The organism is Salipiger mucosus DSM 16094, from assembly GCF_000442255.1.
Classification (GTDB): Bacteria; Pseudomonadota; Alphaproteobacteria; order Rhodobacterales; family Rhodobacteraceae; genus Salipiger; species Salipiger mucosus.
On sequence record NZ_KE557273.1, the window covers coordinates 362,654 to 418,884 of the forward strand.

Annotated in this window: 50 protein-coding genes; 32 read left to right on the forward strand and 18 right to left on the reverse strand. The window is 69.6% G+C overall.

Annotated features, from left to right (window positions below):
- From rimI to SALMUC_RS01915, 9 genes are all read left to right on the forward strand, one after another.
- Positions 1–547 (forward strand): ribosomal protein S18-alanine N-acetyltransferase (rimI, locus tag SALMUC_RS01875; protein ID WP_342663006.1); only part of this gene is annotated, 547 nt, incomplete at its 5' end.
- A gap of 100 nt (positions 548–647) precedes the next feature.
- Positions 648–1,652: a BMP family lipoprotein gene (locus SALMUC_RS01880; RefSeq protein ID WP_037371059.1), complete on the forward strand. Its 1,005-nt coding sequence runs from the start codon at positions 648–650 to the stop codon at positions 1,650–1,652.
- 96 nt (positions 1,653–1,748) lie between these two features.
- Complete coding sequence (locus tag SALMUC_RS01885) at positions 1,749–3,353, forward strand: ABC transporter ATP-binding protein (RefSeq protein ID WP_020040833.1); 1,605 nt, start codon at positions 1,749–1,751, stop codon at positions 3,351–3,353.
- Positions 3,354–3,439: 86 nt separating this feature from the next.
- Positions 3,440–4,534, forward strand: coding sequence for an ABC transporter permease (locus SALMUC_RS01890; protein WP_037370959.1), 1,095 nt, complete (start codon positions 3,440–3,442; stop codon positions 4,532–4,534).
- A complete protein-coding gene (locus tag SALMUC_RS01895; RefSeq protein ID WP_020040831.1) occupies positions 4,534–5,499 on the forward strand; it encodes an ABC transporter permease in 966 nt (321 codons plus the stop codon). Before SALMUC_RS01890 ends, SALMUC_RS01895 begins: the two co-directional genes overlap by 1 nt.
- Before the next feature lie 158 nt (positions 5,500–5,657).
- Positions 5,658–6,563 (forward strand): sulfite exporter TauE/SafE family protein, encoded by a 906-nt coding sequence (locus tag SALMUC_RS01900; RefSeq protein WP_020040830.1) that lies wholly within the window; start codon positions 5,658–5,660, stop codon positions 6,561–6,563.
- Positions 6,563–7,324 (forward strand): TIGR02186 family protein, encoded by a 762-nt coding sequence (locus SALMUC_RS01905; RefSeq protein ID WP_020040829.1) that lies wholly within the window; start codon positions 6,563–6,565, stop codon positions 7,322–7,324. Before SALMUC_RS01900 ends, SALMUC_RS01905 begins: the two co-directional genes overlap by 1 nt.
- Positions 7,321–7,752 (forward strand): acyl-CoA thioesterase, encoded by a 432-nt coding sequence (locus tag SALMUC_RS01910; RefSeq protein ID WP_020040828.1) that lies wholly within the window; start codon positions 7,321–7,323, stop codon positions 7,750–7,752. The genes SALMUC_RS01905 and SALMUC_RS01910 overlap by 4 nt, the downstream gene beginning before the upstream one ends.
- 76 nt (positions 7,753–7,828) lie before the next feature.
- Positions 7,829–9,031, forward strand: a complete 1,203-nt coding sequence (locus SALMUC_RS01915; RefSeq protein WP_020040827.1) for a Zn-dependent hydrolase — start codon at positions 7,829–7,831, stop codon at positions 9,029–9,031.
- A gap of 79 nt (positions 9,032–9,110) precedes the next feature.
- Here SALMUC_RS01915 and SALMUC_RS01920 read toward each other — a convergent pair whose 3' ends face one another.
- Together SALMUC_RS01920 and SALMUC_RS01925 are read right to left on the reverse strand one after the other, a co-directional pair.
- The gene (locus SALMUC_RS01920; protein ID WP_020040826.1) at positions 9,111–9,812 is read right to left on the reverse strand and encodes a response regulator transcription factor; all 702 of its coding nucleotides are present in this window, start codon (positions 9,810–9,812) and stop codon (positions 9,111–9,113) included.
- The gene (locus tag SALMUC_RS01925; RefSeq protein ID WP_020040825.1) at positions 9,809–11,689 is read right to left on the reverse strand and encodes a hybrid sensor histidine kinase/response regulator; all 1,881 of its coding nucleotides are present in this window, start codon (positions 11,687–11,689) and stop codon (positions 9,809–9,811) included. The genes SALMUC_RS01920 and SALMUC_RS01925 overlap by 4 nt, the downstream gene beginning before the upstream one ends.
- Before the next feature lie 272 nt (positions 11,690–11,961).
- On the opposite strand from SALMUC_RS01925, the gene SALMUC_RS01930 reads away from it, so the two are divergent.
- A complete protein-coding gene (locus SALMUC_RS01930) occupies positions 11,962–13,185 on the forward strand; it encodes an ATP-grasp domain-containing protein (protein WP_020040824.1) in 1,224 nt (407 codons plus the stop codon).
- On the opposite strand, the gene SALMUC_RS30870 is transcribed toward SALMUC_RS01930, so the two are convergent.
- Positions 13,176–14,438, reverse strand: coding sequence for a hypothetical protein (locus SALMUC_RS30870; RefSeq protein ID WP_245584649.1), 1,263 nt, complete (start codon positions 14,436–14,438; stop codon positions 13,176–13,178). The two genes, SALMUC_RS01930 and SALMUC_RS30870, sit on opposite strands and share 10 nt — an antisense overlap.
- Before the next feature lie 73 nt (positions 14,439–14,511).
- On the opposite strand from SALMUC_RS30870, the gene SALMUC_RS30875 reads away from it, so the two are divergent.
- The gene (locus SALMUC_RS30875; RefSeq protein WP_021119709.1) at positions 14,512–15,189 is read left to right on the forward strand and encodes a hypothetical protein; all 678 of its coding nucleotides are present in this window, start codon (positions 14,512–14,514) and stop codon (positions 15,187–15,189) included.
- Here the strand turns inward: SALMUC_RS30875 and SALMUC_RS01940 are convergent.
- From SALMUC_RS01940 to SALMUC_RS01955, 4 genes are all read right to left on the reverse strand, one after another.
- Positions 15,186–16,262 carry a methylglyoxal synthase gene (locus tag SALMUC_RS01940; RefSeq protein WP_020040822.1) on the reverse strand — a complete coding sequence of 359 codons (1,077 nt, stop codon included), beginning with the start codon at positions 16,260–16,262 and terminating at the stop codon, positions 15,186–15,188. The genes SALMUC_RS30875 and SALMUC_RS01940 overlap by 4 nt on opposite strands.
- A 3-nt stretch (positions 16,263–16,265) precedes the next feature.
- Entirely contained in the window at positions 16,266–16,967 is a 702-nt protein-coding gene (locus SALMUC_RS01945; RefSeq protein WP_156883347.1) for a PfkB family carbohydrate kinase, read from the reverse strand.
- Positions 16,968–17,208: 241 nt separating this feature from the next.
- On the reverse strand, positions 17,209–17,805 hold the full coding sequence (locus SALMUC_RS01950; RefSeq protein WP_020040820.1) for a L,D-transpeptidase: 597 nt from the start codon (positions 17,803–17,805) through the stop codon (positions 17,209–17,211).
- Positions 17,806–17,941: 136 nt separating this feature from the next.
- Positions 17,942–18,841, reverse strand: a complete 900-nt coding sequence (locus SALMUC_RS01955) for a LysR family transcriptional regulator (RefSeq protein WP_020040819.1) — start codon at positions 18,839–18,841, stop codon at positions 17,942–17,944.
- Between the two features lie 124 nt (positions 18,842–18,965).
- Here SALMUC_RS01955 and SALMUC_RS01960 point away from each other — a divergent pair, with 124 nt between their 5' ends.
- The 4 genes from SALMUC_RS01960 (at position 18,966) to SALMUC_RS01975 (ending at position 26,082) form a co-directional block, all read left to right on the forward strand.
- A complete protein-coding gene (locus SALMUC_RS01960; protein ID WP_020040818.1) occupies positions 18,966–20,585 on the forward strand; it encodes a GMC family oxidoreductase in 1,620 nt (539 codons plus the stop codon).
- Positions 20,586–20,915: 330 nt separating this feature from the next.
- Positions 20,916–21,539 (forward strand): GNAT family N-acetyltransferase, encoded by a 624-nt coding sequence (locus SALMUC_RS01965; protein WP_020040817.1) that lies wholly within the window; start codon positions 20,916–20,918, stop codon positions 21,537–21,539.
- 295 nt (positions 21,540–21,834) lie between these two features.
- A complete protein-coding gene (locus tag SALMUC_RS01970) occupies positions 21,835–24,825 on the forward strand; it encodes a hypothetical protein (RefSeq protein ID WP_020040816.1) in 2,991 nt (996 codons plus the stop codon).
- Between the two features lie 72 nt (positions 24,826–24,897).
- Positions 24,898–26,082 (forward strand): hypothetical protein, encoded by a 1,185-nt coding sequence (locus tag SALMUC_RS01975; protein WP_020040815.1) that lies wholly within the window; start codon positions 24,898–24,900, stop codon positions 26,080–26,082.
- A 141-nt stretch (positions 26,083–26,223) separates the two neighbouring features.
- On the opposite strand, the gene SALMUC_RS31755 is transcribed toward SALMUC_RS01975, so the two are convergent.
- On the reverse strand, positions 26,224–26,664 hold the full coding sequence (locus SALMUC_RS31755) for a M10 family metallopeptidase C-terminal domain-containing protein (protein WP_156883348.1): 441 nt from the start codon (positions 26,662–26,664) through the stop codon (positions 26,224–26,226).
- 1,122 nt (positions 26,665–27,786) lie between these two features.
- Here SALMUC_RS31755 and SALMUC_RS01985 point away from each other — a divergent pair.
- The 16 genes from SALMUC_RS01985 (at position 27,787) to SALMUC_RS02060 (ending at position 43,375) form a co-directional block, all read left to right on the forward strand.
- Positions 27,787–27,999 (forward strand): response regulator transcription factor, encoded by a 213-nt coding sequence (locus tag SALMUC_RS01985; protein WP_037370960.1) that lies wholly within the window; start codon positions 27,787–27,789, stop codon positions 27,997–27,999.
- Complete coding sequence (locus SALMUC_RS01990; protein WP_020040810.1) at positions 27,983–28,633, forward strand: response regulator transcription factor; 651 nt, start codon at positions 27,983–27,985, stop codon at positions 28,631–28,633. The genes SALMUC_RS01985 and SALMUC_RS01990 overlap by 17 nt, the downstream gene beginning before the upstream one ends.
- 270 nt (positions 28,634–28,903) lie before the next feature.
- Positions 28,904–30,223 (forward strand): nucleotide sugar dehydrogenase, encoded by a 1,320-nt coding sequence (locus SALMUC_RS01995; protein WP_020040809.1) that lies wholly within the window; start codon positions 28,904–28,906, stop codon positions 30,221–30,223.
- A 6-nt stretch (positions 30,224–30,229) separates the two neighbouring features.
- The gene (locus SALMUC_RS02000) at positions 30,230–31,696 is read left to right on the forward strand and encodes a glycosyltransferase (protein ID WP_020040808.1); all 1,467 of its coding nucleotides are present in this window, start codon (positions 30,230–30,232) and stop codon (positions 31,694–31,696) included.
- 23 nt (positions 31,697–31,719) lie between these two features.
- Positions 31,720–32,880 carry a hypothetical protein gene (locus SALMUC_RS02005; RefSeq protein ID WP_021119719.1) on the forward strand — a complete coding sequence of 387 codons (1,161 nt, stop codon included), beginning with the start codon at positions 31,720–31,722 and terminating at the stop codon, positions 32,878–32,880.
- Positions 32,880–34,298 carry a mannose-1-phosphate guanylyltransferase gene (locus SALMUC_RS02010; protein ID WP_020040806.1) on the forward strand — a complete coding sequence of 473 codons (1,419 nt, stop codon included), beginning with the start codon at positions 32,880–32,882 and terminating at the stop codon, positions 34,296–34,298. Before SALMUC_RS02005 ends, SALMUC_RS02010 begins: the two co-directional genes overlap by 1 nt.
- A complete protein-coding gene (locus SALMUC_RS02015; RefSeq protein WP_020040805.1) occupies positions 34,291–35,667 on the forward strand; it encodes a right-handed parallel beta-helix repeat-containing protein in 1,377 nt (458 codons plus the stop codon). Before SALMUC_RS02010 ends, SALMUC_RS02015 begins: the two co-directional genes overlap by 8 nt.
- Before the next feature lie 3 nt (positions 35,668–35,670).
- Positions 35,671–36,411: an MBOAT family O-acyltransferase gene (locus tag SALMUC_RS02020; RefSeq protein ID WP_020040804.1), complete on the forward strand. Its 741-nt coding sequence runs from the start codon at positions 35,671–35,673 to the stop codon at positions 36,409–36,411.
- An 8-nt stretch (positions 36,412–36,419) separates the two neighbouring features.
- Positions 36,420–37,520 carry an alginate O-acetyltransferase gene (locus SALMUC_RS02025; RefSeq protein WP_020040803.1) on the forward strand — a complete coding sequence of 367 codons (1,101 nt, stop codon included), beginning with the start codon at positions 36,420–36,422 and terminating at the stop codon, positions 37,518–37,520.
- Positions 37,513–38,352: a hypothetical protein gene (locus SALMUC_RS02030; RefSeq protein WP_156883349.1), complete on the forward strand. Its 840-nt coding sequence runs from the start codon at positions 37,513–37,515 to the stop codon at positions 38,350–38,352. Before SALMUC_RS02025 ends, SALMUC_RS02030 begins: the two co-directional genes overlap by 8 nt.
- A complete protein-coding gene (locus SALMUC_RS02035; RefSeq protein ID WP_021119720.1) occupies positions 38,349–39,704 on the forward strand; it encodes an alginate O-acetyltransferase AlgX-related protein in 1,356 nt (451 codons plus the stop codon). Before SALMUC_RS02030 ends, SALMUC_RS02035 begins: the two co-directional genes overlap by 4 nt.
- Entirely contained in the window at positions 39,701–40,321 is a 621-nt protein-coding gene (locus tag SALMUC_RS02040) for an alginate O-acetyltransferase AlgF (protein WP_020040800.1), read from the forward strand. Before SALMUC_RS02035 ends, SALMUC_RS02040 begins: the two co-directional genes overlap by 4 nt.
- Before the next feature lie 38 nt (positions 40,322–40,359).
- Positions 40,360–41,199, forward strand: coding sequence for an SEL1-like repeat protein (locus SALMUC_RS02045; protein ID WP_156883350.1), 840 nt, complete (start codon positions 40,360–40,362; stop codon positions 41,197–41,199).
- Positions 41,148–42,083, forward strand: a complete 936-nt coding sequence (locus tag SALMUC_RS02050; RefSeq protein ID WP_037370961.1) for an SEL1-like repeat protein — start codon at positions 41,148–41,150, stop codon at positions 42,081–42,083. Before SALMUC_RS02045 ends, SALMUC_RS02050 begins: the two co-directional genes overlap by 52 nt.
- Positions 42,084–42,131: 48 nt before the next feature.
- Positions 42,132–42,329, forward strand: a complete 198-nt coding sequence (locus tag SALMUC_RS02055) for a hypothetical protein (protein ID WP_020040797.1) — start codon at positions 42,132–42,134, stop codon at positions 42,327–42,329.
- Positions 42,329–43,375 carry an alginate lyase family protein gene (locus SALMUC_RS02060; RefSeq protein ID WP_020040796.1) on the forward strand — a complete coding sequence of 349 codons (1,047 nt, stop codon included), beginning with the start codon at positions 42,329–42,331 and terminating at the stop codon, positions 43,373–43,375. The genes SALMUC_RS02055 and SALMUC_RS02060 overlap by 1 nt, the downstream gene beginning before the upstream one ends.
- A gap of 223 nt (positions 43,376–43,598) precedes the next feature.
- Here SALMUC_RS02060 and eutC read toward each other — a convergent pair whose 3' ends face one another.
- The 10 genes from eutC to SALMUC_RS02110 all read right to left on the reverse strand — a co-directional run bounded on the left by eutC (position 43,599) and on the right by SALMUC_RS02110 (position 55,093).
- Positions 43,599–44,342 (reverse strand): ethanolamine ammonia-lyase subunit EutC, encoded by a 744-nt coding sequence (eutC, locus tag SALMUC_RS02065; protein ID WP_020040795.1) that lies wholly within the window; start codon positions 44,340–44,342, stop codon positions 43,599–43,601.
- A complete protein-coding gene (locus SALMUC_RS02070; protein ID WP_020040794.1) occupies positions 44,339–45,721 on the reverse strand; it encodes an ethanolamine ammonia-lyase subunit EutB in 1,383 nt (460 codons plus the stop codon). Before SALMUC_RS02070 ends, eutC begins: the two co-directional genes overlap by 4 nt.
- On the reverse strand, positions 45,721–46,662 hold the full coding sequence (locus SALMUC_RS02075) for a choline kinase family protein (RefSeq protein WP_020040793.1): 942 nt from the start codon (positions 46,660–46,662) through the stop codon (positions 45,721–45,723). Before SALMUC_RS02075 ends, SALMUC_RS02070 begins: the two co-directional genes overlap by 1 nt.
- A complete protein-coding gene (locus tag SALMUC_RS02080) occupies positions 46,659–47,588 on the reverse strand; it encodes a phosphotransferase family protein (protein ID WP_020040792.1) in 930 nt (309 codons plus the stop codon). Before SALMUC_RS02080 ends, SALMUC_RS02075 begins: the two co-directional genes overlap by 4 nt.
- Positions 47,585–48,856, reverse strand: coding sequence for a Zn-dependent hydrolase (locus SALMUC_RS02085; protein WP_020040791.1), 1,272 nt, complete (start codon positions 48,854–48,856; stop codon positions 47,585–47,587). The genes SALMUC_RS02080 and SALMUC_RS02085 overlap by 4 nt, the downstream gene beginning before the upstream one ends.
- Positions 48,849–50,678: an ABC transporter ATP-binding protein gene (locus SALMUC_RS02090; protein ID WP_020040790.1), complete on the reverse strand. Its 1,830-nt coding sequence runs from the start codon at positions 50,676–50,678 to the stop codon at positions 48,849–48,851. The genes SALMUC_RS02085 and SALMUC_RS02090 overlap by 8 nt, the downstream gene beginning before the upstream one ends.
- 1 nt (position 50,679) lies before the next feature.
- The gene (locus SALMUC_RS02095; RefSeq protein WP_020040789.1) at positions 50,680–51,591 is read right to left on the reverse strand and encodes an ABC transporter permease; all 912 of its coding nucleotides are present in this window, start codon (positions 51,589–51,591) and stop codon (positions 50,680–50,682) included.
- Positions 51,591–52,571 carry an ABC transporter permease gene (locus tag SALMUC_RS02100; protein ID WP_020040788.1) on the reverse strand — a complete coding sequence of 327 codons (981 nt, stop codon included), beginning with the start codon at positions 52,569–52,571 and terminating at the stop codon, positions 51,591–51,593. The genes SALMUC_RS02095 and SALMUC_RS02100 overlap by 1 nt, the downstream gene beginning before the upstream one ends.
- 67 nt (positions 52,572–52,638) lie before the next feature.
- Positions 52,639–54,213, reverse strand: a complete 1,575-nt coding sequence (locus SALMUC_RS02105; protein ID WP_020040787.1) for an ABC transporter substrate-binding protein — start codon at positions 54,211–54,213, stop codon at positions 52,639–52,641.
- 85 nt (positions 54,214–54,298) lie between these two features.
- Entirely contained in the window at positions 54,299–55,093 is a 795-nt protein-coding gene (locus SALMUC_RS02110; RefSeq protein ID WP_021119723.1) for an inositol monophosphatase family protein, read from the reverse strand.
- A gap of 272 nt (positions 55,094–55,365) precedes the next feature.
- Between SALMUC_RS02110 and SALMUC_RS02115 the strand changes: the two genes are divergently transcribed.
- Positions 55,366–56,127 (forward strand): DeoR/GlpR family DNA-binding transcription regulator, encoded by a 762-nt coding sequence (locus SALMUC_RS02115; protein ID WP_020040785.1) that lies wholly within the window; start codon positions 55,366–55,368, stop codon positions 56,125–56,127.
- Positions 56,128–56,231 lie beyond the last annotated feature (104 nt).

Sequence of the window (56,231 nt, forward strand, 5' to 3'; positions counted from 1 at the left end):
CCGGCGCGCGCCCGGCGCCTCTCTACCTGCGCCCGGCCGATGCCGCGCCGGCGCGCGACGCGCCGCCGGTGATGCTGCCATGACGCCCGACCGGCTGGCCGAGATCGCCGCCCGCGCCTATCGCCACATGACACCCTGGACGGCGGCCGACATCCGCGACACGCTCAAGCAGCCCTCGGCGCTGCTGGTCACGCGGATGCAGGCCTTCGTCCTCGGCCGTGTCGTCGCCGACGAGGCCGAGATATTCGCCCTCGCCACCGATCCCGAGCATCAGCGCCGCGGCGCAGCCCGCGCGGCGCTGGCCGCCTTCGAGCAGGCCGCCGCCGAGCGCGGGGCCGCCACCGTCCTGCTGGAGGTGGCCGAGGAGAACGAACCCGCGCGCGCCTTTTACGCCGCCTGCGGCTACGAGGACTGCGGCCGGCGACGCGGCTACTATCACAGGCCCGACGGCAGCCGCGACGATGCGCTGCTCATGCGCCGGTCGTTGACCGGACGGCATCCGGCGGACACGGTCAACCCTGCGGCAACACGCCCAAAAAGCGGTTGACCGTCCCGCGGACGGTGGCGTTAATCGTCCCAGACCTGGACGGATCAGGCATCCGCGCGGCGCCGCGATGCCGCCGCCAACCAACACCTGGGAGCGATACATGACCTTGATGAAGCACTTCCTCGGCGCGACGACCGCCCTCGCCGCCAGTGCCTGCGCGGCGCTGGCGGACCCGGCGCTGATCTACGATCTCGGCGGCAAGTTCGACAAGTCCTTCAACGAGGCGGCCTACAACGGGGCCGAGGCCTATGCCGAGGCAACCGGCGGCTCCTACCGCGACATCGAGCTGCAGTCCGAGGCGCAGCGCGAGCAGGCCCTGCGCCGCTTCGCCGAGGCCGGCTTCAACCCGGTCGTGACCACCGGCTTCTCGATGTCCTCGCCGATCGCCTCTGTCGCGGCGGATTATCCCGACACCAAGTTCGTGACCATCGACGGCTTCGTCGACCCCGAGGAACACCCGAACGTGAAGTCGATCCTCTTCTCCGAGCACGAGGGCTCCTACCTCGTCGGCATGATGGCCGCCATGGCCTCCGAGACGGGCACCGTCGGCTTCGTGGGCGGCATGGACATCCCGCTGATCCGCAAGTTCGCCTGCGGCTACGCCCAGGGCGCCAAGGCCGTGAACGGCGACGTGACCGTCATCTCGAACATGACCGGCACCACGCCAGCGGCCTGGAACGACCCGGTGAAGGGCTCCGAGCTGACCAAGGCCCAGATCAGCCAGGGCGCGGACGTCATCTTCGCCGCCGCCGGCGGCACCGGCCTGGGCGTGCTGCAGACCGCCGCCGACGAGGGCATCTACTCCATCGGCGTCGACAGCAACCAGAACCACCTGCACCCGGGCTCGGTCCTGACCTCGATGCTCAAGCGCGTCGACGTGGCCGTCGAGGAGGCCATGACCGCCGGTGCCGATCTCGAAACCGGCGTCGAGGTGCTGGGCCTTGCCGAGGACGGCGTTGGCGTCGCGGTCGACGAGAACAACGAGGACCTCGTCACCGAGGAGATGATGGCGGCCGTCGAAGAGGCCAAGGCCAGCATCGTCGCCGGCGACACCGAGGTGCACGACTACTCCTCGGACGACAGCTGCCCCGCGCTCAGCTTCTGATCCTGCGATTGCACGGCGCGGGCCCGCCCGCGCCAGTTTCACTAGAGGCCGCGTGGCGCGCGGCCTCTGCCCTGTCCGACAGGAGCCCATGACGCCATGACCGACCCCGCGCCCGCCATCGAGCTCAAGGGCATCTCCAAGGCCTTCGGGCCCGTGCAGGCCAACAAGGATATCTCGATCCGCGTCATGCCGGGCACGATCCACGGCATCATCGGCGAGAACGGCGCGGGCAAGTCGACCCTGATGTCGATCCTCTACGGCTTCTACCGCGCCGATGCGGGCGAGGTCTGGATCAACGGCAACAAGACCGAGATCCCGGACAGCCAGGCCGCCATCAAGGCCGGCATCGGCATGGTCTTCCAGCACTTCAAGCTGGTGCAGAACTTCACCGTGCTGGAAAACGTGATCCTCGGCGCCGAGGAGGGCGGCCTGCTGAAACCCTCCCTCGCCAAGGCGCGCGGCGTGCTGAAGCACCTGGCCGAGGAATACGAGCTCTCGGTCGATCCCGAGCAGCTCATCGAGAACCTGTCCGTCGGCCACCAGCAGCGGGTCGAGATCCTCAAGGCGCTCTACCGGCAGGCCGATATCCTGATCCTCGACGAGCCCACCGGCGTGCTGACCCCGGCCGAGGCAGACCACCTGTTCCGGATCCTCGACAACCTCCGCAAGGAGGGCAAGACGATCATCCTCATCACCCACAAGCTGCGCGAGATCATGGAGATCACCGATACCGTCTCGGTCATGCGCCGGGGCGAGATGACGGCCACGGTCAAGACCGCCGAGACCTCGCCCGAACAGCTGGCCGAGCTCATGGTCGGCCGCAAGGTGCTGCTGCGCGTCGACAAGAAACCCGCCGCGCCGGGCGAGACCGTGCTCGACGTCGACAACCTGCGCCACGTCGACCGCCACGGCGTCGAGCGGCTCAAGGGCGTCTCGCTGCAGGTCCGCGCTGGCGAGATCCTGGGCATCGCGGGCGTCGCGGGCAACGGCCAGTCGGAGCTGCTCGAGGTGCTGGGCGGCTACGCCGAGGGCACCGGCGCGGTGCGCCTGCGCGGGCAGGAGATCGCGCTTGCCGGCAGAGGCTCGGACGGGCAGGCGCGCCGCGCCCGCAGCATCGCCCATGTCCCCGAGGACCGCCAGACCGAGGGGCTCATCATGAGCTACACCGCCTGGGAAAACACCGTCTTCGGCTACCACCACGACCCGCGCTACCAGTCCGGCCCGCTGATGAACAACGCCCTCATCCGCGAGGAGGCCGCGGGCAAGATGGAGCGCTTCGATGTGCGCCCGCCGGACCCGGATCTCGCCGCGCGCAACTTCTCGGGCGGCAACCAGCAGAAGATCGTGCTCGCCCGCGAGATCGACCGCGACCCCGATCTGCTGCTCGTGGGCCAGCCCACCCGCGGCGTCGATATCGGCGCCATCGAGTTCATCCACCAGGAGATCGTCCGCCTGCGCGACGCCGGCAAGGCGATCCTGCTGGTCTCGGTCGAACTCGACGAGATCCTGTCGCTCTCGGACCGCATCGCGGTGATGTTCGACGGCCGGGTGATGGGCGAACGCCGCCCCGACGAGACCGACCAGACCGAGCTCGGCCTGCTCATGGCCGGCGTCACCGAGCGACCCGAGGGCGACGCCATGAGCGCCATCGACCGCTCGCTCGAGGCGAAAGAGACCCGCGAGGCCGAACGGCATGGCTGAACGTCCCGCCCCATCATCTTTCTCCAAATACGCCCGCCGGAGGCAACCGCGCCCGCAGGGCGCGCCGAACAAGCGCGAGACCCAAGATGGATAGAATGCCCGCCTGGGCCGACGCGGTCCTCGTCCCCCTGATCTCGATCCTGCTGGCGGCGGCGATCTCGGCGCTGGTGATCCTCGCCATCGGCGAGAACCCGGTCGATGCCTTCACGCTCATGGTCGAAGGCGCGCTCATGCGCTCCTCGGGCTGGGGCTACACGCTCTACTACACCACGAACTTCATCTTCACCGGCCTCTGCGTGGCGGTGGCCTTCCACGCCCGGATGTTCAACATCGGCGGCGAGGGGCAGGCGATGATCGGGGGCCTCGGCGTGGCGCTGGCCTGCCTCTTCCTGCCCATGCCGCACTGGACCCTCTCGCTGCTGGTGGCGACCTTCGCGGCGGCGGCCTTCGGCGCGGCCTGGGCCTTCGTCCCGGCCTGGCTGCAGGCGCGGCGGGGCAGTCACATCGTCATCACCACCATCATGTTCAACTTCATCGCCGCGGCGGTGCTGAACTACGTTCTGGTGAACCTGCTGCGCCCGGCGGGCGCCATGGACCCGGCTTCGGCCAACTTCCCCGAGACGACCCACCTGCCGACCTTCCAAGACATGTTCGCGGCCGAAGGCTCGGCGCTCTTCCGCGGCGCGCCCGCGAACGTGACCTTCTTCCTCGCGGTGCTCGCCTGCATCGGCGTCTGGGTGCTGATCTGGCGCACGCGGCTGGGCTACGAGATCCGCGCCTTCGGCCAGTCCGAGAGCGCCGCGCGCTACGCCGGGATCTCGCCGGTGCGCACCACCGTCTTCGCCATGCTGATCTCGGGGGGGCTTGCCGGGATGATGGCGCTCAACACGACGATGGGCGAGGCCGAACGTCTGGTGATGAACGCGACCGAGGGCGCGGGCTTCATCGGGATCGCGGTGGCGCTCATGGGCCGGTCGCACCCGGCGGGGGTCTTTCTCGCGGCGCTGCTCTTCGGCTTTCTCTACCAGGGCGGGGCCGAGCTGGCGCTCTGGACCAACATCCCGCGCGAACTCATCACCGTGATCCAGGCGCTGGTGATCCTCTTCACCGGCGCGCTCGACAACATGGTGCGGATGCCGCTCGAGAAACTCTTCGGGGCGCTGCGCAGGAGGGACGCCTGATGGACTTCGCGACGATCCTGCAGGTGCTCGATTCCACCGTGCGCCTCGCCACGCCACTGCTGCTGGCCTGCCTCGCCGGGCTCTTCTCCGAGCGCTCGGGCATCATCGACATCGGGCTCGAGGGCAAGATGCTCGCGGCGGCCTTCCTCTCGGCCGCGATCGCCGCCACGACCGGCTCGGTCTGGTGGGGGCTGCTGGCGGGCATCGTGGGTGCGAGCCTGATGTCGGGCATCCATGGGCTGGCCTCGATCACCTTCCGCGGCAACCAGCTGATCTCCGGCGTGGCGATCAACTTCCTCGCCTCCGGCCTGACGGTGCTGATCGCGCAGGACTGGTTCGGGCAGGGCGGGCGCACGCCCTCGCTCATGGGCGGCGGGCGCTTCGAGAGCATCACCCTGCCGCTGGCCGAGACGCTGCGCCCGGTGCCGGTGCTGGGGCCGATCTACGCCGAGCTGATCTCGGGGCACTCGATCCTTGTCTACGTGGCCTTCCTGATGGTGCCGGCGACCTGGTGGGTGCTCTTCCGCACGCGCTTCGGGCTGCGCCTGCGCGCCGTGGGCGAGGCGCCCGAGGCGGTCGACACCGCCGGCGTCTCGGTCATCGGGCTGCGCTACGCGGCCATCGCCATCTGCGGGCTGCTCTGCGGGCTGGCGGGGGCCTACCTCGCGACCGGGCTGCAGGCGGGCTTCGTGCGCGAGATGACGGCCGGGCGCGGCTACATCGCGCTTGCGGCGCTGATCTTCGCCAAGTGGCGGCCCTGGTACGCACTCTATGCCTGCCTGCTCTTCGGCCTGCTGCAGGCTGTGGCGCTGCGCTACCAGAGCATCGACCTCGGCGGGGTGGTGATCCCGGTGCAGGTGATGGACGCGTTGCCCTACATTCTGACGGTGGTGATCCTCGCGGGCTTCGTCGGCAAGGCCATCCCGCCGCGCGCTGGCGGCGAGCCCTACGTCAAGGAGCGCTGAGCCTCCGGTCTGCGCAGGAAAAGGGCCGGGAATTTTCCACCGAATATTCCTCGCGCCGCCCCGACGCCGTGCCCGGATGCGTGTCAAAGGCGCACCGGGCGGACGCCCGGCGCCGCGCCCGAGTTGCCATTCTCCGCGGGGCGACGCAAAGTCGGTTCATGCAGATCTACCTCCCCATCGCCGAGGTATCGGTCAACGTCTTCCTGCTCTTCGGGCTGGGCGGACTGGTCGGCGTGCTCTCGGGCATGTTCGGCGTGGGCGGCGGCTTTCTCATCACGCCGCTGCTGTTCTTCCTCGGCATCCCGCCGGCCGTGGCCGTGGCCACCGGCGCCAACCAGATCGTCGCCAGCTCGGTCTCGGGCGTGCTCGCGCATCTCGCGCGCAAGTCGGTCGACCTGCGCATGGGCGTGGTGCTGCTGGTCGGGGGCCTCGTCGGCTCGGGCGTGGGCGTGTGGATCTTCACCCTGCTCAAGGACATGGGCCAGGTCGATCTGCTGGTCCGGCTCTGCTACGTCGTCTTCCTCGGCGTCATCGGCGGGCTCATGTTCGCGGAGAGCCTGCGCGCGCTCTTCCGCACGCGCCGGGGCGGGGCGCCGAAGCGGCGGCATCACTCCTGGGTGCACGGGCTGCCCTTCAAGATGCGCTTCCGCACCTCGGGGCTCTACATCTCGGCGATCCCGCCGCTGCTGGTGGGCATGTCCGTGGGCGTGCTGGCGGCGATCATGGGCGTGGGCGGCGGATTCATCATGGTGCCGGCGATGATCTACCTGCTGGGGATGCCCACGCGCGTCGTCGTGGGCACCTCGCTCTTCCAGATCATCTTCGTCACCGCCTTCACCACGATGCTGCATGCCGCGACCAGCTACACGGTCGACATCCTTCTGGCGCTGATCCTGCTGGTGGGCGGGGTGCTTGGCGCGCAGGTAGGCGCGGCCTTCGGAACGCGGCTCAAGGCCGAGCAGCTGCGCATCCTGCTGGCCTCGCTCGTGCTGCTGGTCTGCGGCAAGCTGGCGCTGGACCTCTTCCTGACGCCGGTCGAGCTGTTCGAGCTGGGGGCCTCGTGATGCGCGCGGTCTGGCTGTTCGTGCTTCTGCTCGCCGCGCTGCCCGCGCGGGCGGAGGAGATCGTCATGGGGCTGAGCAAGGACAACGTCTCGATCTCGACCGATTTCGACGGCTCCGAGATCCTGATCTTCGGCGCCGTCAAGCGCGAGGACCCGATCCGCACCGAGCCGCCGCTGCAGGTCGTGCTCACGGTCGCCGGTCCCAAGACCCCGGTCACCGTCTGGCGCAAGGAGCGGCGGCTCGGGATCTGGGTCAATACCGAGGCGGTCGAGGTCGACGCCGCGCCCTCCTTCTACGCCGTGGCCACCAGCGTGCCCTGGCGCGAGGCGATCTCGGCGGTCGAGGACCTGCGCCACGAGGTCTCGATCCCGCGCGCCATCCGCTCGGTCGGCGCACCGATGGAGATCGAGGATGCCCAGGTCTTCACCGACGCGCTGATCCGCATCCGCGAGCGCGCCGGCCTCTACCAGCTGCACGAGGGCATCGTGACGCTGACCGAGTCGACGCTCTTCGATGCCGCCATCTCGATGCCCGCCAACATCACCGAGGGCCGCTACACGATCCGCGTCTTCCTGACCCGCGACGGCGCGGTGGTGGCACGGCATTCCTCAGTGATCGAGGTCCGCAAGGTCGGCCTCGAACGCTGGCTTTTCACCCTCTCCCGAAACGAGCCGCTGCTGTATGGCCTCATGTCCGTCGCCGCTGCCGTGCTGGCCGGATGGGGCGCCTCTGCGGCCTTCAGAGCCCTGAGATCCGGATGACCCGAACCCCTCCTCCTGCCCGCGACGCCTTTGTCACCTTCTGCACCATTCCGACCCGGTGGAAGGACAACGACAATTACGGCCACATCAACAACGCCGAGTACCTGTCGTTCCTCGACACGGCCATCTCGCTCTGGCAACTCGAACACGGCATGGACATCGCCGCGCCGACCAGCAACCGCTACCTCGCCGCCGACACCGGCTGCACCTACTTCGCCGAGGCGCGCTTTCCCGACGTGCTGCACCTCGGGCTGCGTATCGGGCACCTCGGCACCAGCTCGGTGCGCTACGAGCTCGGCGTCTTCCGCAACGAGGACCCCACCGCCTGCGCCATGGGCCACTTCGTGCACGTCTGCGTCGACGCGGACTCGCGTCCCGTGCCGATCCCGGATGAGGACCGCGCGCTCTTCGAGACGCTGCAGCGCTGAGACTTGGCGCGCTATTCATCATGATAAATTGACAACGCCGCGCCCGGGCGACAGGCTCGGGCAAAGGAGTGCGCCCATGCTGCCCGTCGATCCCGACCGTTTCCTGTCCGACCTGCACGCCCTGCGCCGCTTCGGCGCCGCGGGCACCGGAAAGGGCGTCTCGCGCCCCGCCTTCACGCCGGATGACATCGCCGCCCGCGACTGGCTCGCCTCGCGCATGGCCGAGGCCGGGCTGACGCCGCACTTCGACCCGGTGGGCTCGCTCTTCGGCCTGGCCGAGGGGCACTCGCTGCTCATGGGCTCGCATTCCGACAGCCAGCCGGAGGGCGGCTGGCTCGACGGCGCGCTGGGCGTCGTGGCGGCGCTCGAGGTCGCCCGCGCGGCGCAGGAGGCCGGCGGCCCGCCGGTCTCGGTGGTCTCCTTCGAGGACGAGGAGGGCCGCTTCGGCGTCACCACCGGCAGTTCGGTCTGGTCCGGCAACCAGACGCTGGAGGGCGCCGACGCGCTGATCGACCCCTCTGGCATCACCTTCGCCGAGGCGCGTGCCGCCTTCGGCGACCGGCGCGGCGACTTCGTCGACCCGGCGCGGTTCTCGGGCTTCGTCGAGATGCACATCGAGCAGGGCCCGGTGCTCGACACCACCGGCGAGAAGCTGGGCGTGGTCGAGGCCATCGTCGGCATCCGCGACGTGCACGTCACCTTCACCGGCCAGCAGAACCACGCCGGCACCACGCCGATGCACCTGCGCCGCGACGCCTTCCAGGGCCTCGCCGCCTTCAACGCGCGCCTCGCCGAGCGCTTCGCCGAGGTCGTGACCCCCGCCACCGTCTGGACCGTGGGCCACGTCGCCCTGCACCCCAACGCGCCCTCCATCGTGCCCGGCCGCGCGCGCTTCTCGGTGCAGTGGCGCGACGGCGACAAGGCGCGCCTCGACCGGATGGAGGAGATCGTCCGCACCACCGCGGCCGAGGTCGCCGCCGAGCGCGACCTCGGGCTCGACTTCGGCCCGATGATCGGCCTCGACCCGGTGACGATGGACCGGGGGCTTCGCGGCTCGCTGGAACGCGCGGCCGAGGCCGAGGCGCCGGGTCGCTGGCGCACGATGCCCTCGGGCGCGCTGCACGACGCCACCAGCGTCGCGCGGCACATGCCGGTCGCCATGCTCTTCGTGCCCTCGATCGGCGGCATCAGCCACGACTTCGCCGAGGACACCGACGAGGCCGACCTCGTCGCCGGCCTCAACACCCTGGCGCGCGCCGTCTCGGACCTCGGCGCCTGACCACGTCTTTCATCTTTCCGTCAAATACGCCGGGGTGAATGCGCGCGCAGCGCGCAGAGGGGCTGGCCCCTCCACGCCCTCAGGACCAGTCCACCTCGCCGAGAAAGATGTAGCCCGCCCCGTAGATCGTCTTGATCAGCCGCGGGTTCTTGGGGTCCTCGCGCAGCTTGGTGCGCAGCCGCGAGATGCGCACGTCCATCGCCCGGTCAAAGCTCTCGCCCGCCGCGCCGCCAAGGCTCTCCTGCATCTGCGCGCGCGAGATCAGCCGCTTCGGGCTTTCGAGGAAGAGCCGCAGGACCTCGCCCTCGGCCTGGCTGAAGGGGATCTCCACGCCTTCGGAATCCTCCAGCGCATAGCGGTCGAAATGCGCGGTCCAGCCGTTGAAGCGCGCGGTGGTGCCCTGAGCCGCGCCCCGGCGCGGGCCGCGCAGCCGGGCGCGGATGCGGGCCACGACCTCGGCCTGATCGAAGGGCTTGATGATGTAGTCGTCGGCGCCCAGTTCGAGCCCCGTCACCCGGTCCTGCACCTGCGCGCGGCCCGAGATGATGATCACCGCCGCGCCCTGTTCCAGCGCCAGCCGGTGCACGAGGCTCAGCCCGTCGCGGTCCGGCAGGCCGAGGTCCACGAGGCAGACGTCCGGCGGGCTGCGCTTCAGCGCCGCCTCGAACTCGGTCGCGCGCGAGAAGGCCAGGGTGCGGAAGCCGGCCTCGGTCAGGGCCTCCGACAGCATCGACCGGATCGCCGGTTCGTCGTCGAGGATGGTCACCAGCGGCGCGCTCATGCGACGGGCTCCGCCTGTCCGAGAAAGGCCGCGAGGTCCGCAGCCTCGAAGGGCTTGGCGATCACCGGCGCCACCTCGCGCGCCGCGCGGTGCAGCGGGTCGGTCTCGGGCCGCGCGGTCATCAGGAAGACCGGCAGGCCGGGCAGGCGGGCGGGCAGCTCGGTGCCCGGCGCCTCGCCCTCGAGCGAGACGTCCGAGATCACCAGCGCCACGTCCAGCCCCTCGGCCAGGGCGCAGGCCTCGTCGACCGAACTCGCCTCGACCACGGAATGGCCCATGCCGGTCAGCATCTCGCGGATGCGGGCGCGCAGGTCGGCGTCGTCCTCGACCAGCAGCGCAAGCCCGCCGCCGGGGGCCGCCTGCGCCGGGCGCAGCGGCAGGCGCAGGGTGACGCGCGCGCCGGTGTCCGCGTTGGCGAGTTTCATCGCCCCGCCCGCGAGCTTCACCATGTCATAGACCATGGCCAGCCCCAGCCCCGACCCCTCGCCGCCCTTGGTGGTGAAGAACGGGTCCAGCGCATGCTCGAGCGCATGCGCGCTGAAGCCGGGGCCGGTGTCGCTCACCGCGATCTCGAGCCAGGTGTCCTGCACCGCGCTGGCCGCCAGCGTGATCGTCCCGCCGCCCCGGCAGGCGTCGGCGGCGTTCAGCACGAGGTTCAGCGTCGCGTCCTGCAACAGGCCCGCGTCCAGCAGGTAGCGGCCCGCGGTCTCGTCGCGCACCGCGAGTGCCACGCCCTCGGGCAGGCTGGGCGTGGCCAGCGTGCGCAGGTCGTCGAGGAAGCCGGCCAGCGCCACCGGCTCGGGCCGCCAGGCGCGCGGCGCGGTGACGTCGGCGATGCGGTTCAGCAGGTCGCCGCCCCGCCGTGCCGCCTGGATGGTGGCCGCGATCAGCGGCTCGGCCCCGGGGGCGGTCTCGATGCGCGCGAGCTTGGACTGCATCCCGAGGATGATGGTCAGCAGGTTCGAGAAATCATGCGCCAGCCCCGAGGTGAGCTGCGCCGCCATCTCGCGCCGCCGCGTCTGCTGCAGAGCGGCGCGGGCCTGCGTCTCCTCGGTCACGTCCTGGCTGAGGATGTAGACCCCCGGCTCGACCGGGTCCGGCGTCAGGGCCGCGCGGATGCGCCGGGACGAGTCGTCGTCGGTGAACTCGAAGGTGCTCGGCCGCCCCGCGAAGGCACTCTCGAGGTGCGGCTTCACCTTGGCGTAGGCCGGGCCCAGCGTCTCCGAGATGTGCCGCCCGAGGATGTTGGACGGCCGCCCGGGCATCACCGACGACAGCCGCCGGTTGGAAAAGGTATAGCGCCCCTCGGCATCGACGCGGGCGATATGGGCCGGCATCATCTCGGTCGTGAGCCGCGTGCGGGCCTCGATCTCGGTCAGCTCGCGCCGGGCCTCCTCGAGCGCGGCATTGGCGGCGGCAAGCTGGCGGTTGGTGGCCGCGATCTCCTCGGAGCGGCGCAGCACCTCTTCCGACAGCAGCTCGGATCGGGTGCGCAACAGCTGCTCCTGCGCCCGCACGTCGGTGATGTCGGTGTAGACCGTCACCCAGCCCCCCTGCGGCAGCGGCGCGCCCTCGACGCTGATGACGCGGCCGTTGGCGCGGGTGCGCTCCATGTAGTGCGGCTCGAAGGCGCGCGCCTGCTCGACGCGGGTGCGCACGAAGCTCTCGGGGTCCTCGACGGTGCCGTACTCGCCGCGCTCCACGAGGTGGCGGATCGTGTCCTCGAAATGCGCGCCCGGCGTGGTGAGCGATGGCGGCAGGTCGAACATGCGCGCGAAGGTGCGGTTGCAGACCGCGAGCCGCAGGTCGCTGTCGTAGATCGACAGCGCCTGCTGGATCAGGTTGAGACCGGCCTGCGTGAGCGCGTCCTTGTCCATCGTGGGGTCCGTATCGGGGCGCGAAAGCGCGCGGGGTGACGCATGGCTAGCACCCGCGCGGACGCCGGCAAAGCCTCGCGTGGCGGCACCCTGGCACCGCGTGCTGTTGAAATCGACAGGCGGGACGCTACACTCCTGTCCTGAAAACGAAGAAGACGCGCAGGCGTGCTTGCCGGGTTCGGTTTTCACCTTTCCCATCCCGAGGCACGGGTGACGTGGCGTGGCCGTTCCGCCACGCTGCCGAGACTGCGCGCGGAAAGGAAGGACTGAAGATGGAGAAGAATCCCGACAAGGGCTACGTCGCCATTCTGGGCTGGAGCCTCAACGCCATCGACGCGGTCGACCGTTTCGACCGCCGCTACGTCGTCGTCGCACCGCCGTGGGCGCAGGATTACTGCGAGCAGAACGGCATCCCCTTCATCCCGTGGGACTTCGACCGTCTGAACGAGCGTTCGCACGAGATCGCGCATCGTCTCAAGGACGAGGGCGTCGATGTGGCCATTCCGATCTTCGAGGAGACCGTCGAATGGGCCGGGGCAATCAACGCGGTGCTGATGGGCAACCCGCGCCTGCTGGGCCAGTCCATGCTGTTCCGCGACAAGTCGCTGATGAAGCGCCGTGCCCAGCTGGGCGGCATCCGCGTCGGCGTCTTCGAGGAGGCGCACGACCGCGACGACGTCATCCGCTTCCTCAAGCGCGTGAACCAGACGCTGCTGAAGCTTGACGGCGACCCGAACGACCCGATCCACTTCAAGGCCTTCGACAAGTCCGGCACCGCCGGGCACCGGGTGATCCGCACCCCCGAGGATGTGGACAACATTCCCTCCGAGGAGTTCCCGGCGCTGCTGGAAAGCCACCTCGACGGCTGGGAGTTCGCGGTCGAGGCCTGGATCAAGGACCGCAAGATCCAGTTCCTCAACATCTCGGAATACGTCACGCTGGGCTACTCGGTCTTCGTGCCGGCCACGCCCGAGCTCGAGGCGCACCGCGAGCGCATCACCGAGGAGATCGAGAAGCTGATCGAGGTCTTCGATATCGATTTCGGCTTCATCCACCCGGAATACTTCCTGACCAGCGACAACAAGCTCTACTTCGGCGAAGTCGCCTACCGTCCGCCGGGCTTCAACGCGCTGGAGCTGATCGAGCGCGCCTACGGCTTCAACGGCTACCAAGGTCTTGTCGTGGCCTTCGATCCCAAGACCACGCAGGAGGAGCTCGAGGCCTTCTTCCCGACGCCGGTGACGGACGCGAAGGGCCACGCCGGCTGTTTCGGCGTCTATCCGCGCCGCCGTGTGGTCAGTCGGCTGGAAGTCCCCGAAGAGACGGCCAAGCATCCCTATTTCGAGTTCCACGAGCTCTCGGACCCGCGCGAGCAGAAGGTGGCCAAGCGCACGGCCTTCGGCACGCACTGGGGGCTGGCCTATTTCTTCGGTGACGATCCGCACAAACTGCGCGATCTGTTGAAGCACCAGGAAGAGCTGGACTACTACGTCTGATGACCATGAACCCGGCGCCCGATGACGGGCGCAGCACCGAAGCGGTCGAGCGTCTCGCCGGGACGCTCGACTCCGTCCTGACCCGGCTGGAACAGGCGCGCGCCTTCTCGAAGCCGCGCCACCAGCGCCCTGCGCTCGACGTGATCGCCCGCATGCTGCCGCTGCCTGGCGGCATCGAGGTGGTTTACGACCGTGCGGGACGGCTGGACGCGGCCGGGCTCTTTGCCGGATCCGACTGGGACCGGCCCGAGGCGCTCGTGCCCCGGCTCGCCGGCGAGACGCTGGTGGCCGAGGACACGGTGCTTGCCGCGCTCGAGGCCACGAGCCTCCTGCGCCTCCTGGCGGTCGCCTCCGGCGATGCGCGGCACGAGAACCTTCACGCCGAGGGCGCGCGCCACTACCTGACGCAGGTGCTGGCGCTGAACCTGCGGCATATCTTCGACATGGCGGACGAGGCCAGCCGCGAGCTGGGCCAGCGGGGCGAGACGCGCGACCGGTTGCTGCGCTTCATCGCCGAGCGCGTGGGCCTGACCGACGTGCTGGGCGTGCTGGTGACCGAGATCTGGCGCATCCTCGAGCAGCGCCCGGTGCAGGTCGGCACGGTCAAGGACATGATCGCGCAGATCGCCATCACGCTTCACAAGGAGGGCGGCGCGCTGGGCGGCGCACGCACCGGGGCCGAGCGCCTCGTGAGCGCGCTGTTCGGGCCGACGACAGGCTCGCTCGACGACCCCGGCCTCGAGGCCTACATCGCGCGGCTGGAAACGAGCGACGAGGCGGGCCTTTCGCGCGAGGCGATGGGCTTTGCCCGCGCCATGCACGACACCGGGCTCGTCTCCGACTACCACGCCGCCTTCCTGGTCTGGGCGGTCGACTATGCTCCCCGCCCGCTGGTGCCCGAGGCGCTGGGTCTGGGCACCACGGGGCTCGACTGCTGGCGCCACTATCGCGGCCTGATCGAGGAGCTGATCCGGTCTTCGGTCACTGTCGCCACGCCGCAGGCGGCCTACGGGCTTGCGCTGCTGCTGGACCGCGGCGTGCTGCACCACGCGCCGGTGGTGCCGGCGCTCAGCCGGCAGCTGCGCCTGCAACTGGACGGTGCGGTGCGCGAGCGGCTGGCGCTGGGCTTCGGCCCCGCCGTCGCGCCCGAGACGCACCTGCTGGCGGGCGTTCTTCAGGTGATCGGTCAGCCGCTGGGCGTGGGGCAGGGGGCCGAACCCGACCTGCCACGTCCGCCCGGGCCCGATCGCCACTGTGGGCGGTTGAACGATCCCGACCTATCTGCTGCACCTCATCGTTCAGGCGTGCGAGGCCGGCACCATCCGAATGCAGTTCGAGGGGGAGCCGATCAACTCCGCCGACCTGCCGATGGGGCTGGCGGGGGCCGGGCCCATCGACGCCGACGCGGTCTCGGTCGTGCTGGTGCCGCATCTCGACCGGATCTACGCCGAGATGGGCCGCCTCTGCGCCCCGCGCGGCGGCGATCCGCACCGCTGGGTGAACCCCGAGTTCCACGGCTGGTGGGTGGCGCGCGACTGCGCCGTGGCGGTCGACGTGGGCACCGGCATGCTCGATGCCTACGACCGCTTCCTGGCGCGGTTCTGCGAAAGCTATCACCCGGCCTACAATGGCGGGCTGCCGCTCATCCACCCGCAGCCGGCGGGGATCGCCGTCACGGACCCGAACGCGCAGTTCGTGGGCTGGCACGCCATCACCATCCTGCGCGTGGCCGAGGACCAGTCCGGCGCCATGCGGGTCTATTTCTACAACCCCAACAACGACAGCGGGCAGGACTGGGGCGCGGGCGTCGTGGTGTCGACCGGGGGGCACGGCGAACGCTACGGCGAGGGCTCGCTGCCCTTCGAGCAGTTCCTCTCGCGGCTCTACCTCTTCCACGACCAGCCCCTGCGGGAAGGCACGGGCGCCGAGGTGCCCGCCGGCCTGCTGACCCGCGTGCTCGACATGGCGCGCGAGAGCTGGGCGACCGACCGGGTGCCGGCCTAGGCGTCGCGCCCGCCCAGCAGGGCGGCGGCGACCATGTCCGCGGCCGAGGCGCTCAGCGCCACCGGCGTGTCGTGCAGCATGGCAAGGCGCGTCAGCGCCTGCAGGTCTGCGTCGCCGCCGTGCGCCGTGGTCGGGTCGGCGAAGAAGATCACCGCGTCGAGCTCGCCCGTGGCGATCAGCGCGCCGAGCTGCTGGTCTCCGCCGTGGCTGCCGCGCTGCAACCGGCGCACGGTCAGGTCCGGCGCCGTCTCGGTCACCAGCCGCCCGGTGCCGCCGGTGCAGATCAGCGCGTGCCCCTCCAGTGCGCGCGCATGCCGCCGCACCCAGGCGCGCAGATGCGACTTGCGCGTGTCATGTGCCGCCAGCGCGATGCGCCGCGGCGCGGTCGAGCGCGCCCGGGCGCGCGCCGCCAGACGCAGGATCGCGCGGACCTGCTCGGCAAAGCCCTCGCCCTCGGCCGGGAAGGCGCCCGCCAGCGCCGCCGTGCCCACGGTGAAGCCCGCGGCGCCCGCTTCGGCCACCGCTTCGATCCGCTCGGGGCTGTCGATGGAGCCGGCCATGATCACGGGCTTTTCGACCGCCGAGCAGACATCACGCATCAGCCCCGGCACGTCGCCCGCGAAACGGTAGGCCAGCAGGTCCAGCCCGTGCACGTGCTCGAGGTCCGCGAGCCTGCGGGCCGAGTCGACCACGTCCTCCGCCGGGCCCTCCAGCACGCTCGGGTGCCCGGTGATCCGCCCCGGGAAAGGGTAGTAGCGCAGCGGGTGCTGGCGGGTCAGCTGCGTGACCTCGCCCGCGCGCGTGCCGCCCAGCAGGCAGTCCACGTCCAGCTCGATCGCCGCGCGGGCCGAGGCGAGCTCGCTCTCGGCGTCGAGGCTCACCACCTCAAGGTAGGAGCGCCCGCCCGCCGCGCGGATCGTGTCGGCGAGGCCCTTCAGTTCCGCGAAGGGCAGGCCGACGTCCTTGAAGCCGATATGGCGCACGCCGCCCTCGAGCGCCTCCTCGAGCCGGGCGTGGGCGTCGGGAATGGTGCGGTCGTCGGCGGTGAGCATCAGGATGAAGTCGAAGGCCATGGGTCAGCTCTCCTCGCAGGGGTCATGGGGCAGGGGCGCGGCATGCGTCCAGCGCGCGGCGCTTTCGGCGATGGCAAGATGCGGCGCGCCGAGGCTCGCCTCGATGAGCGCGTCGAGGTGCCCCAGCGCCGCTCCGGGGGCGAGCCCGGCAGCGATCAGCCCCGCGAAGGCGTCGCCCACGCCATGCGGCACGCCGCGCCGCTGGGGCGTCCGCCAGTGACGCGTTGCTCCGGTCGTGACCTCGGTCACGCCGGTCTGTCCCGCAGGCGCCGGGGCGGAGGTGACGATGACGCGCGGCACAGGCAGCGCGCGGGCCGCGGCGGCGCAGTCGCGGGCGCTCTCGCAGGGGCGTCGCGAGAGCCAGCCCAGTTCGAAGCGGTTGGGCGTCGCAACGTCTGCCAGTGGCAGGAGGTCGGTGCGCAGAGCCTCGCCCACCGCCTCGGGCAGGTAGAGCCCGCCCGGCGCGTCGCCCAGCACCGGGTCGACGACGACGCGCGGCGCGCCCAGGCCGCGCACCGTTTCGGCGGCGAGCGCGACGTGCTCGGGGCTGGGCAGGTAACCGGTCAGCACCGCGTCCACGTGCGTGAGCCAGCCGTTGGCCGCAAGCGCGTCGCGCATGGTCGCCAGCTGCGCGACCGGAACGGCGCCCCCGGCGACATGATCAAAGCCGGGATGATTGCTGAGCATCGTCGTGGGCAGGTGCATGACCTCGTGTCCCAGCCCCCGCAGCACGGGTGCGGCGGCACTTCCGCCCACGTGGCCCGCGGCCACCCAGCTCGACGAGGATCAGGATGCGCGCCACGGCGCCGCACCTCGTATCCCGGAAACCGCCGCCATGTCGCCTGATCCTCCACCGCGCCTGCCTTGCCCGTCTAGCATTCGGACGGGCGCGGTGGAATGGCCTCGCGGGAGATCCGCGCGGAGACCCCGGCAGGTCCCGGTGGATCTACCCGTTGTTGCCCGAGATCGTGGTGCCCTGCATGTGCGGATGAAGGACCACGCGGGAATTCATCGGCACGCGGGCGTAGAGGTCGATCATGTGCTCGTTGATGAGGCCCGCGCAGCCGTTCGACACGGCGCGGCCGATGGTGTTCGGATCGTCGGTCCCGTGGATGCGCAGGAAGGTATCGCCGCGCTCCTCGGTGAAGAGATAAAGCGCGCGTGCCCCGAGAGGGTTGCCCGGACCGCCGGGCATGCCCGACTCCTCGTACTTGGCGTACTTCTCCGGCTCGCGTTCGATCATGCCCGGTGTCGGCGTCCAGGAGGGCCACTCCTTCTTGGCGCCGACGAAATACGTCCCCGGCTCGTAGAGGTCGTCTTTCCCGATGCGGACCGGGTAGACGATGGCGCGACCCTCGGGCAGCGTCAGGTAGAGGCGGAAGGTCTCCGGAATGACGTGGACTTCCCCGGCGGGCGGGTAGGGCGCGGCCATCTGGACGACATGTGGGGGCGTCAGCTCCGTGGCCTCTTGCGCGGCCGCGGATGACACCGCGGGCAGGCACCCCAGTGCCAGCCCGCTCAGGATGAAGTTTCTGCGTTTCATGACTTTTCCAGATAGTGCGGCCTCGTGCGTCGACAGGGCTTGGTATGCAAATTTCTGCGACCATGACGTTACTTGCGCGATCCGGGCGACCGTCCGCGCACCGGGATCGTCCGCCGGAGCCAGTGAGGTGCCGGCGTCAGCCGGCATGACGCAGACTGGCCGCCTCGGCCTGGGTTGCCGTGCGGATGTAGTCGGCCACCCTCCGGACCCGGGAATTCTCGCGGTCGTCCTCGCTGAAGAGCAGCCAGTAGGCGCGCGAGAAGGCGATCTCGTCGGGCAGGATCGTGACGAGGTCGCGGCCCCTCGTGATGAAGCAGGGCAGGACGCCGAGCCCGGCACCCGCGAGGATCGCGTCGAGCTGCGCCTGCACCGTCGCGGCCTTGTAGCGCGTGACGATGCCGGGATGGATCTTGCGGTTGAAATCGAGTTCGCGGGTGTAGAGCAGCTCGTCGATGTATCCGACGAAGGGCAGCGCCGCGAGGGCGTCCCGGGTTTGCGGCAGGCCGTGCCGGGCCACGAAGTCCCGCGAGGCATAGAGCCGCAGGTCGTAGTCCGCGAGGCGCTGCATGATCATCCGTCCACTCTCGGGCCGGTCGAGGCTCACGGCGATGTCCACCTCGCGCGTCGAGAGCTTGTGCGTCGCCGGCAGGGGCACGAGTTCCACGGTCAGGTTCGGCTCCTGCGCGCAGAGGCCCGGCAGAAGGCGCGAGAGCACCGCGTTTCCGAACCCGTCGGGCGCGCCGATGCGCACCCGCCCCGCCAGCCCGCCCGGACGCTGGAAAAGGTCGCGGATGGTCACCGCGCGGGCCTCCATGTCTTCGGCAAGAGGCATCAGCGCCGCGCCGGCCTCGGTCGGGGTCAGGCCGTCGGCGCCAGGCTCGAAGAGCTTGGTCTGCAGCAGCGTCTCGATCCGCTCGACATGGCGTGCCACCGTCGTATGGCTCACCCCCATCCGCTTACCAGCCCGGCTCATCTGCCTCGCGCGCGCGGTCTCGAGGAAGAAGCGAACGTCGTTCCAGTCAAGTTTGTCGGGCATGCATCCCTCCGTTTCTCAGATGCAGAATGCACGAAAACTGGCTCGGATTGTGCAAATTCGTGCATTCCCTTCCCCTGCACTGCGCGGACACAATAGCCGAGACGGGAGCAAGGGGAGCGTTGCAGTGGAAGATCTCGGAACCTACGACTACGTGATCGTCGGCGCGGGCAGTGCCGGCTGCGTTCTGGCCAACCGGCTGAGCGAGGAGCCGGACAAGCGTGTGCTGCTGCTCGAAGCGGGCGGACGCGACAACTACCACTGGATCCACATTCCGGTCGGCTATCTCTACTGCATCGGCAATCCGCGCACCGACTGGGGCTACAAGACACAGGCCTGCGACGGGCTGAACGGGCGCGAGCTTCTCTACCCGCGCGGCCGCGTTCTGGGGGGCTGCTCGTCGATCAACGGCATGCTCTACCTGCGGGGGCAGGCGGCCGACTACGACGGCTGGCGGCAGATGGGGCTCACCGGATGGGGCTGGGACGACGTGCTGCCCTACTTCCGCAAGTCCGAGGACTATGTCTCCGGAGCCGACGAGATGCACGGCGAGGGCGGCGAGTGGCGGGTCGAGGACCAGCGCCTGAACTGGGAGATCCTAGACGCCTGGAAGACGGCCGCGATCGAGGCCGGCATACCCGAGACCGCGGATTTCAACCGCGGCGACAATTTCGGTGTCGGCTACTTCAAGGTGAACCAGCGCAACGGGTGGCGCTGGAGCACCGCCAAGGGGTTCCTGCGCCCCGCCCGGAACCGGCCCAACCTGCGGGTCGTCACGCAGGCCCAGGCCGAGAAGGTCCTCTTCGAGAACCGCCGCGCCGTGGGCGTGCAGCTCCGCCACGAGGGCCGGCCGGCCCGCGCCATGGCCTCGGGCGAAGTGATCCTGTCGTCCGGGGCGATCGGCTCCGTTCAGCTCCTGCAACTCTCCGGGGTGGGGCGCGGCGAGTACCTGAAGTCGCTCGGCATCGACGTGGTGCACGACCGGCCCGAGGTTGGCGAGAACCTGCAGGATCACCTGCAGGTCCGCTGCGCCTACAGGGTCCGCAATGCCACGACCCTCAACACGCTTGCGAATACCATGGGTGGCAAGGCCCGGATCGGGCTGGAGTACCTGCTGACGCGCTCCGGCCCGATGTCGATGGCGCCAAGCCAGCTCGGCGCCTTTGCCTACTCGTCGCCGGACGTCGCGACGCCGGACCTCGAGTATCACGTCCAGCCGGTCACGCTCGACGCCTTCGGGCAGCCGCCGCACGATTTCCCGGCCATGACGGCGAGCGTCTGCAACCTGCGTCCCGAGAGCCACGGGCACGTCCGGATCACATCGCCCGACCCGCAGGACCATCCCGAGATCCAGCCGAACTACCTGTCGACCGAGGGCGACCGGCGGGTCGCGGCCCGCGCGGTCAAGCTCACGCGCAAGATCATGGCCCAGCCCGCGCTCGCGCCCTACGCGCCGGAGGAGTTCAAGCCCGGCCCGCATTACCAGACCGACGAAGACCTCGTGCGCGGGGCAGGGGACATCGCCTCGACCATCTTCCACCCGGTCGGCACGGCGCGCATGGGCTCCGACCCCGGCGCCGTGGTCGATGGCGCGCTGCGCGTGAACGGGGTGCAGGGGCTGCGCGTGGTCGACGCCTCGGTCATGCCGCGCATCACCTCGGGCAATACGAACTCGCCGACGATCATGATCGCGGAAAAGGCGGCCGACCTGATCCGCGCGGCGGCAAGGACGGGCGAGATGGCCTGAGCCCGGCGGTCTCGCGTCCTGCTCCCTCCTGGGCCCGGGGACGACCACAGGTTGCCGGAAGTCATGTCGATCGCGTGGGTCTCTCCACCCGGTGCCGCTTCGGGCAAGGCTTTTCGCGGCACCAGTGCGTTGGCAGGCCGGTGCTCTTGCCGGTGATACGGTCGCACCACCGGAACTGCCCCAGGCAAGCGCCGGTCCCGCTTCCGCAGCGCGGAGCCGGGTAGTTTTGCGGACCATGCTCGCCATCGCCCGGGGGCGGCAGGCGCTTGCCACAACGACTCAGGTGCGGATTGCTGGCAAATTTGGTAGAACGTGCGCGGGGAGGACATCATGCCATACACGAACAGGATGGGTTCGGGCGTGCTCGGCATGCCATCGAGCCGCGAGGCTGCGCTCCGATACGAGATCGATGGCCTGAAAAGCGACCTGCGGGCCTTCGTCGCCGTCGCCCTGCAGCATGGCCTCAGGGATTTCTGCGAACAGCGGTACCCGGACATCGTGCGGGAGCTCGAGGCGGGCGTCGAGCGGTCGGAGGAGCGCGTCGAGCGCAAGTACGCCAAGATTCTTGCGGCGCTCGAAAGCGTCCCGGGGCTGAGAGCCACCCGCGGCGAGACCGGAGAGCGGACCTATTACCGGAATGCCGTCGATGACGTCGCCTATCTCGAGCATGGACTCGAGGACAGACGCTTGGTTCTCAATGGTATCTGGGTCGCGCCCTCATACCGGGGCCGGGGGATCGCGCATCGCATCCTGCGGCGCCTCGTGGAGGCGGCGGACGAGGCCGACTGCGGAATTGTGCTCTACCATGAGCCCTTCGGGGACCAGGGGTTGGAACGGGACGACCTCGAGGATTTCTACAATCGCCACGGGTTCCAGCGCCACGAAGCAACGCCGGACGGGTTGTTCCGCTTCCCGAAAACGCCCCTGGACCTTTACGCACGCCACCAGGGCTGAGGCGCCTCTCCCGCGCCGCGTTCGCGCCCGGACGCCTGCGTCCGGCGCTTGACGTGTTGCGCGCTCTGGCGGCATGCGATCGCGGTCGCACGACACCGGCTTCGCGTCACGGCAGCCTTGATCCAAGAGGCCACCTCGTCGCGCCGAACTGACCCATGATCGCGGGCGTTTCCGGGAGGTCAGGTCCGGGCCTTTCGAAGAACGCCTTGCTTCGTCGCGTTGCACAGTTGCCATGCACAACTTTGACGTGCAATCTTGTTTCCATTACTCCATTTGATGGAAAGATCTTGTCTTCATGCCGCGCTTTCTCTCCGCCCTCGTCGTGCTGGCGTTGCTGTCCGTCGACCGCGCTTCGGCGCAGGATGACGCCGCCGGTCTCCCGCTGCCCTCGTCGCTGCCGCTTCTCGACTACCAGTCGACGCTCTATCCCTTCATCGCCGAACGCCGGTTTGCCGAGCTGGGCTGGCTGCGCGACAAGCGCTGGCGCGACACCGGGCCCTTCGTGCTCGACACCTCATACGGCATCCATCCGGCCGTGCGGATGTACTACTCGCCCGAGATCGTGGACTGGCTCGAAGGCGGCCGCGAGGGCCGCGTTCCCGACGGCGCGGTGGTGGTCAAGGAAATGGCGACGCCGCCCTCGGCGCGCTACGTCGAATATCGCCGGATGCTAGACTACCTGCACCCCGACGCGCCCGAAACCGTCGAGACGAAGATGCTCGACTTTCTGCGCAAGACAGGCGGGCTGAACTGGACGGTCATGGTGCGCGACAGCGCCCTGTCGCACGGCGGTTGGTTCTTCGCCGGGATCGGGCAATCGGCCGAGGTCGACAGCTTCGACGCGCCCTTCGCGCCGGCCTCGGGGCAGGCGGCCGACGGCATGTGCATGCGCTGCCATGCCTCCTCGGCCGAGGAACTGATCTTTTCCTCGCTCGAGAACGTCGAGGGCTATCCGGGCGAGCCGCTGATTTTCCGTGTCGATGAAAGCTGGCGCGACATGGAGGGTTTTCCGCCCGGGCCCTTCAACCTGCCGCCCGCGCAGCGCCCGGCCATGGGTCAGAGCGAGGCCGCGCTCATCAGGGATGTCTTTCACAGCGACGCGGCTTTCGCCGCCTCGAACAAGACCGGCGACACGTCGCCGACAAAGATCAACCCGGCCTTCGCCGAGGCCTTCCCGCCCACCGGCGGCATCTCGATCCCTGTCTCGCAGGTGCAGACCATGCCGAGCGAGTGGCTCGACCACGTGCCCTCGCGCCCGGAGGGGCCGCAGCACTTCCTGACCTCGGACAACTGCATCGGCTGCCACGGCGGTCTGGGCGGCCCGCCTTCGGGCACCACGATGTTCCTGCAGACCGGCCCGGACTACGGCGACGGCTACAACATCTCGGAATACGGCGAATGGCGCTGGTCGCCGATGGGCCTCGCTGGCCGCGACCCGATCTTCTTCGCGCAACTGGAAAGCGAGTTCGCCCTGCTCGAGCAGGCCGGCGCCGGCGATCTGTCGGGCAGCCTCGGCACCACATGCCTGTCGTGCCACGGCGCCATGGGGCAGCGGCAGCTGCAGATCGACGCGCAGGCGGACCCGGACGCGGGGCTCGATCCGAACGTCTTCAAGCCCGAGTACCTGTCCCTGCACGCCCCGCTGACCGAGGCGGAGGAGGCGGCGCAGAAGGCCGATGGCACCTTCCCATACCACGAGTACGGCAACCTCGCCCGCGAGGGCATTTCCTGCGCCGTGTGCCACCATATCGCGCCGCCCGAACGGGCCGAGGGGCAGCCGGACTACAACGCGCTCGACACCTACCTGATGAACGGCACCACCGGCGTCTTCCGGATGACCGAGGCCGACCGGCTGATCGGCCCCTTCGAGGACGTCCGGCAGAAGCCCATGCAGAACGCCATGGGCATCACACCGGTGCAGGACGACTACATCAAGGATAGCGAGCTTTGCGGCGCCTGCCACACGATCAACCTGCCCAACGTCGATGCCGACAAGGACGAGCCGCTGGATGGCTATACCGAGGCGGACCAGGCGGTCTTCAACCAGGCGGCCGCGAATGGCGCCGCGTTCCTCGGGCGGGAATACGGCGTGACATTTCCCGAGGATCTGACCGGTTTCCAGCATTCGGTCGAGCAGGCGACCTACCTCGAATGGGTCAACAGTATCTACAGCGAGGCGGGGACGGCGCGCTCCTGTCAGGACTGCCACATGAAGTCCGACTTCCAGAGTGCCGACGGCAAGCTGTCGGTGCCCTTCATCACCACGCAGATCGCGACCATCCAGGATACCACCCTGCCTGCGGTGACGAACCTGCTGCCTGAGGAGGAGGTCGACGTGCCCTTCCGGCAGGGCTATCGCCGTCACAGCTTCGTCGGTCTCAACGTCTTCATGGTCGAGATGATGCGCCAGTTCCAGGACCAGACGGGCCTGAGCCGCACCGACCCGATGACCTACGCCACCAATGGCGCGCAGCTCTCGATCGACACCATGGCGCTTCAGGCGGCCAACGAGACCGCCGGGATCACGCTGAACCTGCGGGCCGAGGCCGAGGCGCTGGTGGCCGACGTCGGCGTGACCAACCGGACCGGGCACCGGCTGCCCTCGGGCGTGGGCTTCCGCCGCGCCTTTCTCGAGGTGCGGGCGGTGAACATGCTGGGCGAAACGCTCTGGTGCTCGGGCTGCACCAACGGCGCCGGGGTGATCGTCGACGGCGCGGGCATGCCGCTGGAGACCGAGTTTCTCGACGTCGTGCCCGAGGGCGCGGACATGGCGCTCTACCAGCCGCATCACCGTGTCGTCAGCGACCAGTCCCAGGTGCAGATCTACGAGGAACTGACGCGCAACGCCAAGGGCGCCTTCACCACCAGCTTCGTGCACCGGGTCTCGCACCCCAAGGACAACCGCATCCTGCCGCACGGCGCGCGGAGGCCGGGCACGCCGGAATTCGCCGCCAAGTTCGGCGACAGCGAGGTCACCGCCGCCTTCATGAAGGCCACGGTTCCCGAGGGGCAGGCCGTGCAGGACGTGGATTTCGTCGCGGGAGAGGATCGCGTGCAATATCGCATGAGCCTCCCCGAGGGCACGGATCCGGCGGATGTGACGGTAACGGCGACCCTCTATTCGCAGGCGATCCCGCCCTACTACCTCAAGCAGCGCTTCGAGACGGCGCCCGATGGCCCGGCCACCCGGCGCCTCTACTACATGGCCAGCCGGCTGGAAACCGAGGGCACCCTGATCGAGGACTGGAAGCTTGCGACGGGGACCGCCACGGCGCGCCTGCCCTGAGGCGGGCCGCGCCCGCGCGGACGACAGGATTTTTCAACGACGGATTTCAATGTAGCAAGGGAGGAGATCATCATGCCAAGGGTATTCAAGGGGCTGGCGACCGCCGCCTTCATCCTCGTGCCGGCCGTTCCGGTCATGGCGCAGGATTACAGCGGCTGTACCGCCGACGGCTGGCTCGACAAGAGCGACGAGGCCTTTGCCGCCGATTGTGCCGGGATGGCCTTCTCGGACTCGCTCGAGGACCGGGAGCGGGTGGCGTGGATGTTCTTCGCGCGCGTCAACCAGCTGATCCAGGACCCGGACGGGGACGGCATGTCCGGGTCGGGACAGGTCCCCGTCTGGATGGCCTGGCCCACGGACCCCGACACCTTCGACTCGGCGCAGCCCTTCGATTTCGGAGACCCGCCGCGCAACGAGATGCTCCCGAGCACGGAAAAGAAGGACATCCTCGCGGGCCGGATCGCGACCGAGGATCCCGACGGCGCGAACGAGGAGGTGACCCGCAACAAGACCAGCTACGACTACCTTGTCAGCAGCGGACTGACGACCAAGCGCGACGTTGCCGCCTTCTTCGACGAGAACGACTACGTCGACATGCCCGTCGGCTCGGTCGAGCTGAAGGCCTCGTGGCTGCAGGTGCCCGACGGCACGCAGGCCCCCGAGGGCGCGCTCACCTTTGCCTTCGAGAGCGACACCTACTGGTGGCGCGGCATCCACATCATGGTGAAGATGCAGCCGCTGCCGGACCCGGCGCAGATGTTCTACTCCGAGGAGCCCAGCTGGTTCTGGACGACCTTCGAGTTCAACGACAATCCCGGCGTCGGCCACGTTCGCGAAGACCTGACAACGCAGCGTGCGCCGCTCTCCGAAACCGCGATCGCGGGCATCCTCGAGACCGCTGGCCTCTCCGGGTTCGGGTTCGAGGCCTATGCCCCGAACGGCACCCAGATTCGCTTCACCAAGGGCGGCACAGGCGAGACCCCGGTGATCCTTGGTCACACGGACATGGAGGATTTCGCCGGCAGCCCCAACACGGCGCAGCCCCGCTACTGGACCGGCTTCGAGGCCAGTTGCCACAGCTGTCACGCCACGGCGGCCTACCATCCCGGGACCAAGGCCTTCTTTCCGTTCTCGGTGCCGACCGGCGCGCTCGATCCGGGGTACAACAAGGCCGACAAGGACGGGATCGTGCGGTACCTGGGCCAGGGCTACAAGCCGCTCGACTTCATGTGGCCCATCGCGTTCCAGGCGCGCTGAGACCAGCGGATGCAGTGGCGCGCGCCCGTTCTTGCGAACGGGCGCGGCCGCTTTGCCGGCCAGATTCCTCCCCCTGGGACGAACCGGCTCCGCGGGGCGCGCGGATCAAGGGGCTGACGGCGGTTCAGCCCGGGCCCAAGCTTAAAGGACCAGGTTCTCGGCTCCGATGTCCACGCCGACCTCGATAACCAGGTCGGCTGCTCCGTCGCCGTCGACGTCGCCAAGCAGCCGCCCGCCGGATTGCCACAGGGATGCGCTGCCCTCTTCGCCGAACACGAAGGCCTGGTGTCCGGGCGCCTGGCTGTCCGCGTCCACGTGCGCCAGGTTGATGCGGTCGAAGTCCGGGTCGAAGTCGAGGAGGATGTCCATCTCGTTCCAGGTGCTGTCGGTCGCCTCGCGGAACTGGAAGATGTCATAGCCGCTGCCGCTTTCCAGGGTGTCCGCACCGGGCCCGCCGACCAGCATGTCGCTGCCGGTGCCCGAGGAGAGGCGGTCGTCTCCCGCTCCGCCCCAGAGCACGTCCCGGCCGCCACGGGACCAGATCGTCGTCCCCGGCGCCGCCCCGCAGGATGTTGCGTGCATCGTTGCCGACGAGGATGTTGTCGGTCGCCCCGCCACGGCCGTCGATAGCACGTCGTTGCCCGCGCCCCGTCCAGCCAGTCGCCGCCGGGTGTTCCGGAGACGCTGTCGTCGCGGCGGCTGCCCACGAGTTCCGAGACCATGACCGTGTTCGCGGTCCGGTCCGTCGGCGCGCCGTAGGAGGTGCCGTCGTTGAAGAAGTTGCTGGGCGACAGGAGGTCCATCGCCGCATCGCGCAGGCTGCGGTCCACGAGCACCGTGTTGCCGGTGTCTCGGCCGCCGTGGAAAATCACGTCGCGGTCGGTCTCGGCGATATGCACGAGGTTGCCCGCGGCAGAGGACCAGCTGGCGAAGACCACCGAGTGCCGCATCTCCTGATCGGTCAGCTCGACAAGGCGGCTGTCGAAGACGTCACGCAACTGGATGGCATATCCGTTTCCGCCGCCGCCCCGGTTGTGCGCCCCGGTGACGATCAGGCCATCGGCCGAGAGATTCGCGCTTTGCGCGATGTTGATCCCGACGGAGGGCACGTCATGCAGGGCGATATCCGCGAGGTGCAGCCCGGCCGTGCCCTCGATCGCGATCGCGGCGTCGCGGTAGTACGCCGGCAGTGTGTTAGAGAACTGCGACGGATCGGCCGGGCCAAGTCCGTAGTCCACCGACAGGCGCTCGAGCGTCACGTTCTCGGCAAGGTCGATCTCGCGCAGGGTCGTGACATCCATGCCGAACTCGAAATGCACGCCGGTCTCGAGGGTCACGTCGTTGCCGTCCACGTCCGCGACCCTGACGAGCGAGCCGCGCAGCGGCGAGTCGGTCTTTCGCCAGTCGGTGTCGCCGATCGCGTCGAGGAACGAGTTCGTGTTGGCGGCCTCGATCTCGAGCCAGTCGCCGGCGGTGATCTCGTGCGGCCCCGCGACCACGATGTGCCGCGCTCCGAGCGCCGCGTCGGAGGCCAGCGCGAGCGCGTCGCCGGTCTCGGTGGTGCCGACGCGGATGGCCGGTCCGTCGAGCTCCTCGGCGCCGAGGATGGTCTCGCCTGCGCCGGCCCCGACAATGGCGATGTCGTCTCGGGTCACGGTGAGAGGCTCCATCAGCCCGTAGACACCGGCGGCGAGGCGCAGGGTCGTGCCGGCGGACGGCACAGACGGGCCGTCGGACCGGGAACGGGACGTGCTCCTGGCCTTCGCCCGGGGCGATCCGGCCAAGATCATCGCCCGCGCACTGTCGATCAGCCCGAAAACCGTCGAGACCCACAAGTACCGGGGGCTGTCCAAGCTCGGCCTCTCGGGACGGTCCAGCCTTCTGAGCCACGCCCTCGATCATGGCTGGCAGCTCTGACGCGAGCGGCGGCGATCGGAATGCGTGCCGGGTCGTCGTCGCGGACGCCTCCCCGATTTTCGCCGACGCCCTGTCGGCGCTTCTGAACAGCAGTCCCGAGCCCGGACGCGAGATCCGGGCCGTGGCCGTCGCCGGTGGCGCGATCGCCGTGATCGACGCGCGCCCGGACCTGGTGATCGTCGATCCGAACCAGGAAAGCGCGCTCGAGGATTTCGTCGCGCAGGTGGGCGAGGCCTGTCCCGAGGCACGTTTCGTGGCCTGTGCCTCGAATCCCTCGCTCGAGCTTGCGCGGTTCTGCATGGAGCTCGATTTTCGCGGCTTCCTGCCCAAGAGCCTGTCGCGTGAAGCGATGATTCGCGCCCTGGCCGTCATCGTCGCCGGCGGCAGCTACGTCGACCGGCAGTTCGGGCGGCGGCTGATGCGACCGGGCGGTGGGCGCAGCCCGCTCAGCCGGCGCGAAGAGACCGTACTGCGCCGCATGTCCGAGGGCAGCAGTGCCGCCGAGATCGCCGACGGGCTCGGCATCTCGTTCAAGACAGTCGACACGCATCGCGTGCGCGCGATGACCAAGCTCGATCTCGCCGACCGCAGGGCGCTGGTGCGCCATGCGCTGGCCCGCGGCTGGCTGGCCTGACCGCCGCTGCAACATTCGAACAGGGTTTAGACCCAAGCGGGCGGCGCCTTGACCGGGCGGCCGTCCGCTTGCGTTCGGCCCATGCGCGGCCGGGTCGGAAATTTCCCACGCCGCACTGCAGAACAAACCTTGGAACCTGTCACCGGTCCCACAGCAGATCGGGAAATCGTCCCGACTGAAGACCGCTCCGCCGTTTCGATACGCCTGTGTCCAGCAAGAACGATGCGCGGTTGCGAGTTGTAGCGGCGCCCTTCGGAAAGGATATTGGTTATGACACGGATCAGCGTTTTCGGGATCGGCTACGTGGGGGTCGTCTCCGCCGCCTGCCTCGCCCGCGACGGACACGAAGTAATCGCGGTGGATGTCGACGCCGACCGCGTCGATGCTCTCAACCAGGGCCGGCCGCCCATCGTGGAGAAGGGGCTCGACGAGCTTCTGGCCGAGGTCGTCGCAAGCGGCAAGCTTCGCGCCACGACCGACGCGCAGCAGGCGGTGATGGACACCGACGCCTCCTTCGTCTGCGTCGGCACGCCGAGCGCTCCCGACGGCTCGGTCGGCCTCACCTACGTGATCTCTGTCTGCGAGGATATCGGCCGCGCCCTGCGCGCCAAGGACGCGCATCACAGCGTCATCATGCGCTCGACCATCGTGCCGGGCACCATGGAGGAGGTCTGCATACCGACGCTCGAGAAGGCCTCGGACAAGCGTGCGGGCACCGGCTTCGGCGTCGGCTACTTCCCCGAATTCCTGCGCGAGAGCACCGCGATCGAGGACTATGCCGATCCGGGTCTCGTCGTCTTCGGCTCGCTCGATCCCGAGACCGAGGCAGTGCTGACCGAGGTCAACGCGGACCTGCCCTGCGAGATGCACCGCGTCGACATCCGCACCGCCGAGATGGTCAAGTATACCTCGAACGCCTGGCGGGCCGCCAAGATCAGCTTCGCCAACGAGATCGGCAACATCGCCAAGGCCAACAAGCTCGACGGCCAGAAGGTGATGGGCATCCTGCAGTCCGACCACAAGGTCGCGATGTCGCCGGCCTTCCTGCGCCCGGGCTTCGCCTTTGGCGGCTCGTGCCTGCCCAAGGACGTGCGCGCGCTGCGCTCGGTCGGGCGCCAGTGCCGCGTCGCCACGCCGATCCTCGACGCCATCCTCGAGGCCAACAGCGAGCAGATCGTCCGGGCCGAGGACATGGTCCGTTCCGCCTCCAAGAAGGCCGTCGGCCTGGTGGGTGTCAGCTTCAAGTCGGGCACGGACGACCTGCGCGAAAGCCCGCTCGCGGACCTAGCGGCGCGCCTGATCGAAAGCGGCCAGGACGTGCGGATCTACGACCCCTACGTCTCCACCGCCTTCGAGAACGATCCCGGCGCCGAGGGGCGCGGCAACGCGGTGGTTCCCGGCCTCGCGGGCCGCATGGAGCGCGATCTGGACGCGCTGATCGACCGCTCGGAGGTCATCGTCGTCGGCAACCGTTACCCGGAAGTGCAGGACCGGATCGCCGAGCGCGGCTCGGACCGCCGCATCGTCGACCTGACGAGGATCGATCCCGGCCGGCTGTCGGGCGCGGAATACCAGGGCATCTGCTGGTAATCCGCGATGCTCGGTCATGTGGCATATCTCGCGCTCTGTGCGGTGCTGGCGCTTTCGGTCACGAACCGGAACTTCACGGGCACGGAAGGCGCGCTGGTCACGCTCGGCATGATCGGGACGTGGCGGTACAGTTGGGCGTTCGTGAACTTCGTTCGCGCCCAGCTCTACACCCGCCGCGTCTATCCTCGCGCCCGGCGCCGGGCCGAGGCGGCCTATGCCGCGCGCCCGGCGCCGGCGCATGCCTACTTCATGGTGACGACCTTCAAGATCGAGCCGGGCGTGACGACGCGCGTCTACGATTCGATCTTCGCGGCGGCCGGCGCCTCGCGCGGGGGGGCGACCATCGTCGCCTCGGTCGTGGACGCCGCCGACCTGCGCGTCATCCGCGACCTCTGGGAGGCGCGACGCCATGACATGCCGCAGGTGAAGCTGGTGATCGATCGCATCCCCGGCTCGGGCAAGCGCGACGCCATCGCCCGCTCGCTCCGCCTGCTGCGCCGCGAGTCGCCCACGTCGCGCGACGTCCTCGTCCTCGTCTTCGTCGACGGCGACAGCTGCGTGCCGCTGGACATCGTCGAACGTGCGGCGCCGTTCTTCACCGATCCGCGCATGGGCGCGCTGACCACCGACGAACAGGTCGAGATCCCCGAGCCGCTGTTCCGCGACTGGTTCAAGCTGCGTTTCACGCAGTGCCAGATGATGATGTCGTCCATGGCCTACGGTGGCCGCGTGCTGACGCTGACGGGCCGCATGTCCGTCTTCCGCGCGGACCTCGCCACCGATCCGACCTTCATCGCGCAGGTGCAGTCGGACCATATCGACCACTGGCGCCTCGGGCGGGTGAACTTCCTGACCGGCGACGACAAGTCGACCTGGTACTGGCTGCTGAGCCGCGGCTTCCGCATGACCTACCTGCCGGACGTCCACTCGCTGTCGATGGAAAGCCAGCCGATGCCGGGCTTCTTCGAAAGCGCCTTCGCGCTGATGCGCCGCTGGTTCGGCAACATGCTGCGGACCAACGGCCGCGCGCTGGCGCTGGGCCCGCGCCGCATCGGGACCTTTACCTGGTGGTCGATCCTCGACCAGCGGATGTCGATCTGGACGACGCTGATCGGTCCGATCGCGATCCTGCTGACCGCGATTTTCGTCACGCCGGCGGTGATCCCCGCCTACATCGCCTGGATCATGTTCACCCGCTACCTCTTCTGCTGGGCGCTCTCGACCTTTCGCGGCGGCGGTTTCCCGATCGTCTACGCGCCGCTCCTCTACTTCGGCCAGATCAGCGGCGCCGCGATCAAGAGCTACGCGCTCTTCCGGCTCGACCAGCAGAAATGGACGCGCCAGGCGGCCTCTTCGGCCAAGGCGGCGCTTCCCCTGGGCGCGCGGCTGCGCGCGGCCTCCTCCACCTACATGCACGCGCTCGCCCTCGGCTGGCTGACACTGGGCGTGCTCCTTCTCACCGGCATTCTCTGAGCCCCCGATAGCAGGATTTTCCGATGACCGTCTCACAAGGATCAGACCACGGGCCCGGCGCGCCGGACGCACCGGCGCCGATGCACGGCGGCAATGAATACCCGCTGCTCGACATCCCCTTCTCGGTGATGATCGAGGGCCGCCGCTACGCCGGCGAAGGATTGTCGATGGTCGGGGCCGAGGTCACCGGTCTCGTCGACCCGGCGCTCGACGGCAGCACGGGCATCGCGCGTCTGCTCTTCGATTTCCCGGGCTACCAGCTGGCGCTGACGCCCTCGGTGCTGATCCGCGTGGTGGATTCGAACCGCATGGAGCTGGCCTTCACCGAGCCGACGGGCGAGCACGCACCGCAGCTGCGCCAGGTGCTCGGCGACTACATCTCGGGCGATATCACGGCCTCGGGCTCGGTGATCCGGGCGGGCGCCTTCGCCGAGACGCGCGGGGTCAAGGCGCCCGCCCCGAAGCCGACCTTCGGCCAGCGCCTGCGCGGCGGGGTGGGCTCGGTGCCGGTCATCGGTGCGACCATTGCGCTGGTCGCCACCGCGGTCGGGCTGGCGCAGTCCAAGCTGCTGACCACGGCCATTCCGGCGCCCGGGCGGGTGATCCCGGACGGCCAGACCATGCGCGCCACGGCCGACGGGCAGATCACCTACGTCGACCTCGAGGCGCCCGAGGGCGAGGTGCTCTACAGCATCGACAGCGTCGATGGGGAAACCCTGTCGATCGCCATGCCCTGCGATTGCAACGCCTACGGCACCGGGGTTGCCGAGGGGAGCACCGTGCTCGCCGGAGAGCCCGTGGTCGCCGTCGCCCCGCAGGATGCGCAGATGGTCGTCGAGGCCCAGCTGCCGCAGGAACTGCTGTTCCGGATCCAGCGCGCCGGCGGCGTCGGCGTGGAGCTGTCGGGCGGCGGGGAATTCGAGGCGCGGCTCGACGAGAGCTTCCGCCCGCCCGGCATCGAGGCCGCGGATGAGCCCGAACGCGCGATCCTGCGGCCCGAGATCGAACTCGAGCCCGAAGCGATGGGCCAGGTCGCCGCGCTGACCGTGCGCTGGGACGCCCTCGCGGGGTTCGAGCCCGTCATCGACGCCTTCGACCGGATCGGGGCCGAGGTGTCGCGTCAATACACCCAGAACATCCGGCCGCTTCTGGCCGACATTTCAGAGACCGTTGGAGACCAGTAATGAGCGACCAGAAGATTCATCCGATCGTCCTTTCCGGCGGCATGGGAACCCGGCTCTGGCCGATGTCCCGGGTCCGCCAGCCCAAGCAGTTGCAGCCGGTCGACGGCATCGAGGGACCGAGCTTCCTGCAGGACACCGTCCTGCGTCATCGCGGCGCGGGCTATCACCGGCCGCTGATGGTGGCGAGCGCCTCGGAGGAGGCGCTGATCTTCGAGCAGCTCGCGCAGATCGACATGCCGGGCGGCTTCGTCGGCGAACCCATGGGCCGCAACACCGGCCCCGCCGTCCTGGCGGCGGCGCTTCACCTCGCCGAGCAGGACCCGGAGGCGGTGATGCTCGTGCTGCCCTCGGATCACCGGATCGCCGGCGATCTCGACACCACGCTCGCCGCCGCGCGCCAGGCGGCGTCCGAGGGGGCCATCGTCCTCATCGGGATCGTGCCGCGCAGCCCCGAGACCGGCTTCGGCTATATCACCGGCGGCGAGGCGCTGCCCGGTCATTCGGGGGTCTTCGCGGTGGATCGCTTCGTCGAGAAGCCGGACCTCGCGCATGCCGAGGCGCTTCTGGCGGCCGGCGGAACCTTCTGGGCCTCGGGCATCAGCATGATGCGCGCCGACGTCGCAATCGCCGAGTTCGAACGCCACGCGCCGGAAACGCTCGCGGCCGTCCGCGCGGCCTTCGACCGCGCCCGGAACTGCGAGCACGGCATCGTGCTCGACGGCGAGGGCTTCGCGCAGGCCGAGAACGAACCGACGGAGCGCCTTGTCTTCGAACGCAGCGACCGCGTCGCCGTGGCGCCGTCGAACGTCGACTGGAACGATGTCGGCGCCTGGACGGCGATCCATTCGATCGGCGAGAAAAGCTCGCTGGGCAATGTCGAGACAGGGCAGGTCGTGTCGCTCGAGACGCGCAACTCCCTGATCCGCGCGGGCAGCGACAAGCTGGTGACGGTGATCGGGATGGAGGACCTGATCGTCATCGACACGCCCGACGCGCTGCTGGTGACCAACCACGCCCACGCGCAGATGGTGAAGGAGGCGGTGACCGAGCTCAAGGACCAGAACCGGTCCGAGGTCTTCTCTCACCGCGAGGCGCCCTCCGACCGTCCCGAGGCGGGCGCCATCGCGTCGCACGAGGTCGCCCCGGGCGACACGCTGACCGTCACCGGCGCGGTGCCGGGCGGTGCCATACTGGCGGTGGTCTCCGGCGACAGCGCGGTGCTGACCGGGGCCGAGACCGGGGCCGCCGATCCGGGCGTGCATGTCTCTGTGCCCGAGGGCGAAAGCGTCATGGTCGAGAACCACGGCAAGACCGACCTGCGGCTCGTGACCATCGACCTCGCCGCCTCGACCGCGCCGGCACGCCCGGCCGACGAGGACGCGCGAGCGCCGCAGTTCCTGGGCCGCGCCAGTGCCTGAACGTCTTCGCACAGGCACCGCGGCGGCGCTGCTTGCGGCGCTCCTCTCCGCGCCCCTTCCGGGCGCGGCGCAGGAGGCCGTCACCGTGGCGGTGCAGGACGCGCGGCTGGCGCTCATGCAGCTCGCCGCGGGAACCGGGCGCTCGCAGTCGGGGCTGCTCGATGCGGCCTCGCGCGCGATCTACCTGCAGGACGGCAGCGCGACGCTGTCCGAGCTCGACGCCGCGGCCGACGAGGCGGGCTCGCTCGATGCGATGACCGCCGGGGCCAACGGCACGGTGACCGCGCATCGCCCGATCGTCGTGCTGCAGGGCGCCGAGCTGCGGCTCGATCCCGGCGACCGGCTGGCGCTCGACCGCAGGGCGGGGGCCTTCGTGCTGTCGCTCGGCGCCACGGTCTTCGACGGGGCCGAGGTCGCCGTCACCGGCGGACGGCATCCCCGGGTCGACGGCTTCCGTCCCTTCATCGCGGGCCTTGGCGAGACCAGCCTCACGCTGCAGGACACGACCTTCACCGGCCTTGGCTACAACGCCGAGTCCACGACCTCGGGCGTGTCGCTCGTGGGGGGCGGGCTCCTGGCCAGCGGCACTGCCGCGCCGGTCACAGGCAACACCTTCGAGAACCTGCGCACCGTCTCGCTGAGCGAGCTGGACACGCTGGAGGTCACCGGCAACCGCGTCACGGAGGCGCGAGGCAGCGGCCTGCGGATCCGGTCTGTGCGCGAGGCCCGGATCCAGGACAACCTGGTCGCACGGCCGCATGGCGCCGAGGCGCTTCACGCCTCCGGGCTGGCCCGCGCGACGATCTCGGGCAACCGTTTCGAGGCGGGGCAGGGCAAGGGCGTGCGCATCGACGACGCGAGCCGCGAGCTGCGCTTCACCGGCAACCGCGTCGCCGGCTTCGACGGCTCCGGCGTGACCCTCGCCGAGGGGGCCGAGTGCGTCCTGCTTGCGCAGAACGAGGTCGCCGACAACCGCGGCTCCGGCATCTCGGTGCGCGACGCCGGGACCTTCATCCTGTCGGGCAACGAGGTGCGCGACAACATGGGCCCGGGCATCGGTGTCATCGCCCAGGCCGACGGAAGCGAGGGTCTGATCCTTCGCAACGTTTTCTCGGGCAATCGGCAGGGTATCCGCGCCACGCGCGTCACGCGTCTTCGGCTTGCCGAAAACGATCTTTCCAAGCAGATGCCCCGGCTTTTCGGTGGTGATCTCGATCAACACACGCCCGGCTGGCTCAAGGACCGCCGCGCCGATGGCGCGACAAGCATGGTGCTCGAAGAGGCCGCGGCCCGCACCGATGCCGCCCTTCGCCGCAACGCGGCTGCCGATGCCTACGCCGCGTGCAGCCAGACCGAAGGAGGCGTCTGAGCCATGGTGTTTTCGTCCGAGACTTTCCTGTTCCTGTTCCTGCCCGGGTTCCTGGCGCTTTATTACCTGACGCCGTGGCGGTGGAAGTCCGCGACGTTGCTGGCCGGCTCCTACGTCTTCTACGCCTGGTGGCGGGTCGACTTCCTGCTGCTGCTGATCGGCACGACGGTCTGGACCTACATGACGGGCCGCGCGATCCGCGCCTCCGAGGGCGCGCGTCGGCGCATGTGGACCGGCATCGGGGTGGCGGGCTGCCTCGCGGTGCTCGGCGGGCTCTGGCACGGCGCGGCCTGGACCTATGTCCTCTGGGGCGCGTGGCACGGCGGCTGGCTGGCGCTCGAGCGCTATACCGGCTGGGCGAAGTCGCGCAGTCCCGCCGCGCTCCTGCGCACGCTGCTGCTGGTGCTGCTGGGCTGGGTGATGTTCCGCGCCACCTCGGTCGCCGAAGCGGGCGAGGTGCTGGCCGGCATGGCGGGCCTCAACGGCATCGGCATGTCGGCCACCTCGGCCTTCCAGATGACCGGCGAAAGCCTCGTTTTCCTTGCGCTGGCGATCTTCGTCGCGGCGGCCGAGCCTGGGCTGCGCCGCTCCCGCGTCGCCTCGGTCGAGCCCGCCAAGGGCGGCGGCGCGGTCACGGTCGCGAACACGCTTCTGCCCAGCCTCGCGACGCTGATCGTCGCCATCCTCGCCGTGCTCAAGCTCTCCGAGCAGAGCTTTTCGCCCTTCCTCTACTTCCAGTTCTGAGGTCCATCATGCCGCGCATCATTTCCCTGTCGCGATACGCACTGCCGGTCCTGTTCCTGGGCTACGCGGGCTTCGTCAACGTCTCGGTCTTCACGGGCGACGGCGGCTTCGGCGAGGTCGAGGGCGACATCGTCACCGGCGACGCGACCCAGGTGGTGAACACCCTTTACAGCGAGGCGCAGCCGCACCGCGAACTCGCGGTCTCGGCCCTTGGCGCGGCGCGCTACCTCGCCCTCGGAGAAGGCCGCGAGGGCGTGACCGTGAGCGAGGGGGGCTGGCTCTTCACCGGCGAGGAGATGACGCCCGCGACACCGGCGCAGATGACCTCGGCGGTCGAGGGCATCGCCGCTGTCGAGGCGCGGCTGGTCGAGCTTGGCACCTCGCTCGTGCTCGCGCCGATCCCTGCCAAGGTGGACATCTACCGTGACAAGGGCAGCGCCAAGGCGGGGGCGGCGATGCGGATGCAGTACGATGCCTTCCGCGCCGCGCTTGCGGACGAGGGCATCGACGCGGTGGACACGCGCCCCGCGCTGGCCCGCGCCTCGGGCGACGCGCCCGTCTTCCTGACCAGCGACACGCACTGGACGCCCAAGGGCGCGCGCCGCGTGGCCGAGCGCATCGCCGCCTCGGGCCTTGTGCCCGAGGGCGACACCGCGTTCGAGAAGGTGCCCGCGCGCCCGCAACACTTCACCGGCGACCTCGTCTCCTTTGTCACCTCGGACGCGCTCGCGCCGCATCTCGGCCTCGGGGCCGAGCGGGTGACGCCCTACGTGGCCGAGCCGGCCGAGACGGACGGGGCCGGCGGGGACAGCATCTTCGCCTCGGATCAGCAGTCCATCGACGCGGTGCTGGTCGGCACGAGCTACAGCGCCAACGAGAACTGGAGCTTCGTGCCCGCGCTGAAGATCGCGCTGCATCGCGACGTGCTGAACCTCGCCGAGGAAGGGCAGGGGCCGGTTGCGCCGATGGAAGCCTTCCTCGGCGACCCCGCACTCGCCGAGGCGCCGCCCGAAATCGTCATCTGGGAATACCCGGTCCGCTACCTCGGCGTCCCCGCGTCCGGGGCGGCGAATGACACGCCCGAAGAAACGGAGGCACCTCATGGCTAGGCTTCTTACGATGGCCATTCTCGCCGGCATGGCGACCCCGGCTGTCGCGGCACCGGTTCCGCTCTCGCTTGACGCGCCCGGCACGCCGGCCGTGGTCAAGGTCTTCGACAACCGCATCCAGAGCACGAACGACCTGCCGACGCTCGAACTGCGGCGCCTGCGCAGGCGGATGCAGGACGGCGACAGGCTGAGCTTCCAGGAGATGCGGAGCCTCGCCGATGCCGGCGACGGGCTGGCCGCGTTTCGCTATGGCCAATGGCTTGTGGAGATGGACGATCCCGAGGTGCTGCCGGCGGCGGCGCTCTACTTCGCCTCGGCGGCCTACACGGACCGCGATTATGCCGTGCGCCCGCTGATCGAGATCCTCGAGCGTGGCGACCTTGGCATGTCCGACAAACGGCTCGATCACCTCGAGAATGCGCTGCGGGCCTTCGCGATCCGGGGCAATCCGCATGCCTCGGCGGCTCTCGCGCGCTTCTACGAAAAGGGCTCTCCCTTCGGCCGCCATCCCGACAGGGCGCAGTCTCTTCTGGTCGAGATGGCCGAGGCCGGAGACCACGAGGCGGCCATGACGCTGGTGACGAAGACGATGTCCGGAAAGGCCGATCTGCCCGAGCAAAGGCTGCGCGGGCTGCTCGGCCAGGTCGTCGAAAACGCCGAAACGCTTGGTCGAAAGAGCGTGGCAAAGACCCTGCTGCGGCGCCTGGACAATGGTCCGCCCGAGACCGCGACGACGGCGGGCGGCACTGACGCCGCCGACGCGACCGGCGTGCAGCGACGCGAAGACGGCGGCTCGACAGGGATCTTTGCCGCCGGATCGGAGGACGGATGATGACAGTTGGAAATCTCAAGACCGGTGCCGCGATGCTGACGGCCGCCCTGGCCGGTCTCGGCGGGCTCGCCGCGACGCCGCTCGCGGCGCAGCAGGCGGATGCCTCGAGCTATGGCTGCCGCGACCTGACCTCGGCCAAGCCGATGGCCTTTCTCGAGGGCGAGGGCGGGGTCTTCTACCGCCTGAATCTCGACATGCGGATGAACCACCCGTTCTCCGAGCGCGCGGCGGCCAGCGTCAAGGCGCTCTCGGACGCGCTCGCGGCCAAGGGCACGACGCTGGTCTACCTGCCGGTGCCGACGAAAAGCCTCGCCATGCCCGACGAATTGCCGCCGGCCGCCGCCAGCTTCGGCTACGACGGCGCAGTCGCTCGGAAGGCCTACCGGGCCTTCATCGATCGTTTCCGCGAGGTCGGCGTGCCGGTGGTCGACACCGCGACGGCGATGCGCGGGGCCGAGGGCCCGGAGCCGCCCTTCGTGGCGACCGATTTCCACTGGTCGTCGACCGGCGCCCGCGCCGTCGCGGGACAGGTGGCCGAGACGCTCGCGGCGCTGCCGGTCCATGAGGACATGGCGAAAACCGACCATGTCACGCGAAAGACCGAGACGGACAAGCTCGCCTCGGCCATGCGGCGGCGCATCCAGCCCTACTGCAGCGACAGCATCCCCCAGGCCGAGACGCAGGGCTTCGTGACCGAGGCGACCTCCGACAGCGGCGGCTCGACCGAGGGCGGCATCTTTGCCGACGCGGAGAGCGCGCCGCCGATCTCGCTCGTCGGCACGTCGATGTCCGCCGAACCCGCGTTCAACTTCGAGGGCTTCCTTGCCGAGGCCGCGGGCGCCGAGGTGGCCAACTACGCGATCACCGGCGGCAACCAGTTCGGCTCGATCACCTCCTACCTTCTGTCGGCCGATTTCCGCGACGCGCCGCCCGACGTGCTGATCTGGGAGAACCCGATCTACAACAACCTCGGCGAATTCGGCGAGCTTCCCTGGCTCGAGCTGATCGCGGCGGTGCAGGACAGCTGCGAGCCGGTCGAGACGACGATCTCGGACGACGGGACGCTCTCGGCGCAGCTTTCGACCGACGCGCTGGGCCCGGACGTGTCGATCCGCGCCGACAGCGGTGACGCCAACGGGCGCCAGGCCTCGTTCCGCTTCAGGACCGAGGAAGGGTTCGCCGTCGACAGCACGATCACGCGGCCCGACCGCTACGAGCCAACGCGCTGGTTCTACCAGGCGCTGGCGCCGCTGCAGCGCAGCGACTTCACCCGCGTCGAGGTCGGCTTCGATCAGCCGGCCACCGACGACGCGACCATTGCCCTCTGCAACATGAAGGACCCGCAGACATGAAAACGACCCTGATCCTTTCGGCATCGATGATCGCCGCCGCGCTGGCCCTCCCCGCGAATGCACAGGACGACAGCCTCTATCCCGACCCCTCGGCGCCCGACGCCTCCTTCCTGCGGGTCATCCTGCCCGATGGCGCCACCGCCACGGTGGACGGCACCGCGGTCGAAGCCCCCGAAGCGGGCGTGACCGCCTATGCCGAAGTGTCGCCGGGCGAGGTCGAGATCGCGGTTGATGACACCACCCAGACCGTCGAGGTCGGCGCCAACACGCACTACACCTGGACTGCCGCCGCAGCCGAGCCCGCGCTCGTCACCGACATGGTCGAGGATTCGCCCGCGCAGGCGGATCTGCTGATGTACAACCTGTCGGAGGCAGACCCCGTGACGCTCTACGCGGTCGAGGGCGAAACCGCCGCGCTCGAGGGCGTCGAGACCGGCACGCATGACGGCGTGGGCCTCAAGGCGCCCCTGACGCTGACCTTCGAGATCCGCCAGGACGGCGAGACGCTCACCTCGCTCGACCCGGTGGACCTGCGCCGCGGGGCGGCCACGACCATCGTCGTGACCGGCCCGGCGGACGCACCGGAGGCCGCGGCGACCGACAGAGTCTACCAGTAAGCCGCCCCTGAACCACTCAACCGAGGCCCGGAGGTACCATGCCAAGATTGACACTCAGAGCCGCGAGCGTGCTTGCCTTCGGGCTGTCGGCGGTCGAGGCGGCCGCCAGCCCCGTCGCGGTTGATTTCGCGCCGCCCGAAGTTTCGGTGCGTGACGTCTGCGTCGCGCGCCCGACCAGTGCCGAACTGGAAGCGCGCTGGTCGGACTGGGACGGCGCCCTGGACGACAGGCCGCTGTCGCTTGTCCGCAGGGACCTCCGCCTCCTGCGCAGCAGCGACGCCGAGCGGTGGTACGACACGCTCGAACGCGCCTACGAGACGCTGGAAGCCGAAGTGGAAAGCTACGGGCCGAACGACCACGCGCTCGCCCGGATCGACCTTCTCGTCGCCGCGGGCCGCTACGAGGAGCTGCGCGCGAGCGGGCTCTTCGACCGGCTGACCACGCTGGCCGACGGCGGCAACCGCGGTGCGATGGTCACCGCAGCCGAGCTCATCGAAGGGGGCGAGGTCGTCGAGGAGGACAGCGACCGCGCGCTCGCCTACTGGCGCCGCGCGGCCTATGCCGGGCACCCCTCGGCGCTTCTCGAGATGGCGGGCCGCAGCGCCGAAGGCGCGCGGATCGAGGACTGGACGATCGCGCCCGACATCGCCGTGACCATGGGCTTCGGTGCCATCGTCGGCGACATCGGACGCCACCATCTGCGACCGGGTCAGCCGCATCGGCACACGCTACCGCAAGGGGGACGTGGTGCAGCAGGACCTGGCGCTGGCCCGAAAGCTGGTATCGCCTGGCGGCGCAGCTCGGCGGCGCTGACGGCGCGTGGAACGTGGCCCAGCTTCACAAGGAGGCCGAGGGCGTCGGCCGCGACGTGGAGGTGATGGTCGCGCATCTCGAACAGGCCGCCGAGGCAGGCCTGCCCTACGCCATGCTGGAGCTGGCCGAGGTGCTGGAACGCGGCGGCATCGTCGAGCGTGACCTCGACCGTGCCCGTGAGCTCTACCGCGTGGCGGCCGACAAAGGCGACAAGACCGCGCTGATCCGCCTCGTCAACATGGAACGCAAGCTCGGCGGAGATCCCGCCAAGGCGCGCGCCCGCGTGATCGACGCGCTGCGGCGGCTCACCGAGACCGAGGAACCGCCCGCCTGGGCCTTCATGCAGCTCGGCGACGAGGTCCTTGCCCGCGACGGCCGCTGGGCCGGCGAGCAGGTCGCGACCGAGAACTACCGCCGGGCGCTCGAGCTGGACCCCGAACACACGCCCGCCCGGATCCGTCTCGCACAGTTCGAGTCGCGCTACATCGAGACCCCGCAGGACTTCGAGACGGTCGCGTCCAAGCTGCGCCACGCCGTCCGGGCCGAGGGCCTGACCTCGCCGATGCAGGATCTCGGCAACGCCTTCCTGTGCCGGCAGCCGACCGCGCCCGAGCTGGGCAGCGCCACCTACTGGCGGCAGATGGAGGCCTTTTCCGGCGACTCGAGCATCGAGCCCACCATGCGGCAGCTGCGCCGCCTCACCGCGGAAAGCGATCCGCTGGTCTATGCGCAGCTGCAGGCGCAGGCGATCAACGCGCGCTCCCGCTCGACCGCGAACTTCCTCGAGATCGCCGGACGGGATCGCATCGGCGAGCCGTTCTCCGGTCTGCGCGCGGTGACACGGCGGCAGTCCGACCGCTTCCTGCAGTCTCAGGCCAAGGTCGACCGCAGGCTGGGCCGCCTGCAGAAGGCGAAGAGCCATCTCGAGGCCGCGCTCGAGGCGGACTAGCCGGGGGCGGGAACCGGCCTGCTGGACCTGCTGTCCGACGAGGGCGCCATGTCCGACGGCGACCGAGCGCGTGTGCTCGATCTCGCCCGGACCCTCGCAGACGAGGGCAACGGGCAGGCGATCCGCGCTGTCGTGGCGCTCGACCACGAAACGTCCCGTGAGTGGCTGCGTCGCGCGGCGGATGCCGGTAACGCAGAGGCCCAGTCCACGGCCCGCATGATGACACGCGAAAGGACCGACAGCTGATGAAACGCACTTTCTGCCTCAACGCGGCGCTTGGCCTTGCAGCCCTGACCGCCGGCCCCGTACTCGCACAGTCCGACGAGGCCGGATCGCACCAGGGCGACGTGACCTGCATCGACGTGCCCGAACCGGTCGTGTCGCTGTCCTACGGCAGCCGCTACACCGACGAGAGCGAGGACCGCTCGGACATCGACCAGGACGCCAACGCTGCCGTCAACGAGGCGCTCGGGCCGATCGACGATTTCATCGTCGATCTGACCGCGCGCGCCAACGAGGCCGCGTCTGGTGGCGAGGAGGCCGGGCAGGCCGCCTCCTGCGTGGTGGAGGCGCTTGCCGTCTGGGCCGAGGCCGACGCGCTGAGCGAGATGGAAACGATGAACGCCAACATCTCCAGCCCCTCGCGGATCGGCGCCCTGGCGCTTGCCTACATCCGGGCGAAACAGATGGGCGAGATCGACCGCGAGCGTGCCGAGCTGATCGAGACCTGGCTCTCCGCGCGGGCGCACCACGCCATGGACTACTTCGACGCCGAGGCCCCGCCCAAGGCCAGCCGGAACAACCTGCGCGCCTGGGCCGGCCTCGCGGCGACGGCCGTGGGCCGGACCGCCGATGACGAGGTCCTGACCTCCTGGCGCGCGCATACGCTGGCCCTCGTGGCCTGCCAGGCGGACGAGGATGGCGCGCTGCCGCTCGAGATGGACCGCGGCCCCCGGGCCCTGCATTACCAGCTGCACGCGGTCGGTCCGCTGGTGGTCTCGGCCGGCCTGCTGGAGCAGGACGGCTACCCGGCCTTCGGCATCTGCGACGACGCCGTGCCGCGGATCGTCGATTTCACCACGAGGGCCGTCGAGGCCCCCGAGCTTGCCGAGGAGAAGGCGGGCGAGCCGCAAACCTATCAGAAGGGCGAGGACGAAGTGCAGGCCTTCGAACTGGCTTGGGCGGACGCCTACCTGTCCTTTTTCGAGGACGCGGAGCTTGCCCGCCTCGTCGAGCCCTTCCGCCCGCTTGGCAACTCCAAGCTCGGCGGCGATCAGTCCCTGCTCTGGTAGAACGGCGCCGCTGACCCGGGCCTCGTCCGCTTCTTCGGCGGACGAGGCGTGCCCGGGTCGCAGTCTCCGATGCGTGCGCACCCCCTTGGGCCGCATCGACGCGTGGAAAAGCAGCCGCTGTCAGGGCGGCATCATCGGGAGAGGCGGAACGGCCACTGGCATCGCTGTCCCGGTTCCGCGCGACCGTTTCAGCCCCCGACGCGGCATCACGGCCCGCGGTCAGTCAGCTCTGCGCCTCTCCCAGAACAGAGGGTTGCGCCGCGCTGGTGTCCTTGAGAGCGATGCCCGTGGCCCCCAGGGCGAACGCCTGTTCGATGAGCCAGGCAATCCGCGCGGCCGCTGCCTCGTGCGAGAGGCCGCCGTACGCGTGGATGTTCGACACGCAATTGCGCGCGCTGTCCCGCGTGCCGATGCGCGGGGCCCAGGTCAGGTAGGCGCCCAGGCTGTCCGAGACAGACAATCCCGGCCGCTCGCCGATCAGCATCAGAACCATCTCCGCCCCGGCCGCTTCGCCGATCTCGTCGCCGAGCGCGACGCGGGCCTGCTCGGCGAGAAAGACCGGCGCCTCCCGCGACTCTGGGCACTGTGCACGCAGGCATTCCATCAGCCGGGCGGCATTGGCCATGACCGCGGGCGGGGACAGCCCGTCGGCAATCACCACCGCGAGCCTCGGCTCTGTCCGGGCGACCGCGCTGTCGTGCGACAGCCGCCGCCCGAGGTCGGGCCGCCGCAGGTAGCTTGCCCGGTCGCGCGCGCGGCTGCGCAGCAGCGGCGCGGGGCAGTCCAGCGCCGTGCGCAGCGCGCCCCAGTCCGGGGCCGTGAAGATCGCGTCCCGCGCCGCCGCGTGGTCCTCCTGGAACGACAGCAGGTGACCCATTGGCAGCGGCCGCGCCTGCGCGTCGAGCCGCACGCGCGAGGGCGTCATCGCCGCCAGCGCAGCGAGCCGCTCCTGAAGCCCGGCGCTCATGCCACCAGCCCCAGCGAGTCGAGAAAGCGCGCCGGGTCGGGCAGGGCGGCCCGCCCGCCCGAAGCAAGGCCCGCGCCCTCCAGCCAGGCCGCGAACTCGGGCGCCGGGCCGCGCCCCGAGACCTCGCGGAGGTAGCCGATGTCCTCGAACCCGAGGCTCTGGTAGCCGAGCATCGCGTCGTCCGCGCCCGGCACCGTGATGAGAAAGGTCACCCCCGCCTCGACCAGCAGGGTCGCGAGCGTGTCCATGTCGTCCTGGTCGGCCTGCACATGGTTGGTGTAGCAGACGTCGACCCCCATCGGCAGGCCCAGCAGCTTGCCGCAGAAATGGTCCTCGAGACCCGCGCGTATGATCTGCTTGCCGTCGTAGAGGTATTCGGGGCCGATGAAGCCCACCACCGTGTTGGCGATCATCGGGTCATAGGCCCGCGCCACGCCGTAGGCGCGCGCCTCCAGCGTCTGCTGGTCGACGCCGTGGTGCGCGTCGGCCGAGAGCGCCGCGCCCTGTCCGGTCTCGAAGTACATCACGTTCCGCCCCAGCGTGCCCCGGTCCGCGGCCAGCGCGGCCTCCTGCGCCTCGCGCAGGACCTCCAGCGTCACGCCGAAGCCCCCGTTCGCGGCATTGGTTCCGGCGATCGACTGGAAGACGAGGTCGATCGGCGCACCCGCCTCGAACAGATCGAGCGTGTTGGTCACATGCGTCAGCACCGAGGTCTGCGTCGGGATCTCGAAGCGGGCGCGGATGTCGTCGAGCGCGATCAGCAGGTCCCGGCAGTTGCCGATGTTGTCCGAGGCCGGGTTGATTCCGATCACCGCGTCGCCCGCGCCGAAGAACAGCCCGTCGAGGACCGCCACCGCGATCCCCTTCGGATCGTCCGCCGGGTGGTTCGGCTGCAGCCGGGTCGACAGCGTCCCCCGCCGTCCCAGCGTGTTGCGGAAGCGGGTCACCACCTCGGCCTTCCGCGCGACGCGCACGAGGTCCTGGTTGCGCATCAGCTTGCAGACCGCCGCGATCATCTCCGGCGTGAAGCCCGGCGCGGCCGCGGCGAGGCTCTGCGCGTCGGCCGCGGGCGAGAGCAGCCAGTCGCGCAGCTCGCCCACCGTCATGGACGCAAAGGGCACGAAGGCCCCTGCGTCGTGGCTTTCGAGGATCAGCCGCGTGACCGCGTCGCCGTCGCAGGGCACCACCGTCTCGCGCAGGAACGTGTCCAGCGGCAGGTCCATCAGAACCCGCCGCGCCGCCACCCGCTCGAGCGCCGAGGCGGCGCCGATGCCCGCCAGCTGGTCGCCGGACTTCTCGGGGCTCGCGGCCGCGAGCAGATGCGCCAGCGAGCGGAAGGTGAACCGTTCGCCGCGCGCGGTGGCCGAGAGGCGCGCCATCACAGCCGCCTCAGGTGCAGGCCCCAGTCGGGGTCTTCCATGATCGAACGCGCGCGCATCTTCTTCCACATGCCGTACTTGTGGAAATCGAAATCCAGCCGCGACACCGCAAGCTGCACCATCGACCACAGCGCCCATTTCACGTCGGCCAGCGCCTTGTGCACGATCACGCGCGACACGATCTCGGGCCGCACCTCGCCGAAGTATTCCTCGATCAGCTCCAGCTCACGCTGCGGCGTGAAGAACATCTCACCGAACCAGATGCCCAGATCGTAGCAGCGGTCGTTCATCGAGGCGTACTCGTAGTCGATCAGCATGATCGAGCCGTCCTCGCCGATCATGAAGTTGCCGGGCATCGGGTCGTTGAAGCAGGGCACGAGGTCGAGCCCCGAGGCGTGCAGCGCCTCGCGCGCGATGTCCGCGTTGAGCATCATCCACGCGCCGTCGCGGTACTGCCGCGCGCCGAGGTCGGCGACCTGCGCGGCGTGTTCGTCGATCATGTCGAAGACCGTCTTGGTCAGCCCCAGCGGCGGCAGCCCGTGCATGGTGCGATAGGCCGCGATGGCCGCGCGGCAGGGCTCCAGCCGGTTGAAATCGCTGTGGGTCGAGGCCCGCCGGTCGGGCAGGAAGTCGTTGATCTCGACGCCGCGCTCGGCAAGATCGTCGTAGACGCGCGGGCCAAGCCCCGCCGCCGCCGCCTTGCGCGAGGCATCCAGCGCCGCGACCCGGTCGATGAACATCTCGGTGCCGTTGCCCGGCACCTTCACGAACCAGTCTCCGCCCGCCGCGCTCTGCACGCGCCAGTTCTCGTTCGAGATCCCGCCAGAGACCGGTCCGTAGACCAGCCCCTCGGCGCCGGAAAACAGTGGCGCCTCGCGGATCATGGTCTCGATGGTCTCCTCCATCTCGTGCGCGGCCGAGCCAAGGGGTTTCATCATCATGCCGCCTCTCCCGTGATGCGGAGTTTCTCCTCGAAGGTGGGGTGCTGCAGGCACATGCGCAGGCGCAGCAGGCGCCATTCACCGTATTTCAGCCACTCCACGGCGCCGCGTTCCGACCGGTGCGCCATGAGCCGGGCCCAGAGCGCGTGCAGCATGTCGTCGACATGCGACCACAGCCGCGCGCGCGCGAACGCCGCGCGGTCGAACCCGCCCGTGTAGGCGGCGAAGCCCGCTTCCATGTCGCTTTCGAGGTCGGTCATTTCGGCCAGCAGGCAGCCCAGGTCGTAGAGCGGGTCGTTCATGCCCGCGCGGTCGTAGTCCACCAGCATGACCTGCCCCTCGGGGCCCAGCATGACGTTCGACGACGAGCCGTCGTTGCGGCAGGGTGCCAGCGCCGCGCCCTCGGTCAGCGGCTCGATCTGCGCGATGACGCGCCGCAGCCAGAGGAAGTCGTCGGGCAGGGCGATGCCGGCCTTGCCGTGCGCCTCGATCACCGCGTCGATGCGCGCGAAGGGATCGAACCGTGCGGCCACCGCCGCGCCGCCGTGCAGGCACTTCATCGCCGCGACGATGGCTGTGACGGTCCCGGCGTCCTGCAGGTGGTGCTGGCGCCCGGTGACCCAGCCCTCGCCGAGCGCCTCCATCGCGATGGCGCCCATCTCGGCGTCGTGCCACAGCACGCGCGGGCCCGCGCCCGCCTCGCCCGCGGCGACGGCGGCCTGCATGGCGGTCCCGAGGTCGAACCATTCGCGCATCTCGGGATGGATGCGCTTGACGAAGGCATCGCCGGCCAGGGCCGAGCGGCTTTCCAGCGCCATGTAGCTGGGCGAGGCCAGCGCCGCCGGTCCGGGCCGGGCGCCTTCGACGGGCAGACCCGCCGCGCGGATCGCCTCCTGCATCATCTCGTCGGTCACGACTGCGCTCATGAGTCCTCCGCTGCCTTGTCCAGGTTTCCACCGGCGCGGTCGATGCGCCGGATCATGTCGAGAAGCACGTCGCCCCCGGCCACCAGGTCCTCGGGCGAGGTGTATTCGTCGTTGCGGTGGATCACCCCGCCGACCGAGGGCACGGCGACCACGATGGCCGGCAACACCGCGTTGACGGCCACCGCGTCGTGCCCGCCGATGGTGTCGATGCGCATCTTCGGGTAGCCGAAATCGTCGGCCGCGCGCTCGGCCAGCGCCACCAGCCGCGCGTCGAAGCGCCCCGCCGGGCGCCGATCGACCGAGACGATCTCGGCCTCGACGGCGGCCTTCTCGGCCAGCCCCGGCAGCGCGGCGCGCAGCTCGGCCTCGGACCATTCCAGCATCGCCGGTTCCGGCGCGCGCAGCTCGCAGAACAGCACCGCCTTGCCGGGCACGATGTTGGGCGAATTGGGCGAAACGTCGAGCCGCGCCACCGAGGTGTAGAGCGTGTCGCTGGCCGTATCGGCCAGCTCGCGCACCTTGGCGACGATGTAGGCCGCGCCCAGCACCGCGTCGCGACGGTCTTCCATCGGGGTGGGGCCGGTGTGGTTCTGCTCGCCCGTGACCTCGATGCGGACCTTGAGCGCGCCCCAGTGGCGGATGAAGGGCGCGATGCGTGCGCCCGCCGCCTCCATCTTGCTGTCGCCCTCGATGTGGATCTCGAGGTAGAGGTCCGGCTGCGGCGCCGGGTCGCTGCCCATGTAGCCGATGCGCTCCAGCTCCGCGCCCACGCTCAGGCCGTCGCGATCGGTCCGCGCCAGCGCGAAGTCGCGCGTCAGCCCCCCGGCATAGACCGACGAGCCCAGCAGCGAGGGCTGGAACCGAGCGCCTTCCTCGTTCATCCAGTCCACGATGACGTAGTTGCAGGCCGGCGCCTCGGCCTCGCGGCGCCACGACTCGACGGCGGCCAGCGCCGCGACGACGCCGTAGGCCCCGTCGAAGCGCCCGCCGCGCGGCTGGCTGTCGAGGTGCGAGCCCACCATGACCAGCGGCGCCCCGGGCCCGGCAAGCTCGAGCCGGCCGAAGAGGTTGCCGATGTCGTCCACCAGCACCTCGTAGCCGCGCGCGCGCAACTCGCCGCAGAACCAGTCGCGGGCGGCCTTGTGCGCGTCGGTCAGCACCGGGCGGTCGACGCCGCCGTCGCCGGTGCTGCCGAACTCGGACACCTTGTCCATCAGCTGTTGCAGCAGGCCGGCGTCGATGCCGGCGCGGTCGAGCGTGTCACTCATCCCGGTCCTCCTCGGGGGTCTCGTCGTTCAGGAAGCAGGCGGCCAGCGCCTGGCCGCCGCGGCTGCGCAGCGCGGGGTTCTCGCGCCGGCAGCGGTCGAAGGCATGCGGGCAGCGCCCGGCAAAGGCGCAGCCCGGCGGCAGGTCGATGGGCGAGGGCGGCTCGCCCTCGAGCAGGCAGTCCTCGGGGCGGTAACGGCGCTCCTCCAGCGTCGGCGCCGCCGAGAGCAGCGCGCGGCTGTAGGGATGGCCGGGGTCGAAGAACAGGCGCTCGTTCGGGGCCACCTCGACGGTCTCGCCGAGGTACATCACCGCGATGCGTGAGCAGACCCGCCGCACCATCGTCAGATCGTGCGAGATGAAGATGTAGGTGAAGCCGTGCTGCGCTTGCAGCCGCTCGAAGAGATCCAGCAGCTTGCCCTGTTCGGTCTGGTCGAGCGCCGAGAGCGTCTCGTCCATGATCAGCAGCCGCGGCTCGAGCACCATGGCGCGGGCGACGTTCAGCCGCTGGCGCTGCCCGGCCGAGAGGCCCGTGGGCAGGCTGTCGTAGAGGCTGTCGGCCAGCCCGACCTCGCTCAATGCCGCGCGGGCGCGCTCGCGTCGCTTGGCGCGGCTGCCCAGACGGTGGATCTTGAGCGGCTCCTCCACGATGGAGCCGATCGAGGATTGCGGCGGCAGCGAGCCGTAGGGATCCTGAAGCACCAGCTGGAACCGCCGCCGAAGCTCGCGCAGGCGGCGGGGCGAGGCCTCGCCCACGTTCTCGTTCTCGAAGAAGATCGAGCCGGCGTCCGGCCGCTCGAGCCCGGTCAGCAGCCGCATCAGCGAGGACTTGCCGCAGCCCGACTCGCCCACGATGCCGAAGTTGTCGCCGGGAAAGACGTCGAACTCGACGTTGCGGACCGCCTGCACCAGCGCCTTGCCGCTCTTGCCGCGCGTCTCGTAGTGCTTGGCCACGCCGCGCACCGACATGATCGCCGCCTGCTCGCGGTCCTGGCGGGTGTCCCGCCCCTCCGGGCCGCCTTCCCAGAGCGTCGGAAGCTCCTCGATCAGCCCGCGCGTGTAGCCGTGCCCGGGCTGGACCACCAGCGCATTGGGCGTCTGCCGCTCGACCACGCGGCCGGCGTGCAGCACCATGACCTCGTCCGCCGCGTCGCAGGCCACCGGCAGCGACGAGCAGATGAACAGCACCGCGGTCGAGAAATTCTCGTTCAGCTCGCGCATGAGCTTGAGGATCTGCGCCGCGACCGTCACGTCGAGCGGCTGGGTGATGTTGTCGGCGATCAGCAGCGCGGGGTCCGAGATCAGCGCGTCGACGATCATCGCCCGCTGCATCATGCCGCCCGAATACTGGAACGGATACTCGTGGAAGCGCCGCTCGGCCGAGGGGATCTTGACGGCCTCGAGCAGCCGCACCGCCTTCTCGCGCGCCTGCGCCGCCGGGATGTCGGGCCGCACCGCGCGCAGCTTCTCGACCAGCTGGGCGCCGACGGTCATCGTCGGGTCGAGCGCGCCCGCCGGGTTGCCGCCGACGTAGGCGATCTCGCGCCCGGCAAGGCTGCGGGCATGGGCGGGGTCCGAGACAAGGTCGCGCCCCTCGAAGAGCACCTCGCCGCCGGTGATGTGCAACGGGGCCGAGAGCCAGCTTGCCAGCGCACGCGCCAGAACCGTCTTGCCCGAGCCGCTCTCGCCGATGACCGACAGGATCTGCCGCGGCTTCAGCTCGAAGCTGATCCGGTCGAGCACCACGCGCCCGCCCTCGGCGGCGACCGTCAGGTCGCGCACCGAAAGCAGCGCCTCGCGGGTGGTTGCCGTGTCGAGCGCCATGTCAGGCCCCTCCGTAGATCTTGTTGCGCGACCGCTCGAGCGCGGCGCCCATGAGGTTGATCGAGGTCAGCGTGAGCACCAGGAAGACGCCGGGCATGGTGGCGATCCACCAGGCGTTCATCAGGTACTTGCGCCCGTCCGCGATGATGTTGCCGAAGGTGGGGGTGGGCGGCTGCACGCCGAGACCCAGAAAGCCCAGCACCGACTCGAAGATCATCATCCGCGCGATATCCAGCACGGCGACGAAGGCGATGGGCGGCAGCACCAGCGGCAGGATCAGGGTGAACATGATCCGCCAGTCGTTGGCCCCCAGCACCATGGCGCCGCGCACGAACTCCTTCTTGCGCTCCGACATCACGGTCGAGCGCATGACCCGCGCGTAGACCGGCCAGCCCGCCAGCCCCAGAACCAGGATGATCGAGGGGATCGTCGGCCGCGACACGCCCAGGATGGTGATCGCGAGAATGATCATCGGGATCGACAGCTGCGCGTCGGTGAGCCGCATCAGCACCGTGTCGATCCGCCCGCCGAAGTAGCCCGAGAACAGTCCGATCATGGCGCCCACGGCCAGCATCAGCACCGTCGTCGCGATCCCGATCAGCAGCGAATAGCGCAGCCCGACCAGCGAACGGGCCAGCATGTCGCGCCCCAGCTGGTCGGTGCCCAGCGGGTGCGCCCAGCTCCAGCCCTCGCCCATGAAGACCGGCGGCGACAGCTTGGCGCGGATGTTCATCTTGGTCGGGTCGATCTCGGACAGCCACGGGTAGAGCAGCGCCGCCGCGACCAGCACCGTGAACACGGCCAGTCCGATGCGGAACTCGATGGAGGAAAAGGCCTCGGACCAGATCCGGGCCGAGATCTTGCGGCCCTTGCGGCGGGGCAGGGCCTCGGGGGCGATGTCGATGGAGCTCATCAGTAATCCAGCCTCGGGTCGATGGCCGTCGCGCAGAGGTCGACGACGATGTTGATCAGGACGAAGGCGGCGGCGGTGACGATGGCGATGCCCTGGATCAGCGGGAAGTCGCGCTGCATCACGGCGTTGATGGTCAGAAGGCCGAGCCCGGGGTAGTCGAAGATGAATTCGATCACGAGCACGCCGCCCAGCAGCATCGAAAACTGCACGCCCAGCAGGTTCAGCAGCGGCACCGATGAATTCTTGATCGCGTGGCGAAAGACGATCTGGTTGCGCGTCAGCCCGCGCACCGCGGCGATGTCGATGAAGCTCTGCCCCATGACGCCCGCGACCGAGACGGTCAGCGTGCGGATAATGAAGGGCGCGATCTCGATGGCCAGCACGAAGGCGGGCAGGATCGTGTAGGCGAAGCCCTCGTAGCCGATGGCCGGCACCAGCTCGAGGTGCACCGAGAGCAGCAGCGCCAGAACGATCCCCAGCCAGAAGTTGGGCAGGCTCACGAAGAGCGACGACAGGTAGAGCGCGATCCGGTCGGGCAGGCGTCCGGGCCTCAGCCCGCCCCAGACCCCGATGGGCACCGCGATCACCAGCGCGAAGGCCATGGCCAGCAGCGCCAGCTGCAGCGTCATGGGCGCGGTCTGCGCGATCAGGTCCCAGACCTCGGCGCGCTCGCCCCGCGTGCTGTCGTCGAAGCTGGCCCCGCCCACGGCGGCGCCGTTCGCCGGCCGCACGAAGCTCTGGCCCAGGTCGCCCTGCACCACGCCCGCGACGTATCGGCCGAACTGCTGGTAGATCGGGTCGCGCAGGCCCATGTCCTCGGCGATCTGCTCGATCAGCGCCTCGGGCGCCATGCCGCCGGCCATGAGCCGCACCGGGTCGCCGGGCACGACGCGCAGCAGGGTGAAGATCAGCGCCGAGACCAGGAAGACGATGACGGCCCCCTGCAGCAGCCGGCGGGCCAGGAATCTGACGATGAACATCGACGTCTCCGTTCGGTGTCAGGGAAGGTCGCAGGCGGGGCCCGGTCCGGGGCCCCGCCATGATCGCTCAGCCGATGGTGGCCTCGGAGGCGTCGGTCGAGCCGTCGGGATAGATGAACATCCCGTCGAGATCGGCGCGCATGCCGTGGATCATCACCGAGGTGAACAGGCTCAGCGCCGGGACCTTGTCGGCCAGCATGGGCATGAGGTTCGTCTGCAGCGATTCCTCGCGCGCCTCGAGCGTCTCGGCGTTCCGCTCGGCGTCGAGCGCGGCGTCGATCTCGGGGTCCTCGATGCCGCAGATCCGCTTCGAGCCCGAGTGGAAGTGCGTGCGCAGCACGAGGTCGGGCTCGGGCGAGCCGGTCGACCAGCCGCAGTCGACCATGTGGCCGGGGCCGCCGCCCGGACGGTCATACAGCCGCTCGTTCCAGGCCGCGACCTCCATCACGTTCAGCGTGACCGGGAAGCCCTGCTCCTGCAGCAGCGCGGTGATGACCTCGCCGTATTCCTTGGTCTTGGGATAGAAGCCGGTCGAGGTGATGTATTCCAGCTCGGGCAGGCCCTCGCCGCCGGGGAAGCCCGCCTCGGCCAGCAGGCGCTGGCATTCCTCGGGGTCGTACTCGGGGTAGTTCTCGAGGTCGGTGTAGCCGAACTTGATCGGCGAGACGAAGTTGGACGAGAACTCGCCGGCCGAGCCCATGATCTGCATGATCAGGTCGCGGTCGATGGCGTGGCAGGCCGCCTTGCGCACCAGCGGGTTGTCGAAGGGCGGCTTCGAGCAGCGGAACCACAGGTACTTGTTCTCGACGGAGACGAGCCGCGACAGCTTGATGTCGTCCTCGCCTTCCAGCGTCTCGACCTGCTCGGGCTCGAGCCGCTCGATCACGTCCGCCTGGCCGTTCATCAGCGACAGCATCCGCGTGGTGGCATCGCCCACGAAGGAGAAGGTCACGCCGGGCACGGTGGGCGTGCCCTTGAAGTAGTCCTCGTAGGCCTCCATCACGGTGTCGTTGCCGTCCTGCTCGACGAAGCGGAAGGGCCCGGTGCCGTTCAGCCGGGTCGAGAGCACGCCGTTCGGCCCCTCGGCGATGTCCGTGGCCGACATCATCGGCAGGTAGGCGGCCAGGAAGATGAACAGGTGCGCGCCGTAGCCGCCCTTCGAGGTGTCCACGATCACCGTGTAGTCGTCCGGCGTGGTGACCTCGAAGGTCTCGTTCGAGCCGGGATACCACTGCGCCGGACGGTCGGGCAGCGAGCCGTATTCGAATGTCGCCTTCACGTCCTCGGCCTTGAAGGGCTTGCCGTCGTGGAAGGTCACGTCGTCGCGCAGCTTGATCTCGAGCCGGTAGGGGTCGAGCTGCGTGATCTCGGTCGCCAGCTCCATGTTCATCGCGCCCGGGTCGTCGGGGCGCATGGGCGCGCGGGCCAGGAAGCCCATGACGAAGCCCTCGATGGTCTTCTGCGACAGCGTGGTATGCGCGGTCGGGTCCCAGTTGCCGGTGATGTTCTCGGCCGACAGGAACATCAGCGGGCGCGAGCCCTGCGCGCGGGCGGAACTGATGAAGAAGTCGGGGTTGATCTGCGGTGCGGCCACGGCGGCGCCCGCCATCATGCCGTAGCGAAGGAAATTCCGTCTGTCCATGTCGTCACTCTCCTGTTGGTCGGTCTGTCGTTGTCTTTGTCTTCGTGGTTGTCCCGTCCCTGTCGGCCTGCCCGCCGGGGTGCGTTCAGGCCGCCTCGTCGGCGCGCAGCCGCGCCAGCTCGTCGAGCATCTGCGCGTGCAGCTCGGCCGTGGCCGAGGCCAGCACGTCGCCCCCCGACCCGGTGCCGAGCGGTTCGCCCTGCCAGTCGGTGATCACGCCGCCCGCGCCGCGGACGACCTGCACCACCGGCAGGAAATCGTAGGGTTCCAGCCCGGTCTCGAGCACGAGGTCGCAGTGCCCCGAGGCCAGCAGCGCGTAGTTGTAGCAATCGCCGCCGTAGCGCAGCAGGCGGGTCTTGCCCCGCAGCATGTCGAAGACCGCGCGGCGCGGTCCCGCGAAGAGCATCGGGTCCGTGGTATAGGCATAGGCATCGGCCAGCGCCCGGCACGCGCTGGTCCGCACCGGCGCCCCGTTCAGCGTGGTCGGCGCCCCGGTGATGCCGCACCAGCGTTCGCCGGTCGCGGGCATGTCGATCTGCCCCAGGCAGGGCTCGCCCCGCTCCAGCAGCTCCATCAGCCCGCCGAACAGCGGATGCCCGGTGACAAAGCTCTTGGTGCCGTCGATGGGGTCGACCACCCAGACGTGATCGCGGTCGAGGTTCTCGACCCCGTGCTCCTCGCCGAAGATGCCGTGGTCGGGATAGGCCGTGGCGATCTGCTCGCGCAGGAAGGTCTCGATGCCGCGGTCGACCACGGTGACCGGGCTGTCGTCGGCCTTGTGCTCGACGCTCAGCGGGCGTCGGAAATGATCGAGAGCGAGCTTTCCGGCCCCGTCCGCGGATCTGTTCGCGAAGTCGAGGGCCTCGGCGAGGTTGAGCATGTGCGCCTCTGCGTTGGTCGTTGACTGGCCCGGCAAGGGCGCTTGTCTCGACTGTCAGGCTGAGGGAGCACAAATCCCAACATGAATCCAACCAGAAGCACACAAACGCACGAATTGCCGAATCTTTGGGCCGATTTTTCGACAATCTGGCGCTAATCTGCGCTCATTTCGCACGCGTCCGGTCATAAATCCACATTTATCCAAGATTCGTGTGGAATTGCCTGTCCGGGCTGACTAGGTGTGGTCCGCAGGCGAAGGCAGGGGTAGCGTTTATGTGGTCGCACGAGCGTCAGTCCAAAATTCTCGAGCACCTCGGGCGCGACGGCAAGGTCCAGACGCATCGGCTGGCGGAGCTCTTCGAGGTCTCGCGCGAGACGATCCGCCGTGACCTCCTCGAGCTCGACCAGAAGGGCAGCCTCGTGCGGGTGCACGGCGGAGCGGTCCAGTCAGAGCGCGAGATCCTGCCCGAACCGGCCTTCTCCGACCGTCTCGTTGCCCATGCCGAGGTCAAGCGCGCCATCGGCCGCACGGCTGCCGCGCTGATCGAGCCGGGCGCGACGCTCCACATCGACGCGGGCACCACCACGCGGGCCTTCGCGCGCGAGCTGATCCAGCAGCATGACGACCTGCGGATCATCACCAACTCGATCGAGATCGCCCAGATGCTCGCCGTCGAGGACGGCTTCGAGGTGCTGCTCCTGGGCGGCAAGCCGCACGGCGATGTGCCCGCCACCTTCGGCGAGCTGACGCTCTCCGAGATCGACCGCTTTCTCGCGGACTACGCGGTCATCTCGCCGGTCGGCCTCAACGCCGCGCGCGGGGCGACCGACTACGAGCTGCACGAGGCCGAGGTTGCCCGCAAGATGATCCGCTGCGCGCGCAGCTGCCTCATGCTGTGCCATGCGTCCAAGATCGGCGCCGAAAGCCGCGTCGCGGTCTGCCGCACCGAGGAGATCGACCAGGTGGTCACCGACGCCGCCGCCGACCCGGAGTTCCGCCTGCCGAACGGCAGGGTTCACGTCGCTCGGGACTGATGGCGCGGCCACCTTGGCGTGCGCTCGGCCTCAGGGATGCGGACAGGATTGCCGCGCTCTACAGGCCTGCCGCGAAGGACGAAATGCCACCGCCTCCTGCGGTC

Excerpts from the sequence above, each read along its gene's own strand:
- SALMUC_RS01880 (WP_037371059.1), top strand. The coding sequence starts at position 648 with ATGACCTTGATGAAGCACTTCCTCGGCGCGACGACCGCCCTCGCCGCC.
- SALMUC_RS01885 (WP_020040833.1), top strand. The coding sequence starts at position 1,749 with ATGACCGACCCCGCGCCCGCCATCGAGCTCAAGGGCATCTCCAAGGCC.
- SALMUC_RS01890 (WP_037370959.1), top strand. The coding sequence starts at position 3,440 with ATGGATAGAATGCCCGCCTGGGCCGACGCGGTCCTCGTCCCCCTGATC.
- SALMUC_RS01895 (WP_020040831.1), top strand. The coding sequence starts at position 4,534 with ATGGACTTCGCGACGATCCTGCAGGTGCTCGATTCCACCGTGCGCCTC.
- SALMUC_RS01900 (WP_020040830.1), top strand. The coding sequence starts at position 5,658 with ATGCAGATCTACCTCCCCATCGCCGAGGTATCGGTCAACGTCTTCCTG.
- SALMUC_RS01905 (WP_020040829.1), top strand. The coding sequence starts at position 6,563 with ATGCGCGCGGTCTGGCTGTTCGTGCTTCTGCTCGCCGCGCTGCCCGCG.
- SALMUC_RS01910 (WP_020040828.1), top strand. The coding sequence starts at position 7,321 with ATGACCCGAACCCCTCCTCCTGCCCGCGACGCCTTTGTCACCTTCTGC.
- SALMUC_RS01915 (WP_020040827.1), top strand. The coding sequence starts at position 7,829 with ATGCTGCCCGTCGATCCCGACCGTTTCCTGTCCGACCTGCACGCCCTG.
- SALMUC_RS01920 (WP_020040826.1), bottom strand. The coding sequence starts at position 9,812 with ATGAGCGCGCCGCTGGTGACCATCCTCGACGACGAACCGGCGATCCGG.
- SALMUC_RS01925 (WP_020040825.1), bottom strand. The coding sequence starts at position 11,689 with ATGGACAAGGACGCGCTCACGCAGGCCGGTCTCAACCTGATCCAGCAG.
- SALMUC_RS01930 (WP_020040824.1), top strand. The coding sequence starts at position 11,962 with ATGGAGAAGAATCCCGACAAGGGCTACGTCGCCATTCTGGGCTGGAGC.
- SALMUC_RS30875 (WP_021119709.1), top strand. The coding sequence starts at position 14,512 with ATGCAGTTCGAGGGGGAGCCGATCAACTCCGCCGACCTGCCGATGGGG.
- SALMUC_RS01940 (WP_020040822.1), bottom strand. The coding sequence starts at position 16,262 with ATGGCCTTCGACTTCATCCTGATGCTCACCGCCGACGACCGCACCATT.
- SALMUC_RS01945 (WP_156883347.1), bottom strand. The coding sequence starts at position 16,967 with ATGCACCTGCCCACGACGATGCTCAGCAATCATCCCGGCTTTGATCAT.
- SALMUC_RS01950 (WP_020040820.1), bottom strand. The coding sequence starts at position 17,805 with ATGAAACGCAGAAACTTCATCCTGAGCGGGCTGGCACTGGGGTGCCTG.
- SALMUC_RS01955 (WP_020040819.1), bottom strand. The coding sequence starts at position 18,841 with ATGCCCGACAAACTTGACTGGAACGACGTTCGCTTCTTCCTCGAGACC.
- SALMUC_RS01965 (WP_020040817.1), top strand. The coding sequence starts at position 20,916 with ATGCCATACACGAACAGGATGGGTTCGGGCGTGCTCGGCATGCCATCG.
- SALMUC_RS01970 (WP_020040816.1), top strand. The coding sequence starts at position 21,835 with ATGCCGCGCTTTCTCTCCGCCCTCGTCGTGCTGGCGTTGCTGTCCGTC.
- SALMUC_RS01975 (WP_020040815.1), top strand. The coding sequence starts at position 24,898 with ATGCCAAGGGTATTCAAGGGGCTGGCGACCGCCGCCTTCATCCTCGTG.
- SALMUC_RS31755 (WP_156883348.1), bottom strand. The coding sequence starts at position 26,664 with ATGCACGCAACATCCTGCGGGGCGGCGCCGGGGACGACGATCTGGTCC.
- SALMUC_RS01990 (WP_020040810.1), top strand. The coding sequence starts at position 27,983 with ATGGCTGGCAGCTCTGACGCGAGCGGCGGCGATCGGAATGCGTGCCGG.
- SALMUC_RS01995 (WP_020040809.1), top strand. The coding sequence starts at position 28,904 with ATGACACGGATCAGCGTTTTCGGGATCGGCTACGTGGGGGTCGTCTCC.
- SALMUC_RS02000 (WP_020040808.1), top strand. The coding sequence starts at position 30,230 with ATGCTCGGTCATGTGGCATATCTCGCGCTCTGTGCGGTGCTGGCGCTT.
- SALMUC_RS02005 (WP_021119719.1), top strand. The coding sequence starts at position 31,720 with ATGACCGTCTCACAAGGATCAGACCACGGGCCCGGCGCGCCGGACGCA.
- SALMUC_RS02010 (WP_020040806.1), top strand. The coding sequence starts at position 32,880 with ATGAGCGACCAGAAGATTCATCCGATCGTCCTTTCCGGCGGCATGGGA.
- SALMUC_RS02020 (WP_020040804.1), top strand. The coding sequence starts at position 35,671 with ATGGTGTTTTCGTCCGAGACTTTCCTGTTCCTGTTCCTGCCCGGGTTC.
- SALMUC_RS02025 (WP_020040803.1), top strand. The coding sequence starts at position 36,420 with ATGCCGCGCATCATTTCCCTGTCGCGATACGCACTGCCGGTCCTGTTC.
- SALMUC_RS02030 (WP_156883349.1), top strand. The coding sequence starts at position 37,513 with ATGGCTAGGCTTCTTACGATGGCCATTCTCGCCGGCATGGCGACCCCG.
- SALMUC_RS02035 (WP_021119720.1), top strand. The coding sequence starts at position 38,349 with ATGATGACAGTTGGAAATCTCAAGACCGGTGCCGCGATGCTGACGGCC.
- SALMUC_RS02040 (WP_020040800.1), top strand. The coding sequence starts at position 39,701 with ATGAAAACGACCCTGATCCTTTCGGCATCGATGATCGCCGCCGCGCTG.
- SALMUC_RS02045 (WP_156883350.1), top strand. The coding sequence starts at position 40,360 with ATGCCAAGATTGACACTCAGAGCCGCGAGCGTGCTTGCCTTCGGGCTG.
- SALMUC_RS02055 (WP_020040797.1), top strand. The coding sequence starts at position 42,132 with ATGTCCGACGGCGACCGAGCGCGTGTGCTCGATCTCGCCCGGACCCTC.
- SALMUC_RS02060 (WP_020040796.1), top strand. The coding sequence starts at position 42,329 with ATGAAACGCACTTTCTGCCTCAACGCGGCGCTTGGCCTTGCAGCCCTG.
- eutC (WP_020040795.1), bottom strand. The coding sequence starts at position 44,342 with ATGAGCGCCGGGCTTCAGGAGCGGCTCGCTGCGCTGGCGGCGATGACG.
- SALMUC_RS02070 (WP_020040794.1), bottom strand. The coding sequence starts at position 45,721 with ATGGCGCGCCTCTCGGCCACCGCGCGCGGCGAACGGTTCACCTTCCGC.
- SALMUC_RS02075 (WP_020040793.1), bottom strand. The coding sequence starts at position 46,662 with ATGATGATGAAACCCCTTGGCTCGGCCGCGCACGAGATGGAGGAGACC.
- SALMUC_RS02080 (WP_020040792.1), bottom strand. The coding sequence starts at position 47,588 with ATGAGCGCAGTCGTGACCGACGAGATGATGCAGGAGGCGATCCGCGCG.
- SALMUC_RS02085 (WP_020040791.1), bottom strand. The coding sequence starts at position 48,856 with ATGAGTGACACGCTCGACCGCGCCGGCATCGACGCCGGCCTGCTGCAA.
- SALMUC_RS02090 (WP_020040790.1), bottom strand. The coding sequence starts at position 50,678 with ATGGCGCTCGACACGGCAACCACCCGCGAGGCGCTGCTTTCGGTGCGC.
- SALMUC_RS02095 (WP_020040789.1), bottom strand. The coding sequence starts at position 51,591 with ATGAGCTCCATCGACATCGCCCCCGAGGCCCTGCCCCGCCGCAAGGGC.
- SALMUC_RS02100 (WP_020040788.1), bottom strand. The coding sequence starts at position 52,571 with ATGTTCATCGTCAGATTCCTGGCCCGCCGGCTGCTGCAGGGGGCCGTC.
- SALMUC_RS02105 (WP_020040787.1), bottom strand. The coding sequence starts at position 54,213 with ATGGACAGACGGAATTTCCTTCGCTACGGCATGATGGCGGGCGCCGCC.
- SALMUC_RS02110 (WP_021119723.1), bottom strand. The coding sequence starts at position 55,093 with ATGCTCAACCTCGCCGAGGCCCTCGACTTCGCGAACAGATCCGCGGAC.
- SALMUC_RS02115 (WP_020040785.1), top strand. The coding sequence starts at position 55,366 with ATGTGGTCGCACGAGCGTCAGTCCAAAATTCTCGAGCACCTCGGGCGC.